The organism is Clostridium mediterraneense (assembly GCF_900091705.1).
GTDB lineage: Bacteria > Bacillota > Clostridia > Clostridiales > Clostridiaceae > Sarcina > Sarcina mediterraneense.
This window is the reverse complement of the sequence record NZ_LT594782.1, coordinates 57,672-114,184: the sequence shown is the minus strand read 5'-3', so window position 1 is coordinate 114,184 and position 56,513 is coordinate 57,672. Positions and strand designations below refer to the sequence as shown.

Here is a 56,513-nt window from a genome sequence, read left to right as displayed (position 1 = left end):
TTCTTATTTTTAAATTATCTATAAAGTAATTTAGCGTCCTCACCATACAATTTTTTTCTAGAATATTTTCTGTATTTATGGTTAAATTTATATCATAGGTTTTGTTTGTTTTTTGCATACTTATATTATAAACAAAATCTATAAAAAGTCGTTTAAACGCAAAAAAAAGGGATTGTCTCTAAAGATGGAATCTAATTCCACTTTGAGACAGTCCCTTTTATTTTATAATTATACTAATACTAGCGAAAACTGGAGTAATATATTATTATGTTATTAGTTAAAATATATATATAGACATGAAAGGATGGTCACGAATGATAAATGATATAGAAAAATTAAGAAATTTTTTAGAAGATGAAGATAAAGCTTTTGATATAGATAAAAAATTATTAAGATTTTCAATAATTAATAAAGATAGTGGTTCAGTATTTTCTGAGTTCTATAACTTTGATAGTAAAAAGGAAGTTTTAAATTTTATAAAAAAAGTAGTAATTCCTTCAATATCAATTTCTATACTTATGGAAGAGAATGGAGATATAGTTATTACAGCTGAAGATAAGGATAACTTTTTAAATATATTAAATTATCATGATGTTGATATAAAACTTGTTGAGATATGTCAGGGGATATATTATGAAATAGAACGTTTAGAGAATAAGCAAGAAGAAGAGATAGACATGCTATCTTTAATAGATATTATTAATTATGAATTTTCAGAAGGTAATTTTACAATGTTATCTGTAGATTATGCAGAAGATACAAGAAGTTATTTAAAGATTATGTATAATGACTATAAGGAAATGGGACATGTTGATGTCTTAGAAGCTGAAATGGAGAGAATAGGCTTTAGTATGGATGATTTTAAAGATATGATAGATAATATACACAATTATAAAGATTTTATAAAAGCTGATTTATTGAATAAATTACCATATTAAAATTTATTTTATTTGGTATTTAAAAGGTTTTAAAATAAAAAAGTAGAATTAAAATCATATAATACATAATAAAAATAAAGGGTGAGAAAATGGGGTATAAAATAGCTGAAGTAAGTAAGGAATTAGAAATAAGCAAGACAGCTATAAATAAAAGAGTAAAAGAAGAAAATTTTAAAGAATATATTTATGAGGAAAATGGTGATATTTATATAAAAGAAGAGGGGATTAGAAAGCTTTTAGAGGATATTGAAGTCAAAAAAATTTATGATTATGATAAAGATAAAGAAATAGAGCTTTTGAATATGGAAGTATCACAATTAAAAAGAGAATTAAATATTAAAGAGAAAGAAAATTTTGAAAAAGACAAATATATTATTGAATTAGAGTCCAAGCTTAGAGAAATGAAAATATTAGAAGAAAGATATTCTAATGTAGAAGAGAAAATTGTTACAAATATGAGGGGAAATCTTATAAAAAGAACTGAAAGAAATAAAAAAAAGAAGTGGTTCTCAAAATAAATGTTAACATTATGTTAAATAAATCTTTTTATAGAACTTATAAGATTTAAATACATAATTTGTATATAAAAATTTGATACACTATATATAAAGATTTTAAAGTATAGGGGGAGTTTTATGAATCCAATAGCATTTAGTATATCAGGATTTGATGTAAGATGGTATGGAATAATGATTTCTTTTGCTATTTTAGTAGCTTTATTTATAGCGTATATAAATGTAAAAAAAAGAAATATGGACTTTAATGTTATAATAGATTTATTTTTATGGGGATTTCCTTTTGCAATAATAGGTGCTAGAACTTATTATGTAATTTTTGAATGGGATTATTATAAAAATCATCTAGATCAGATACTTAATATAAGAGGCGGTGGAATAGCAATTCATGGAGCCTTAATAGGAGCTATTTTAACTGCAATTATATATTGTAAGATTAAAAAAGTTGATTTTCTTAAATATGCTGATGTAGCTATTCCTTCAATAATAATAGCTCAAGGTATTGGAAGATGGGGGAATTTCTTTAACAGTGAAGCTCATGGGGGTGAGGTAAGTAAAGAATTTATAAGTCATTTTCCAAAGTTTATTCAAGAAGGAATGTTTATAGGTGGAAAGTATTATCATCCTACTTTCTTATATGAAAGTATTTGGGACATACTTATAGGTATAGTATTAATTATAATATTATATAAATTATCTGATAAATATAAAGGAATAGTTCTTGCAAGTTATGGAATACTTTATTCAGTAGGTAGATATTTTATTGAAGGCTTAAGAACAGATAGTCTTTATATAGGAAATATAAGAATGGCTCAACTTATAAGTATAGTTATTATAATAATATCAGGAATATATATGATTTATATATTTAGTAAAAATAAAAAAACTAAAGGCTATGAACTATAAGTTCATAGCCTTTATTTTATATATCGTGTTCGTTTTCCTCACAAATTAATTTAAGGAAAGCTGGTGAGTGAACCTCCTCGTTTATATCCTCAAGTATACCTATTGGAAGAGAGAGATCCATTTCCTTGTAGCTATTAAGAAGTGCTAAAGCTTCTTCAAGTTCTTTATTTTGCAGGTTATTAATCATAAAGTTAGCTCCTTTGATATATAAAATTTTTGTCATACAAATTATTATATAATATTTTGGAGAAAAATAAACAGGTAAAATATAAAAATATAAAGAAAATTTTTATTTTTTATATGTTTAATGAGATTTTATGAAATATTTTTATAATTGCTTTATTTAATATAAATTTATATTCAAACTAAATATAAGTTCTAAAATATAAATATATAAAAGAATTTATAGTGTAAATTTAATAATTTTGATATTTTGCTTATATAAATTTAGTATTATATAATTCATCTGTCAGAAACTTTAAAATAAAGAAGGTAAATGAAAATGAATAAAAAGGAACTAATTGAAGAAATAAATGAAAGAATAGAAATGTTAGATGTTGTTATGATTTCAATTAATGATGTTTCTGAGAAAGAAATGCTTCAAGGTAAGATGAAAGCTTTAAACATGATAAAGGAAGAAGTAAACTTATTAGATATTGATCCATATGAACTTGCTCCAATACTTGAAAAGAAGTTTGAAAATAGAGAACTTGGTATAAAGGGAAGCGATGTTAGAAATGGATTTGAAGCCATAATGAAAGAATATATTGATAAATGTAAAAAAAGTAATTAGCCAGTAATTAACTATCTAAGTTTTAGATAGTTAATTTTTTTTACTATTTTTTAAATTCCTTACATTGACTTATTTTTTGCCTGATGTTATATTCAAAAGACTGATTTTTATAAAGGAGAAGATTTATGCAAAAGTACTTCGCTAAGTTATATACAAAAGAGAGAAGTCCTTTAAAAGTAAATTTCAAAGATAGTTTAATTGGCTTAATTGGTGGATTTATTACTATAGGACTTCTTGCTTATTTAACTAAAGAAACTAAGACGCCATGGATCATAGCACCATTTGGAGCTAGCTGTGTTTTAGCATTTGGAGCTTGGAATGCTCCATTATCTCAACCAAGAAATATAATAGGTGGTCATATAATTGCAACAACAATAGGAATACTTTGTTATAATTTATTAGGGAATACCCCTATTTCATTAGCTTTAGGAGTTGGGATATCAATATTTGCAATGCTTTTAACTAAAACAACACATCCGCCAGCAGGAGCAGATCCTCTAGTTGTTATTGTAGCGGGTAGTAGTTGGAGTTTTTTAATTCATCCACTTATATTAGGTTGTTTAGTTATAGTTATTTTAGCTATTTTAATAAATAATTTAAGTAGTGTAAGAAAATATCCTGTTTTCTGGATATAAATCTTTATTAAGAGGAGTTTAATTTATTAAACTTCTTTTTTTATAAGTTATGTTGACATTTTATAGGAGTAAATCATATTATATAGATATAAGGATTTGGAGGTTTAAAGATGGAAAATAATAAGGTTTTTTCAAAAAACCCAAAATATTATGAGGAAAAAGCAGAAATATTAAAAGCAATAGCACATCCTATTAGATTATGTATAGTAAGAGGTTTATGTAGTGGAAATAGTTGTAATGTTAGCTATATGCAAGAATGTTTAAATATCCCACAATCTACTATATCCCAGCATTTAGCAAAATTAAAAGCTGCTAAGATAATCATAGGAGAAAGAAATGGTTTAGAAGTAAATTATAGAATAGCTAATGAGGAGATAAAGAATTTAATTGATGTATTGTTTAATTAAGAGTTAGGAGTAATATCTTACTCTTTTAAAAAGATACATAAATCATTTTATTTATATATAGTAATAAGTTGGAAAGGGAAATATTTATGGATAAGAAAGTAGTAATAGTTGGAGGAGTAGCTGGTGGGGCATCTACTGCTGCAAGACTTAGAAGACTTAATGAAAATGTAGAGATAGTAATGTTTGAAAAGGGTGAATATATTTCTTTTGCAAATTGTGGTTTACCTTACTATATAGGTGGTACTATAGAGGAAAGAGATAAACTTTTAGTACAAACAAAAGAGGGAATGTCTAAGAAATTTAATTTAGATATTAGAAATCTTACAGAAGTTATCTCAATAGATAGAGAATCAAAAGAAGTTTTAGTAAGAGAAGTTAATACAGGTAAGGAATATAGAGAAAGTTATGATATTTTAGTTTTATCACCAGGGGCAAAACCAATTATTATTCCAATACAAGGAATAGATAAAGCTGAAAATTTATTTACTTTAAGAAATATACCAGATACAGATAAGATAAAAAATTATATAGATAATAATGAAGTAAAAAATGCAGTTATTATTGGTGGTGGATTTATAGGGATAGAGATGATTGAAAATCTTTTAGATAAAGGAATTAATATCACTTTAGTTGAAAGAGCAAATCAAGTAATGCCTAATATAGATTTTGAAATGGCTGCTATAGTTCATGAGCATTTAAGAGAAAAAGGTGTTAATTTAATATTTGAGGATGCTGTAGTACAATTTTTAGAAAATGGAAAGAAAATTATTTTAGATAGCGGTTTAGAATTAAAATCAGATTTAACAATTTTTTCAGTTGGTGTGAGACCAGAAAGTAAGCTTGCTAAAGATGCAGGTCTTGATTTAACAGAAGGTGGAGCTATTATTGTTGATAGATATATGAGAACATCAGATGAAAATATTTATGCATTAGGAGATGCTGTGTCAGTCAGAAATTACATAAATGGTAGACAAACGGTTATACCACTTGCATGGCCAGCAAATCGTCAAGGTAGAATAGTTGCAGACAATATAGAAGATAGAAATATTCAATATCTAGGAACACTTGGATCTTCTGTGGCTAAAGTATTTGATTTAACAGTTGCATCAACAGGAAATAATGAGAGTACACTTAGAAAATTTAAAATACCATATAAAACAGCACATGTACAACCAATGTCTCATGCAGGATATTATCCAGGAGCAACAGCTATTTATTTGAAAATCTTATTTGATGAATATGGTAATATTTTTGGAGCACAAGGTGTTGGAAAAGATGGAGTAGAAAAAAGAATAGATGTTATAGCTACAGCTATTAAAGGTGGTCTTAGTGTAAATGATTTACAAGATTTAGAGCTTTGTTATGCTCCGCCATATTCATCAGCAAAAGATCCTGTAAATATGTTAGGATATGTTGCAGGAAATGTAGTAGATATGGATGTTGAAACAGTAGATTCATCTATGGTTGATTCTCTTATAGAGAAAGAAGAATTTATTTTAGATGTTAGAAATGAAAATGAACTATCTATTGGAATAATAGAAGGTTCATATCATATACCTTTAGCTAGTCTTAGAGACAGATTATCAGAGCTTCCAAAGGATAAAATAATAAATATTTATTGTAAGAGTGGCTTAAGATCATATCTTGCTTATAGAATTCTTATTCAAAATGGATTTAAGTGTAAAAATATAGATGGTGGATATACTATGTATTCATTTATAAAAAATGAAAAAGTAATTCAAGAAAAAGAAAAATTACAAAGAATAAATGAAATACAAAAAGAAGCTGCTATAGCTGATGAAAAATAATATATACTTAAATTTTAAAATATATATTCTTATCCTTAGATAGGATTTTATTTATAGATGTATTATAATAATTTTATAACTAAAGATAAGGAGATTAGATATGAAGATAGTTAATGGAATCTTAGAAGTTGAAAGTACTAAAGTTTTATTAGATTTAAAGAATGCTTTAAGAACACTAAGTATACATCCTTTACAAGCAGTAGAGATTGAAGGAAAGAAGTTTGAGCTTGGAAATTTTGATCCTAAGGATTTAAAACAATATGAAGAAGGATACAAAGAAATAAATAAATATATTGAAGAAAATAATATTGACTATATAGAAGTTGATATAGAAACTTATGATATATTCTCATTCCTAGTATTTTCAAGCTACGAAACTAAAAAAGAAGCTATGAAATTCTATAAGAAGTTAGCTGCTAAAAGTATTGAAGGAAGTATTGAAGAAAGAAATAAAAAGACTGTAGATGAATTATCATGTTCTATAGTAGATTTTATAAATGAAGAAGCTTTTGAAAGAATAAGAAGTAATATATTTGTTTTAGGATTTGATTTTGCTAACGAAGAAGAGGTAGAATACCTTTCACAACTTATGGATGAGACAGGTAAGTCTAATTTAATGCAAGATGGAGCTTATACAACATTCTGTGATATTAAAAATTACTATAGAAGATTTTATAAGGGTGCAACAATTTATCCTGAATTTAATGTAGAATTTATTAAAAGAGCTTAATAAAAGATAAGCTTGGTTAATTAACCAAGTTTATTTTTTTATTTATTATTCGAATTTAATGGAATATTTTGTAGAAAATAGGTGATACTCTTGATATAATTAAAGCAAAATATAGACATTTAGGAGAATAAAATGTTAGCAAAGACACATAGAATGGGTGGTATAGCACTTGGAGCTGTATTACCTTTAATAATTCAAGAATACATAGGAGCGAGACTTGAAGATCCATTAATATTTGTAAGTCTAACAATGGCTGGAGGAGCTATAGGAAGTTTAATTCCTGATATAGATTCATCAACTAGTACTGTTGGAAGAAAGGTAAAGCCAATTTCAAAGTTTATTTCATCAAAATTTGGCCATAGAGGATTTACTCATACAATATTAGCTTTAATACTTTTTAGTTATTTAATATTTTTCTTAGGAGATAAATTAAAGCTTTATTTAGAGTCTGGAACTGATCAAAATAAAACACTTATTTTTGCAAGTATAAATTCTTTTATAGTAGTAACATCATGTTTATTTGTTTTAAGTAGTATACCAAATAAATTTAGAGGGATACTTGCTAAGAAAAATGATATTTATATAATTATAATTTTAAGTTTATCTACTGTATTTTTTACTTTTAATAATAAGGAAAAAGTTTTAACTTATATAGAAGTCTATCTTCTAGGAGTTGTTTTAGGTTATCTAAGTCATATATTATTAGATTTATTTACAAAAGAAGGAGTACCACTTATGGGCCCTTTTATAAAGTTAAAGTTTAAATTATCACCATTTAAAACAGGCTCATTTATTGAAGGAGTAGCTAGCTTTTTTAGTTTTATAGTTATAGTTTCTTCTCTTATAAAATTATTAAATTAATAAAAATGTTATTGAGATAAGCCCCTTATTTTGGTAAAATTATTATTTGAATAAGGGGTGATAGCTATGAAGGATAAAATTATTTATAATACTAAAATGTTTATATGCATTATATTATTTATAAATATATTTAATTTACTATTTGGTAAGACTAATTCATTAGTTGGAGTTACTGTTGTAGTAGCAGCTTTGGTTTTAATGGAAAAAGATTTAACTAAAGAGGCTAGTAAAAATTTTTCTAAACTTTTATTTATAAATTTAATTCTTGGATTTTTCACTTTTTTTGCAGGAAATAATATATTTATAGGGATAATATTAAATTTCTTAGCACTTGGTGCAATAGGGTATTTTTTAAGTTATAATCTTAATAAATCTATTGTAGTTCCTTTTGGGCTTCAATATTTATTTATGCTTTATACTCCTGTATATGGAGTTGATTTTATTAAGAGAATAGTTGGCTTAGTCTTTGGAGCTATTGCAATAATGGCTATGCAGTTTGTTATTCATTTTAAAGATAATAAGAATGATAAGCCTAATGAGGAAGAAAAACTATCAGACGGTGAAGATAAAGATATTGAATATAAAGTAATAAAAATATTTAAAAAAGAATTTAGTGTAAATACAATAAGATTTAATTATGCTATAAGAATAGGTTTACTTGCTGCACTGACAGGATTTTTAATAGATTTCTTTAAGCTTGAGCAAGGTAGATGGATGGCTTATACTGTATTTTCCTTAACTGAATTATATGCAGAAAATTGTAAATCAAGAGCTAGGGAAAGATTAGAAGGGACTGTTATAGGAGCTTTAATAGTAATAATTTCTTTTATTTTTATAAAAGATAGTTCTATAAGACTTATAATAGTTTTATTAGCAGGATATTTAAATCCATTTGCACATAATTATAAAGAGGCAATGATTTGTGTTACAGTATCAGTTATCGCATCTGTCTCTTTAAATTCAGGAGTTATTGAAGTAACTATGAAAAGACTTATGTATGTAGGAATAGGTATAATCTTTTCTCTATTAGCTAATAAATTTATTTTATATACAACTAAAGAAAGTTATGAAACATTAAATTTAAATGAAAATGTATTATAAATAAAAGGTTTATCTTTTAAAGATAAACCTTTTTTATTTACAAATATTTTAAAAGAATCATATTATTATATTAATATACAGTAAAATAATTGCATTCATTAAAGAATAAGACTTTTTTTGTTGAAAATATAGATTTTTTAAATAAATAATGGTAATATGTGATATATACTTTTTATTAAATTTTTGAATTTATTTAAAATAAAGAGTGTATATTATATAAACGAGATAATAAACTATACTGTTTTAAAATAATGATTTAAGAAATTAAATTTATTATTTAATAAACATAAGAGGAGATTAAAAGATGAAAAAGAAAGCTATATCATTAATGATTTTAGGAACAGTTATGGCAAGTCCAGTTGCTGGTCTTGCAACAACTACTACTATGACACAAAGTTATGATGGAGCAACACAAACAATATCATCAACTGGGGCAACACAAACAGATGGTAATAATACACAAAGTGCTGCACCAAAACAAACTGACAATAATCAAACATCACAAAATACACAACAAACTAGCTCAAATACTACTAATACAAGTACTGGATATAAGCCAGGAGAAGTAATAGTATCACTTGGTGCTAACTTAACACCTGCCCAAAAGCAACAAATGCTTTCAAACTTCAATGTAACAGAAGGTCAACAAGGCGTTAAATTTGTAGAAGTAACAAATCAAGATATTAATATAGAAATGGGATATCCAGCAGATACACCAATACCAGCAACTAGCCAATCAATTTCAAGCTGTAAGGTAACTTTATTACCTAAAGGTAGTGGTATAAGTGTAAGTACAAATAATTTAACTCAGGTTACAGGAGATATGCTTGCAAGTGCTTTAACAACTTGTGGAATTAATGATGCAAGTATAGTAGCTGATGCACCATATCCAGTAACAGGACAAGCTGCTTTAGCTGGAATACTTGAAGGATTCCAAGCTGCAACAGGAAAACAAATACCTACACAAAATAAAAAGGTAGCTAATGATGAGGTTAAGGTTACAACAAATCTTGGTAATCAAATAGGTCAACAAAAAGCTGAATCTATTATTAATGAATCAAAGAGCTTAGTAATAAAGGATAATCCTAATAGTACAATACAAATCCAAAATATAGTTAACAATGTAACTAATAATTATGGAGTTAAATTAACACCAGAACAAAATCAAGAAGTTGTTAATTTAATGGCTCAAATTCAAGGATTACACCTAGATTATAATAATATTTCAAATACTTTAAACCAAATACAAAGTAGTATTAGTAAGGGAGCAAAAGATTTCTCAAATGTAAGTCAATCTGTTAAGGATGAATATGAAAAATTAAAATCAACAGGTTTCTTTACTAAAGTAGAACATTGGTTTTCAAAGATATGGCATGATATTGTAACATTCTTTGAAGGTGGTACAAGTGCTGTTGAAAATGAGTCAAGTAGCAGTCAAAATAGTGCTCAACAAAGTAATTCAACAGATCAAAGTCAAAATAATACTCAACAAAGTAGTTCAGCAGATCAAAATCAAAACCAAGCTCAAACTCAAGGACAAAGTCAAAATTAATTTTGGAAAGCAGTCCTTAAAAAGAATCCACCAGTTTTCTGGTGGATTTTTTAGTAAAAGTAAATATTTCTATCAAAATAATAGTAAGAATTTGATGTTGGAATAAATGAATCATATGTATCAGGAGATTTATTATAAGAATAAAGAAGATATTTAATGAAAGCTGTATAATCTTCATACATATTCATACCATATGTATCATTAATTTTATCTAAGCTTTTAAGGAATAATATATCAGTTTCTTTTAAAACTCTAGTATTAAGCTCTGCCTTATCTTCAAATAGAATTTTAGAATTTATTTTTAAATTTTTTAAACTTTTTTTTATTCCTTTTTCATAATTAACTAGAAGTTCTTTTAACTCAGTATCTTCAGTTGACTTTATTTTTGATATTACTTTTTGTTGACACTTTAATAACTGTCTTAATTCTTTTCTTAGTTTACTAGATGATTTAGCAGAAAAGGTTCTTTCCCAATGTTCATTTAATGATTGTTCTAATAAAGAAGCTTCATGAGTTTTAGCAAAACCCTTATAATCTGATTTATGACAATCTAAATGAATTAAATAGTTTTTTATAATTGAACCAATAAAAAATAAAGATATAGATAAAGATAAAATAAATATTATTTTTTTTTGATTTTTAATTATGACCACCCCTTATATGCTATAAATATTACTCTTTAACATAAAATTTATAAAAAGTAAAAAATGATAATTCTATACTTAAATTAATATAAATAGAACATTTATAGCGTAGCATATATATTTAAACTAGATATTAATAGGAATTTTATTTTAAGAAATTTAAGAAAATTTAAGTTTATTGAAATTTTGGTAATAAAATTTAAGAGGTTATTTAGTATTAAAAAGGATTTGAAATTTGTGATATTGAAATACTATGCAAGAAAGTATAGTAATATCTTAATATAAAGAGTTAAGTATAGTTATTACTAATTATTTTAAATAAGATTATATTTTTTTATATAAATAAAAGAATATAATAGATTAAGAAAGCTTATATACAAAAATAAGTTCTACGGATAGAATAATTATTAAATTATAGATAATGAAATGATATTTGATAGGAGTTAAGATTAATGATATTAAATAAAAAACAGCAAGAAGTTGTTAATACCTTAGATAGAAATATATTTTTAGTTGCTCCTGCTGGGACAGGAAAGACTAGAGTTTTATCTGAAAGGGTTTATAATATAATAAATAAAGGGCTTGCTAAAGAAGAGGAAATACTTTGTATAACTTTTACTAATAAGGCTGCAAAGGAAATGAAGGAGAGAATAGAACAAAAGCTAGGAGGAAGTACAAAATGTACAATTAAGACCTTTCATAGTTTTTGTCTTGAGGTTATTAGAAATAGTGCTAAGAATAAAACAGATATTTCAACTGATTTTGTTGTATTTGATGAGGAGGATGCAATAGAAGCAGTTAAAAAAATTTCTACTATTCAGCAAAAAGGATATAATAAAGCTTTTATAGATGTTTCTATGATATATAAATTTATAGAGCTAGTAAAATCTCATAGACTTAAATGGGGTTTTTTAAGTGATGATGAAGAACATGATTATAAGCTTTGTATAGATAATTTATCAAAGCCTGCTTTTAAAAGTTTAGTTGCTGATTGTTTTAAAACAAATGGACATGTAAATATAAAACTTATGCATTATATGCTTGATTATGGAGTACTTTATATTTCATTTTATAATAAACAGCTTAGAAGTGATAAAGCCTTAGATTTTAATGATTTAATTACATTTACTAAAATACTTTTTATGAATAAAGATATTGTTGATTATTATAGAGATAAATATAAATTTATAAATATAGATGAAGTTCAAGATACTAGTATGAGTGATTACGAAATTATAGAAAAGATATTTAAGAGTGATAATAGTAAAAATATCTTATTATGTGGAGATATATTTCAAACAATTTATAAGTGGAGAGGATCAGAGCCTGATAAGATATTTGAAGCTTTCAAAAAGGAATGTAATCCACTTGAAATAGTATTTGATAAAAATTATAGATCTACTCGAATTTTAACTAATGCAAGTATAGATTTTTTAGGAAATGTATTTGAAAGTAGAGTTTCTGAAATATATAAAGATGGAGTTAGTTCTTGTAGTGATGAGCTTGGGGAAAAAATATCTGTAATAAGCTATGATAATATTGAAGCAGAAGCTATTGGAATATTAAATAGTTTTAAAAACTTAGCTCTAGAAGGTGAAGATTTAAGTAAAGTTTGTGTTCTTACAAGGGCAAATAATTATAATAAGGATTTAAGTAAGGTTTTAAGTAGAATTAGTGTAAATCAAGATTTTGAGTTTATATTAGTAGATGAATATAAATTTTTTAGAAGAGCAGAAATAAAAGATATTACTGCTATATTTAAAATACTTATAAATCCATATGATACGGTAAGTCTTGAAAGAGTTTTAAGAAGATTAAATACAGGAGTAGGAAAGGCTATTCTTGAGAAAATGGAAACAACTGAGTTTAGAAAAGCAAGAATAAAGCTTTCAGACTTTATAAGTGATTATACTGCAAATGGTGAATTTTATACTAATCTTTTAAATGCTTATGATAGATCATCTTCTGATGGGAATATAGTTATTTTTGATGTTGAAAGTACTGGGACTGATGTTACAAGTGATGAAATAATTCAAATAGCAGCAGTTAAAATTGATAATAAGGGGAAGATTATAGATACTTATGAAAGATTTATAAAACCTAATAAAACTGTTGGTGCATCAGCTAAAGTACATCATTTTACAGATGAATATTTAGCAGAGCATGGACTTCCTAAAGAAGAAGTTTTAAATGAGTTTAGAGAATATACTAAAGATAAAATAGTAATAGGACATAATGTTCAGTATGATATAAATATTTTTACAAGTGAACTTAATAGATGTAATATAGGAGCTCCACTCTTTAAAGGATTTTATGACACCTTAGATATATATAGAAGATTTTATCCTATGGAAAAAAATCATAAGCTTGAATATTTAAGTGAAAGATTTAAAACTACCCATAAGCCAAGTCATAATGCCTTAGATGATATAATAGCTACAACTGAATTATTAGTTATGGCTATTGAAGCTAAAATAAGACCTACAAGTTTTCAAAGAATGAGCCTTATAGCAGATCTTTATAAAAAGTTTGAAGAGTTTAGGGAAAAGTATAGAGTGCTTAAGCAAAAATCTTATGAGATAAGACCTTATGAAATGATACTTGAGATACAAAAGAATTTTGATATTATGAATAAGTATATTGTACAAGAGAGGGAAGAACGTTTTAGAAGAGTTATGAATTTTCATAAAATACTTTCAGTTCTTGATGATAGTGAGAAATGTCCAAGAGATGCTTTAATCTCAGCAGTTGAAGTTACAGCATTATCAGGTGGAGAAATTGAGCAAATAGTATCTAATACTCAAGAAAAGCCAAGAATACCTATAATAACAGTTCATCAGGCTAAGGGGCTTGAGTATAACACAGTTATAGTTTCAGGACTTATAGATGGAAAGTTCCCATTATATAATGGCGATTTAGATGAAGAGGGTAAGCTTTTTTATGTTGCAATTACAAGAGCTAAAAAGAGACTTATTTTAACTTATCCTAATAAAAATATGAGTAATTATGGAAGAGAATATGATACAATAGTAAGTCCATTTATAGGAAAAATAGATGAAAAGTATTTAGAGTTTAAATAAGTATTTAGATTAGTAGTAAGTTTTCAAAATTAATTTAAAGATTTTATTTTAAATTTAGGATATAATATATTTTAAATTTAAAATTTTTAAGATAGGGGAAATAATTATGTTATTTAAAGAGATTAATAATCAAAATTTAAATGAAGCTGTAAAGATATTTAATGATTCATTTAATGCAGCTCCTTGGTTTGAGAAATGGACAGAAGAGACTGCTTCTAAAAGACTTGGTCAAATTATAAATTTTGAAGGGGGCTATGGTCTTATAGCTCATGATGGAGAAAATAATCTTGCTATGATAGTAGGGCATGAAGAATATTATTATGATGGAACAAGATTTAATATAAAAGAATTTTGTGTAAATAATAATTTCAAAGGAAAAGGAATAGGAACTAAGGTTTTAGAAGAGTTTGTTTCAAGACTTAAGGATAGAGGAATAGTTCAAATAAGTCTCTATACTTTAAGAGAAGAAAAAACATTAAAGTTTTATGTGAAAAATGGTTTTAAAGAAATTAAAAATTTAGTTATGATGGAAAATGCATAAAATTTGCATAAATATTTAAAGATTGAAAATAATATTTATAAAAAATTACTCTGTATAGGATATATAATATAGTATTTATTTACTAAGATTATATATCCTTTTTTATTTGCTTTAATATTTAACTTATGAATAATAACTATCCTAGAAGAAGATACTAAGATTAATGAGAAAAATTTATATTTTATATCTAAGATATATTTTTAAAATTAAATAGAAAACAGAAGGTGATGACTGTGTTATATAACAAAAGAAGAAGTAGAGTTTGTATTTTAATAGTTTTTGGTATTATCTTAAGTAATAATTTGGTTGGATGTACTTTAAATCCACAAACATCGAGTATAAAACCTTCGAGTGAAATAAGTGATAAAGCGGCTAATGATACAAATAAGCAAGAGGCAGTACAAAATAAAGCTGAAGCTACTGAAAACAAAGTTTTAGATAATAATAAAGAAGTAACAGATAAAAATACTAATAATAATCAAAAAGAACAAGCAAAGAATAATCAAAATACTGAAGAAAAAAAGCAAGTTGAAAATAATACTAATAATAATCAAGAAAAGCAAAGTAATACTAATCAATCTAAAAGTCGAGATCTCTCCAAGTTAAATAATATAAAAAGTAGTGCTAATGAATATGCTGTATCAGCAGATATTGTTTCAAAAATGATAAAGGGAAAATATAATGAGGATGAGAAAAATGTATTTTTAACATTTGATGATGGTCCAAGTCAAAATACTGCTGCCATATTAAATATTTTAAAAAAGGAAGGGGTACATGCAACTTTCTTTGTAGTTGGAAAAAATGTAGAAGATGGCAATGAATATTTAGTAAAACAAGCTTTTCAAGAGGGAAATGCTATAGGAAATCATACATATAGTCATAATTATAAATATATATATCCTAAAAATAGTGTTAATGTAGGTAATTTTATTAGTGAGGTAGAAAAGACAAATGCTTGTCTAGAAAGAGTTTTAGGAGATAGTTTTCATACAAATGTTATAAGAATGCCAGGGGGATATGTATCTAGAAAATACTATAATGATCCACATATACCTGATTTAAAAATAGGTCTTAAAAATATAGGAGTTGTATCTGTAGATTGGAATGCAGAAAATGGAGATGCAAAAGGAAAAAATTATTCAGCACAGCAACTTATAAATTATACAATAAAAGAATCAAGAGGAATTAATAATGTAATAGTATTAATGCATGATTCAGGAGATAAAAAAGAAACTGTAAAGGCATTAACTGGAATAATTAAGTATTTTAAAAATAATAATTATCAATTTAAGGTCATAAAAAATTCTTAAATTAAAGTGATTTGTTAATTTTGAATTTTATTTTATAACCTCCTTAATTTTTTTGTTATTTTTTATAATAAAATATGTATTTTTATTAAACTAATTGTATATTTTTCGTCACTACAACTATAGTTCTAAATGATATTCTATTAGTGTAAGTTACAGGAAAATTTAAGTTTTTAGAATTGGCTTAGATTTACTAGGATTATTAGAATTTATATTTAGAGTTTATAGGAATGGAGGATTTTATATGATTAGAAGAAAGAAAAAAGGGAAAGCTGGTGGTGCGATAGCCGCAATTATAGCAGCAATAGTAGTTGTTGGTATAGGTGGGGCAGCATATTACTATAGTAAAAGTGAGAACAAAACAGTTCCAGTAAAACCAGCAGTACATACAACGTTAAAATCAGCTCCAGCTGCATCAGCTGATAAAGCATCAAATGATCATAGTGATGCAAAAAATAAAACAGCAGATGGTAATAAGGCAGCAACTGGATCTGGTGATACATACGAACCAGCAGGATATGATCCAGCAACAGGTACATCACCAATATTAAATGATGGTAAGGGTGAAGCATTCCCTACAATGAAATCATCATATACAAGTGTTCCTGATCTTGGAAACCAAGATGGAAAAATATCAGCAGCAGAACTTGAAAAGATGAAAAAAGGATTTAATGCTCCAGATAATTTAGGATATATCAATCCAATACCAAGTTGGTATAAACCTAGCGAAATTATACCAGGAGAAAATATAATTTATTCAGCAAATTCATATGCTGTTCCTGCTAACCAATTAGCATTAATGGTATCAGGACATTCAAATATTAAACAAAAAGAAGTATTTTTAACATTTGATGATGGTCCAAGTTCAAATGTTACACCACAAGTATTAAAAATATTAAATGAATATGGGGTTCATGCTACATTCTTCTTAATAGGAGATCACTTAAAGAACAATCCTACTATTCAAAACCTTGTAAGACAAGAAATTATGGATGGAGATGCTGTAGGGGATCATACATTTACACACCAATTACCAGTATTATACCCTAATAATGAAATATCTCCAGATGAGTTCTTAAAACAATTTAACCAATGTAAAGATCTTGAACATTATGTTTTAGGACCTAACTTTGATACAAGAATATTAAGACTTCCAGGTGGATATATGTCAAGAGTTTCTTATGATGATCCAAATCTAGAAGCATTTAATAAAGCTTTAGACCAAGAATTTGTTACAGCTATTGACTGGACAGATGACTCAGGTGTTGCATCAACTCAAGCACAAATTAGTCCAGCGACTATGCTTGCAGACTGTACAGCAAATTGGCAACAAATGCCTCAAGATGTTATTCTTTGTCATGATGCTGGTGCAAAACAAGATACAGCTAATGGTCTTCCAGGAGTTATTAAATTCTTTAAAGAACATGGATATAAGTTCATGGTTATTAAGAATGCACCTGTTGAATCATTTAAAGGAATCTCAGATGTAGATTACAGAACAGATTCTAACCAAGGTCAAGTTTCAACAACAAAACCAGGTTATTAAAAAATAAAAAAGCATCTCATTTTGAGATGCTTTTTTTAATAAAAATTTAAATTTTTAATATAAATATTAAGAAGAAAGTTTGCGATAATATAGTAATAGATATAAGGAAACCTGTTGAAAATTCAGGTTTTAGAGAATGTTATTTAAAATGTAATAATTCGACATATTAATGTTTTAAAATTGTTACTTTTTTTTAATTAAATTATTATATTATAAACTTATAAAACTAATGAATAGGTAAGGCGGTAAAGAAATGAGTGATAAGAGAACTGTAATAAGAAGAAGAAGAATAATTACTTCACTTGCATTAGCAATAGTTGTAATCGGAGGGGGAACATATATATATAGTAGAACTTCTAAGTCAACAAATACTGCTAATGATACTGTAAAAGTAAATGCACAGGAGCCAGCTAAGAATGCTGAAAGTACTGCTGCAAAACCAAAAGCTGATCAAATAGTTCCAAATGGAAATATTATTTATTCAGCACAAAGTTATGCTGTTCCAGCAAATGAAGTTCAACAAATGCTTGAAGGAAAATCAAAGGATACTCAAAAACAAGTATTTTTAACATTTGATGATGGTCCAAGCCCTAATACAGAAAAAATATTAAAAATATTAAAAGATGAAGGTGTACATGCTACTTTCTTTGTTTTAGGTTCAAGTATAAAATCAGAAGAGGGTAAAAAATTATTAAAAGAAGAAATAGAGAGTGGAAATGCAATAGCAAATCATTCATATAGTCATGATTATAGAAAGTTATATCCTCATAATTCAGTGGATGTACCTGTATTTATGAATGAAATTAACACAACAAATGATGAAATGAGAAAAATTTTAGGTGATGATTTTAACGCTAGAGTTGTTAGAATGCCAGGTGGATATATGTCAAGAAGATATTATAAAGATCCAAGCCTACCAGCTTTAAATACAGCATTTAATAAAGAGCATATAACATCTATAGATTGGGATGCAGAAACAGGAGATGCTACAGGTAAGAAATATACAGCAGCTCAAATACTTCAAAATGTAGAAAAACAAACTAAGAATGAAACACATGTAGTTCTTTTAATGCATGATGCAGCAGCTAAAAAACAAACAGTTGAAACTTTACCAGAAGTAATACAATACTTTAAGAATAATGGATATGAATTTAAAGTTATATCAAATCCTACAGTAGATTCATTTAATAATAAATAGTAAAAAATAAAAGGACAAGCCTGTTAAGTAAATTGTTTATTTAATGGGCTTTTCTTATCTTCATTTTAAGAAAATTTTAACTATTATATAGATATATATGTATAAAGTAACTTAAAAAGCTTTCTTGAAACTTTATGTTATCAATTTGAATTTATTTTGTAATGATTATGTTTTTATAAAGAAATTATTTATTCATTTTATATTTACAAATAATTAATAGATTGATAATATACTATATTTATCAAAAAGCTAAAGAAAAGTATAGGAGAAATACATAATGGCGAAAAGAAATAGATTAATAGTTAGTATTATAGCAGCAATTGTAATTATAGGTGCTGGAGTAGGTTGTTATTCATACGCAAGTGATCATTCAACAACAAAACCAACAACTGTAGAAGCAAAAGCAACAACATCAACAGCAGATAATAATTCAAGTTCAAAGGTGGATTCAGCTACAAAGACTGATGTATCAGCTAGTGATGAAGCTCAAATTGAAAAAATGGAAAAAGGGTACTTTTTATCAAAAACTTTAGGATATATAAATCCAATATATAAGGGATATAATCCTAATGAAATAGTTCCAGGGCAAAATATAATAAAATCAGCAGAAAGCTATGCTGTTCCTGCAAATGAAGTAGCTCAAATGGTTGCTGGAAATTATAAAGGAACTCAAAAAGAAGTGTTCTTAACAATAGATGATGGTCCAAGTGCTAATAATACTCCTAAAATATTACAAATTTTAAAGAATGAAGGGGTACATGCAACATTCTTTGTTATAGGAGATTATTTAAAGAGTTATCCATATCTTCAAAAGGTAGTTAGAGAAGAATTAATGGATGGTAACGCAATTGGAGACCATACATTTGACCATGTCTATTCTAAGATATATCCTCATAATAAGGTTGATGTAGATGCATATATGAAGGAAGAAGAAGAAACAAAGACTTTATTAACAGCTTTACTTGGTCCAAACTTTGACACAAGAATATTAAGAATGCCAGGCGGATATATGTCAAGAGTATACTATCATGATCCTAACTTAGAAGTATTTAATAAGGCTTTAGATGAAAGACATTTAACAGCTATAGACTGGACAGCTGAAACAGGAGATGCTGAAAGTAGAGGTCAATTATCAATAAATAAATTATTAGATACTCTTAAGAGTCAAATTGATGGTAAAAATCAAGTTGTTGTATTAGTTCATGATTCAGGAGATAAAGTTGATACTGTTAAATCATTACCAGCTTTAATAGAATACTTTAAGCAAAATGGATATCAATTTAAGGTAATAAAAAATGCTCCTGCAAGTTCATTTAATAATTTACCACTTAAAACTAATACTAATTCAAATCAAGGACAAGCTTAGTAAAAAAGATATTTGGTATTAGTAATAGACAATAATATATTATTGTTAATATTTGGAATGATATAGAATTAAAAGACATAATATCTGAGTATATTTTTCTCAAATATTATGTCTTTTTTATAAATAAGTGTAGTCTATTTATTTCTAATAATTATATTTGTTTATCAAGGGATTTTAGTGCAATTAATTCTAGTGCATTACGCAAAGTAATAAATAATATTCCATAAGTTAAAATTCTATTTAAGGTAAAGCTTATTTGAATATCAGAAGAGACTGATATTATTTGCCCAATTGCTAAAAGTATTATTAAGAGATAGTTTGAATAGTTTGCTGTAATAAGTGCTTTATTTTGGATTAATTGCCAACGTTCATCTGCTTTATAAGATAGCTCCTTTTTAGATTTCCATAAATAAAGAAAAAGAGTAATACCAGTGCCTAAAATAAGAGAGAGTAAAAGAATAATTTGTTCATTCATTGTTTTCACCATCCTTATAATTAAAAACTTTATTAATTCAAAGCTTTTGTAATTCTAAAAGCTAATTCTAATAAAGGAGTATATTTATATTTTTCAATTAATATAACTGCTTGACGGGAAATACCTACCTTTTTAGCTAAATCAGCTTATGTCCAATCATGATCTGCTCTCAATACTTTAATTAGCTTTTGTATCAAAGTATTACCCCTTAACAATGTAATGAATTGCTTACATTTATAGTATAAGATATCAGTTAAATTGTGTTAATATATTAATAATTTATAATATAAAAAAATTAAAAGAGTAATTTATTATTTAAAAATAAAAAAATAGATATCTAATATTAGATATCTATCTAAGTTTTAATAAAATATACTTTTTAATTATTATTTTGATTTTGAGTAGTAGAATTAGTCATTTCTTTATCGCTTAATATATCACCATTATTTGCATTTATGCATATGTAGTGTTTAATATTATTTTTTATTACAATAGTATCATATTCAGGTGTTGTTGCAGTATAATCTAATGAAAAACCTATAAGTTGTCCACCTGGAACTTTGTTTAAAGCAATAGTTCTAGCTTTTTCAGGTTGTATGAAGTTATTTTCAGCTATTATATTAGCATTTATACTTATTGTTGAAGTATCACTAGGAGCTTTACCTTTTTCAATGTTTATAATATCACCATTTTTAGCATTTAAATTTATAGTATATTCAATATTTTGATTTACAATTTTACCTTCATAAGATGGAGCTGTGCCACTATTAAACTTAAACTCTATAAGACTTCCACCAGGGACTTTATTTAACATTATGGATTTGGCATCTAATTCACTAATTAATCCAGCTGGAATAGTAGTTATATTATTTTTTGTGCTTGCAAGTGCAGTTTTACCAGTAAGAGCTACAGTACCACCTGCTATAACAGCACCAATAATTATACCTAATAAAACTACTAAAAATACCTTTTTCATGTGTAATCCTCCTAAGATTTACTTTTTTATATCCTTAAAATTAAAATCTATAAACATTATGTTAACATTTAGATAAATAAATATTATTACAATTAAGTGAATTATTTAATAAAATATGGATACTTAAAAAATAAACTATATTATCATCAAAGATAATATAGTTTATTTTGTCTAAATTTTAATAGTGAACATGGACAAGATGGAATGTTATATTAGGGTTACTCCATCCAAGATCATAAGGTACTAGAAGTCTATCTGTATTGTGACAGGTAACTAAAGGATAACCTTTAGAATCAAGACCTGTTACAGTAGATATATGGGTTATTCTTCCTTTTTTTTCATAAGCAACAAAATCTCCTGGTCTTAAATTATAAGCTGCTTTATATATTTTAGAATAGTTTCCTTTAGCTACTAATGAAGCCCTACCACTTTGAATCATATAATTTTTAAATCCTTGAGCATTAACCCATGCTACACTTCCAGAACCATCTGAATAATTCCAGGTACCGTTTTTCTTAAATCCTCCACCTTCGTATAAAATTTGTGAAGCAAAATTAGCACAGTCACCACCAGCAGGGTTAAAATCAGTATATTTAGGATTATAACTGAATCCTACTTCATCATCAGCAGCAGCTCCGCAGAAATTATGTGCATAGTCCATTGCTTTTTGTAATCTTTCATTTAATTTAATAGTAGGTTTAGTTCTTGAATTTATATAATCTTGAATTTCAGTAGATTTAATATTATTAAGATCAAGAGAATCTGCAAATGGGTCAGTATACCATTCCTTTACGATAATAAAATGATCACCATCTTCTTTTAAACTTATGTAGTGATATGTCCCAAGTCTAAACATATTATCTTCCTGTTTTTCATCAGCTGTATATGCATAGTGAAATTCTGTGGAGAGAATAACAGCAGCAGTAAAGGTTTCTTTATCTTTCTTTTTTACATTTTTAACTTTAACTTTAGATTTAATATCTGTAAAAGTTACTCCTTGTTTTTCACACCAATTATTTAAATATTTTATTTTCTTTGCCTCATTTTCAAATGCCCAAAGACTTGCTTTTTGCTTAAGGTTATAAAATTGCTTAAGAGACTCATCATTAAGGGATAATAATGCATTATTTCTTTCTGCAAATAATTTTGTTAACATTGGCTCTAATCTACTATATAGTTCAGTATCTAATTTCTCATTTTCTATAAATTCTACACTAACTAGAAAATTACCTATAGCATTTGCTTTATAGTTTTTAGGTATAAAACTAAGACAAAATGTAAGAGCTAATATAAGTGGAATAGTTTTTTTATAATTCACTACAAAACCTCCTTTAAAACTTAATTAATAAGGATAGTTTGCCCAAAAAATAAAATAATATATAATGTAAAAATTGATATTAATATAAATTAGGTGTATAACAATATATATAGTCAAAAGAAAAATTTAAGGAGCAGCCTATGTTTGATATTGAAGAATTATTTAATGAAATAGATAAGAAAAATAAACCAATAAATGAAATTTCTAATGATGAAAACAAAACTTTAGAAAATTTTTTAGAAAATATAGAATTATATATAGGGGATTATGCAAAAGATAGAGCTATAAAAAGTGGAAATGAAATCTTAGCTTTATGTAGTGAATATGAAGATTATTTAAATAATGAGGATATATTTTTATATTATAAAGCTTATGGAAAATTTCTTACTTTAGATATAGAAGAGAGTATTTATTATATAGAAAAGGCTATAGAAATAAATAAGGACGCTTATGAATATTATCAATTAAGAGCTGATTGCTATGAGGAATTAAATGATAATAAGGAAGCTATAAACAATTATTTACTTAGTTATGAGCTTAATAAGAAAAATTTTAAAACCTTAAAAGGTTTAGCTTTTATATTATTACAAGAAGGAGATATAACTGAGGCTTTAACATACTTTGAGAAGGCGTTAGAAATAGAAGATACTGACCATAATTTAATTGCAGGTATTTCATCATGTTATCTTTTAAGAGCAGATTTTAATAAGGCATTAGAATATATAACAAGAGCTATAGAGCTTGATGAAAAAGAAGTTAGTTATAGATTAAATAGAGCTGTAATCTACAATCTTTTAATGCAAACAGATAAGGCTATAGAAGAATGTAAAAAAATAATAGAGATTAATCCTAGTTTTTATATAGCACATTATACTTTAGTAGACTTTTTACTTCAGGAAGTAAGAATTAATGAAGCAGAAAAGATCTTAAAGGATATTATTGAACTTAAAACTAAACATTCTATGGCTTATGTAAAGCTTTCACAATGTAATCTTATGAAAGATAATTGTGAAAAAGCTTTAGAATATATTAATAAAGCAATAGAGATGGAGCCACTTAATGTTGAGTATTATCAAAAAAGAGCTGTTATATATAGGGCTTTAAATGATTTTGAAAGTGCAGAGAAAGATTATTTAGATATCTTAGAGATAGATTCAAATAATTGGTTTATATATTGCTTAATAGGTAATTTTTATATGGAGTATGAGAAGTATGAAAAAGCACTTATTTACTTAGAAAAAGCTTTATCATTGAATAAAGATAATAGTGAAATTATTTCAGATATAGAAATATGTAAGGAAAATATTAACTAGAAATAAAAAGAACTAAAATTTAATTATTTTAGTTCTTTTATTATTGAAAAATATAATTAGTTAAAGCTTACCGCTAGCCATAAAATCACCTAATGCTAGACTAAGTGAACCGAAAAGTACAAAAATAGTCATAATTGATAAAGTAAGTTTTTTTCTAAAAAGCATTTTTTTTTGTTTTTCCAGTTTTCTTTTTCTTGCAAGGGCTTTTTTTCTCATTAATTTTCTATTATTAGTTTCTTTTATGTTATAAATTTCTTCATCATCATATATGTATTTTTCTACTGCTTGTCTACTCATTATAAAACTCCCATACATATTATACTTAGGAATAATCATTCCATTAAATATTATACATAAAATATGAGGAGAAAAGTTACACTTTATAAACAATATTTTAATTTTATACACATTTTATCCTTTTTAAGTATTATTTTTAAAGTTTATACAAATAAAGTAACCAATTTTATTGAATTTAAAAGTTCTATAAAAATTCTTATAATAATAATTAAAAATTTTAAAAAATATAAGAAATTTATTAAAAATATGTTGGAAAAATAGTTGGAAAACTAGTATAATAAAAATTAATGAATTTTTAACAAAATGAACAGATGATTAACTAGAGATGAAACCTTTAGGAGGAATTTTAAAATGAATATGGATACAATAATTACTTCTTTAAGCCATATTGCAATACATATGGGCTATATTGGTATATTCTTCTTTATGTTAATAGAATATGCATCCATCCCAATACCAAGTGAACTTATTTTACCTTTCTTTGGAATAAGTGTAGCAGAAGGACATATTTCAATGATAGGAATAATTGTAGTAAGTACATTAGCAGCACTTTTAGGATCATTAATATGTTACTATATAGGATATTTTGGTGGTGGAGCACTAATAGAAACAGTAAAGAGAAAATTTCCAAGTACTGAAGTATATTTAGATAAGTTAGCAGGATGGTTTGGAAAATACGGCAAAGAAAGTGTCCTAGTAGCTAGATTAATGCCAGTTGTAAGAACTTATGTATCACTTCTTGCTGGTGCAGAAAAAATAAAAATAATACCATTTGTCATTTACTCAACAATTGGTATCCTTATATGGAATTTAATCTTAATATTACTTGGATATTATATAGGGCATAACTTAGCTCTTATAAATACTATTTTAGGAAGGTATACTGATGCTGTTATAGCTATAACAGTTATTGTAGTTATAGTTTACATAGTGAAAAAATTTAGAAAGAAGTAAAATATTTGTTTTAAAAAAGGCTTAAAATTTTAAGCCTTTTTTATTTTTTAAATAATTTTGTATAAATTGAAAATAATTTATTTATTATACATATTTGGTTGATATTTGAAAAATAAGAGCCTATAATAAATTTAATATAGAATATATATTTAAAGTGAGGGAGAGAACTATGGATTTATTAAAAGGGAATTTTAAAAAAGCTTTAAGTATTGGAACGGTTATTTTAGTATCTGGATTTTTTGCCTCATGCAGTTTAAATGACAATACAAGTGAAGCTACAAAGGGATATTTATGGAAAGCAACTAAAGACGATGTAAGTTTAAATTTAATAGGAAGTTTAGAAAATTCTAATAAACATATTAATTTTATGAATAAAGAGTTGAAGAATATAATAAAAACTTCAGATAATTTAATTACTGAAATTGATCTTACAGATATTAATGTAAGAGGAGAATTTGAAAAAGAGTTTAAGGATTTAATATTCTTGAAACAAGGAACTTTAGATGATTTTTTAAATAAAGAAGAAATAGAAAAGTTAGAGCATATAATGCTTGATTATGGATTAAGATATGAAGATTATAAAGCAAGGTCTGCTTTTGGTATTCTACTTAGACTTGAGGAAGCTAAAAATGAAATTATGAAGTTAAATGGAGTAGGTCTTGATGTAAAGCTTGCTGATGAGTTTAAGGCTAAAGATAAAGAGGTACAAAGTCTTAATGGTGTTAAAGAACAAATGGAGAATCTTAAAAAGATATATAATCTAGATAATTTTAAGTCTTTTATTGCTTCTTATAATAAAGGAGATAGAGAAAAATATATAGATGTATATAAACAAAAAATAGATTCTTACAAATCAGGTAATACAAATTATATGGAAGGTATTATTAAAGATAAAATACAAAACAATAAATTTTATAATGATATTAGAGTTGAAAGTAATAATAATATTGTTAATAGAATCGAAAAAAGTATAGATAAGAATAGTCATACAGCAATATCCTTACCATATGAGGATTTTATTGGGGAAGATGGGGTTTTAGATATTTTAGAGAAAAAAGGATATAAAATAGAAAAAATTCAAATATAAATTGGAAAATTGTATATAATAAGTATTAATAATATTGATATATTTTTATTCTTTTTGGGGAGGGGTACACTAAGGAGGAATTGGTGTGAACAAAAGAGGTAAAAGACAATATTTGAAATTAATATTAATTGATATTAGTGTGTTACTTATTATAATACTTTGTGTTAAGTATTATTCTAGTTCTATAAGAGGTATCGTGAATAATATTGATAAAACAGTATCTAAGGAATTAAGTATTAATGATGAAACAGAGATACATTTTCTTAATACAGGTAATAGTGATTCAATTTTAATTAAGGGTGATAAAACTATAGTAATAGATGGTGCAGATAATAATGATGAAAATATGATAACTACTTATTTGAAAAAAGAGGGAGTAGAAGATATAGATTATTTGATATCAACTCATAATCATAAGGATCATTTAGGAAGTCTTGATAAAATTGTTAAAGAGTTTAATGTTAAAAAGGTTTTTGTATCAAGTGGTAAATCAGATATAAAAACATATAAAGATTTTAGGTCTGCTTTAACTAAGAAAGGTCTTACTCCTGTTGTGCCAGTAGAGGGTGGAAAAATAATTTTATCAGATGATTCTTATATGCAAATTTTTAATACTAGTGGAGGTACATATACTAATGATGAGTCTTTAGTAACTTTATATGTACATAATAATGATAAAATTCTTTTTGCAGCTGATGCAGAAAAGCTAACTGAAAAAAGAATTCTTAAAGATATGGTTAAAGTTGATTTACTTAAAATAGGTCATCATGGTTCATCTAGTAGTACAACTGAAGAATTTTTAGATATTTTAAAGCCTAAATATGCTGTTATAACTGTTAGTGAGGATAATAAATTTGCTAATCCTGCTAAGGTTGTTATGGAAAGATTAGAAAAAAGAGAAATTGATGTTTATAGAACTGATGAATGTGGTCATATAGTATTTAGATCTACTGGAGATGGTCTTAAAACTGAGTCTCCAAAGGGAAGTTATAATTATAGAACAGTTCAACAAGCAAAATAAGCTACCTATAGGTAGCTTATTTTAATTTTCAATTATTATTGCAGCTGCTGGACAATTACTTTCTATATCAAATGCTAAATCAATAAGTTCATTTGGTATTTCACAATCTTTAGCAAATGATTTTTCTATATCTGATTTTAGTTCTTTTATTTCAAATATTTCTGGACAAGTACTTGCACAGAATTCACATCCAAAACATCTTTCTTGATCTACTGTAGCTTTCATATTAAATCCCCCATAATTAAATAAATATACAAAATTAAGTATGACTGATAATAATTTTATTTTCAATAGTGTAATTACCATATTTACATAAAAATAAAGTTAATAAAAAGTATAAACTAGATGGATATATGATAAAACTAATTATATGAATTTCAAACTTTTGTTTAAATATTAATATATATTTATAACATATTAATATTTAAACAAAAAAATTGAGTTTTGTGATATTATAATAATAAATAAATTTAGGGCTAAAGGAGGAATGACATATATTTATTATAGAGAGTTTAATAGAATTATACGTTATAGTAACAGTCTTAGCTCTTGTGACAAGTCTAGCAAAATTTCTTGCAACTTCAAAAGAGGAACGTGAGTTTAAAAAAAGAATTGCTAAAAAACTTTTAGAGCAAACAGCAAATAGGATAAATGAAGAACAAAGTGATACAAGTTTTGTTAAAAGATTTTTAAATATGAGACTTAGTGGATTTAATAATAATAATATGTTACAAAATTTTTCATTTAATATAGTTATGCATCTTTTACCTATTGTAAATTTTATAATTTTAATTGGAAATATAAATGATGTAATAATTACTTTCAAGAATTAGAACAGGAGATTTAATATGAATTATGATTTAAAATATTGGACAAATTATCTTGTAGAAGATCAAACAAGAAGATTTGATAGAAATAAAGATATGTTAAAGGTACTTTTAGTAAACCAAAAAAGTGATGATGCTTTATTTAACTATTTTAATTTTTCTAATTTTAAAGAAATAATAAGTTTTTTAAAACTTGTTATACTACCATCTATAACAATATCAAATTTAGTAGCAGATGATGAGCATGTATTTTTTACAGCTAAAGATTTTAATGAAACAATAAGAACAATAAAAGAATTAGAAAATAATAATGATAAATTAATAAATTTATATAAGAATATGTATTCTAGATTAGAAGATTTAGAAAATGAAAATTTAGATATAAGAATCTTAGTAGAAATAACAGAAGAACTTAATTATATTTATAATCAAGAACATCAAGTATTCTTAATAGTAGAATTTTCAGATTGTATAGAAACATATTTTAGGGATATCTATGAAGGATATAAGGCAAATGAAGAATTAGATATTTTAGAAGAATCTTTAGAAGATACATTACTTCCTTTAAATAAATTTAAACAAGCTATTGATAATATAGGAAAAATTGATCAAGATGATTTAGAAGAATTTTTATATCAAATACCAATATTATAAAAAGAGGCCCATTTATATTTTAAATGGGCCTCTTTTTATGAAATCATAAAGAATGGAGAGTTATCTGGGAATAGAAATAGTATAGCAGCAGTGAAAATAGCAAAACAAATCATAAATGCTATATAAGCTATCATTACTGTTAAAAGTATAACTGTTAGGTTTTGAATTGATTTTTTTTCCATAATCTTTTTTATTAATTTACCAGTTAATTTCATTGAACTAAGAGCTATACAGATTGGAAGTATAAAGATACTTAATACTGCTGCACTTGTAAGAAAAAATGTATTATTACTATTAAAATGTAATATAGCTAATGAAATGATAATTAATAAAAAAGTTAAAGGAATAGTCCATGCTATTTTTATTTTATTTATTTTATCTATCATTTTGTCCCCCTATATGGAAATTTATTTTATATTTTATTGATATAATTCCATATTTTACTTAATATTATACTATAAAAATTATAAATAAAAATTAATTAAAATTTATTATTTTATGTATATAATAAGAATTTCAGGTAATAATAATTAATGTAAGATGAGCAAATATTTATAACAAAACCTTTAAAACAAAATATTAGTGATTCCCCCAATTAAGTCACTAATAAAATTAAATACCTTATAATATTTTTTAAAGTTCCTTTAATTAGGAACTTTTTTTATTATAAAGTATTTATAGATTTAATAAGAAATATTAAAAGCATCTAGTGAAAGCGAGTCTATATCTTCTGATGTTGTTTTTTCAAGAGCGTCTTCAAATTTATTATATTTAAGATTATATAAAATTTTATCTATAATAGGATTTTTATAGTTAGTTATTAAAAAATTTATAAAGATAGAACTTTGACTATAAAATAAATCTGTCCTTGTATTTATCATTTTATTAAGTTCAGATGGTTTTACTTCTGAAAGTGCAAATGTAGGTACTACCTCATCTATAGATATTTTTCCCACGTATTCAGCAATTCCTTCATTAAACCATAAAGGTAGTTTTTTAGGATAAATCTTATTTTCACGTAGTTTATTGTTTATTAAAGTATGAGTATATTCATGAATTAGTGTTTCCGTAAATATTTTGTTTAATTCCTCTTCTGATTCTATAAGGCCAATTTTCTTATGAGATTCTCTATTAAGGATGTTTATAACATTATTATGAAAGTAGACATATCCAAGGGAATCAGAATGGCTATTATTAAATTTTGATAGAATTCTTATTGTAGTCTTATTATCCTTTTTTATGTTTAATACCTCTAAGGGTAAATCTTTTTTATTTTCTAAAATATCTATTACATAATCTATATCTTTTTTACTAGTCTTAGTATCATAAAGAATTTTATAATTTCCTATTTCTATTTCATTTAAATTTCTATAAAAATCTCTATTTATAAATTCTACTATATGTGATGCCCTAATAAAGGATAATTTAAATTCAAAATTACTAAATATAAAAAATATGCAGAAAGATAAAAAGATTAGCTTTATTGGGTGTAATTTATGTTTCTTTAGTAAATTCATATTAAATACCTCGTGTAATATTGTTATTACTATATGTATATAAAAAAATATTGGTATTAAGAATTATTGACTTTAATATTTTAAAATATTCTGTTATTTAGAATCTGTATATTAATTAATATTTTTACAAAAAGTATATGATGAGATATTAATACTAAGGAGGATTTTACTAATGAAAAACAAAGTATTTTTTATATTAAGTATTTTATTAATAGCTTTAACTGTTATACCTAGTAATTTAGTTATAGCAAATGAGCAAAAAGAAAATAATTTTAAGGTTTGTATAGATCCAGGACATCAAGCTAAGGGGGATATGAGACCAGAACTATCTTCACCAGGTGGTGGCGGTTCAAAAGGAAGGGTTACTTCTGGAACTAGAGGTGTTGGAACTAAAAAATGGGAGTATGAAGTTGTTTTAGATGCTTCTTTAATATTAAAAGAAATGTTAGAAGCTAAAAATTATAATGTAGTAATGACAAGAGAAACTAATGATATAAATATAAGCAATAGAGAAAGAGCAGAGCTTGCAAATAAAGAAAATGTTAATATGAGTATAAGAATTCACTGTGATAGTATAAATAATGGTGGAAAAACAGGAGCTACTATTTTAGTTCCTTCTAAGACAGGTAAGTTTACAAAAGGAATATATGAAGAAAGCAATGAATATGCAACTATGCTAAAAAAATCTTTACAAGCTAGAGGAGTTAAGGTTAACGGAATTATAGAAAGAAATGATTTAACAGGTTTTAATTGGTCTAAGGTTCCTGTAATTGTTCTAGAAATGGGCTTTATGAGTAATTATAATGAAGATGCAATGCTTTGTACTAAATCATATCAAACAAAGCTTATGGAAGCTGTGACAGAAGCTTTAGATAATTATAAAACTGCAAATAGTTAGTAAAGTTTAAATTAATTTCAGAATTAATAGTGTTTATCTATGTTACAATTAAAGTAAACAAGAGATGTTTATAGGGGGATAAACTTTATGAAAAAAATTTTTAGTAAAAAAGTAATATTAGTGTTAGCTTTATTAATATTTATTTTTTTCACTGCTTTTAAATATTTTAAGGGGAAAAGTTTTTTTGATACTATAATTGAATACAGCAATGATATATATTCTCAAAATTCAAATGTATTAGATGCAAATTTAAGCAGTTATGAAAATAGGAAGATAGAATACATACCTTTAGATTTTACTGACTATGGAGAATTTAGTGAAAGTAATCATATTGTAAAATCTAATGAAGATGGTAATTTATATATTTATAATGATGAAAATGGTGAGAAAAATTTATTTGAAGAAATAAATGAAAATTCAAAGATACAAAATCTTGTTTTAAATAAAAAATATGTAGCGTGGATAGAAACATCTGATAGGGAAGAGAAAGATAAAAAGATATATACTTGGACTATATTTATTAAAGATATAAATACAGGAAAAAAAGAAAGTATAGATAATCAAATATATATACTAGATAGTAAAGATTCTAAAAAAAGTAAATTTTCATTTCCAGAGGATTTAGATATAGAAGAAAATGATTTAATTTATAAAAGATATATAGAAAAGAATGAAAAAAAATATAATATTATAAGTTCAAGAGTTATTACTGAAATTATAAATTATAATTTTAATAATAAAAAAGGAGATGTAATTGCTCATTCAGATGATATTAATAAAGAAATTATTTTTAGGCCAAGAATGGATTTGGATAATATTATATGGGAAAAGATTATTATTAATGAAGAGAATGGAGAGATAGATAGAACAGAACTTTATTTATATAATAAATCTAAAGCTAATAAGGAAAAAATTTATGAGAGTAATAAGATAAATTATATAGATATAAAGGGGAATAAAATTGCTATTGTTATAGCTAATCCAGATGAAAATATTATAATTTATGATATAAAGAAAAAAAATAAAACTAATATTCTTTATAAGGGAAGTAAGGCAGAAAAATATTCTAGAGAAGAGACAGAAGTATTAGATATAACTAATATAGAATTTATAGATTATAATAATATACTTGTAAACCTATCAACTAGAAAAGACGGAATTTCAGCTTTAGTTTATAATATTTCAAATGATTTATTTTATAATTTTAATAAGGACTTATATAATTTAGATGATGAGCAAATAAATCAAGGAATAATATATAGTGCTTATAAGGGGAAATTAAAAGCGAATGTTGGAAGAGTGTTAGAGGAAAAATCAGAGAATACTTTATTAGAAGAAAGTAAAAATAGTGAAAATGAAGAGGAAAATAAAGAAATCTATGATTATGATGGAAATATTGATGTAAATTATGAAGGTAATATATATTATAAATCTTATAATTATACTTTAAAGTAATATACAAAGGATTGTCTCAAGATATACGAGACAATCCTTTATTTTAATATATTCTAATATTAAATTCCTGTAAATAAATCTCCGAAAATTTGTCTGTAGATTAATATAGCATCTGCAAATAATATTATTTGTGGAGTATTAGTATTTCTAAATAGATTATTACCACATTTATCATCACATTTATCATGATCTTCAAAGCAGTTATTTTGCTCATCAAAACATCTTTCTTGATGATTACCAGAACATTCATTTCGTTCAATTGTAACACCTAATACTACTCCAGGAACATTTCTAGTTACTCTTAAATCAAATCTATTAGCAGTAGTAAAGAATTCATATTTACTATTAACAAATATATTTTTTAATATATTTACTTCTTTATTACAAGTATCTGAGCAATCACATACTATATTTTTATAAGGACAAACATTTGAACAATTATTAGTATATTCAATAGCTTCTAGATTATTTATAGGGAATATATATAAATTAGGCTCTGGAGTATTAACTTCAAAACCAAATACTCCATCATTTATATATCTTACTACTCCTAAGAAAGAGCCTGTAGTATTAGAAATAAATATTCTTACATTCTTTCCCACTAGCTGTCTTAATATAAAATTTTTTTGGAAAAGAGATGCGTTAATAGCTATTTTTTTATCACACTTATCTTTTACAAAGCAACTCATTTAAAAAACCTCCTTAACAAGTAGATAAAGTTAATACACTTGTTAAATAACAAGTTGATAATATATAGATATTTGAGCCAGATTGAACTTTTAAAGCTCCAGGTGCTATATCTTTTAATGTTCCATTAACAACTTGATATACCATAGTAAAGGAATACTGATTATTCCTAGATAAAACATTATTTAAGCCATTAGATATTGATGTTGGAATATCAGTTGTTCCAGTTGAACTAGGTGTGCAAAAATCATTTTTCAAACCAATCATATTACATGTTGTATTTGGAATCTTTATATATCCGATTAAAGGAATTGGATATAAAGTATTACCAGATCTTATAACTCCATCACAGACAGCATCTATCCTAACAGGTATTTCGTCATTTCTATAAGCAAGTCCTAAACATACATCTTTACATATAAGTTGTCTTGCAACAAATTCCATTTGTACAGAACAACGAATAGAATCACAATTATATATCATAAAATCCTCCTAATTAATTTCGTGTAACAGAACTTATAAATCTAGTGGAGATAGTAAAGTAATCACAAGGTGGAGATTGGATTACTATAGCACCTGCACATACAGATCTAACTATTCCGCGAAAAGTATTATTTAAAACTGTAAAAGTATATGGATTATTTAATGAAATAAAATTCCTAAGTTTTGCATCAATTATGCTAAAACAATCTTTTGATATTGGGATTGTGTTTGTAAGTCGTGGCATTACATTACTTTGTATTGCTGCAATAGATGATATATCAAAACTTCCAGCACTTGTGTTAACAAAACCATTAGTAATATTATTTATTGTAAGAGGAACAGTGGCATCATTAGTACCATTACTGTTTAAAATAGGTAGGTATAAAGATACATTTTGGCCAGTAAGTCCATTTAATGCGTTTTCCAATTGGAAAAATGAATTATTACAACTCATAAATTTTATTCTCCTTTTACTTGATATTATATTTTATGAGAAATAAGTAACAAATGACAATTATAATATTAAGTTAATGCAATTTTATAATATAAATTTTTGAAAAATTATATATTTAGTAATATTTTAAAAATATTAATATTAGATTTTAAATAAATATTTTATAACCTTATATTATTTATTGCATATTATATAATATAGATTTATCTGATAAGATGTAAAAGGATTTAGACAAACAACTTAATTTGTTTTAATCTGCCTTTTTAAGGCTGCACGTGCTACAAATTTTCAGGAAATCTTTTATATAGATATAGGGGATGTCTTAAATATAGACAGCCCCTTATATTTTAGATTGAACATATAGATTATTTTTAGAAGGGAGGGCTATATGCTTATAAAAGATAAATATAGATTAAATAATATTAATTTAAGAGTTAACTATGAGATTATAGAGGAAGTTATGTCAAATGATAATAATTTTAAAATAGTAAATAGTTTTGGAGAAATAAAAAAAGATATATTAGTAGAGCGAAAAAAATATTATAGAATATATGGTAAGGCTATATCTTCTGATAATAAAATCTACAAAGGAGTTATGGTTAAATTAATTAAATATAAAGAAAAAAGAGGCTGCTTACTTAGAAAAGAGATAGATAAAGCAATTACTGATTTATATGGTGAGTTTAATTTTATTGTAGTTGCTGATGAAAATATACAAAATTATATAGTTGAGCTAGATAATTAAATTATTTAATATCAAAAATAAAACTAATATTTTTAAGAGATATTAGTTTTATTTTTTGTTCTTTAACTAAGATATAAAGAATATTATAGTAATGTTTACATAGTTTTAATATAAACGGATTAAATATTAAAAGGGGGGAGTAGCTTGAAAAAATTTATACGTGATTCTATAGAGTATTTTGGAATAACAGAAGACTTACCAGATAAGATAGATGCATTTAGAGATATAATAGTTGATAAAAAAATTCTTTTAAAAGATGTAAAACCATCAATAAAATCTTTTATTAAATGTGTAATAAAGCCTGAGATATCTGATTATAAAATAATTAATGGAGCTAGTGCAAATGGAGAAAATGGTACAAGGCTTACAGGAATTAAATGTATAGTTAATGGATTTATAAGTTCTAGAGTTGAATATATAGCTGATAATAATAGTGAATCATTATTTACAGATAGAATAAAAATTCCCTTTACAACAAATATAGTTTTAGAAGATGATTATTTATATAGTAGTAAATTAATATCTTCTGTTTTTGTTGAAGATATTTATATAGAAAAATTAAATGGTAGAGAGTATTTAATAAGTTTAGCTCTTCTTGTGATAGTAGAAATATAGGGGGAAAAGTTTTGGATAGATATATAATGGATGGTATAGAGTATATAGGAATAAATAAAGAACTTCCAGAGAATAGTAAGTATTTTTCAGAACTAGAATTTTGGGAAGTTTTTTCTATCAATAATAAAACAGAGCTTAGAAATATCTTATCTATATCTTTAGATACAAAGGTAGATAATATAAATATCATAGATAATATAAAGGGCGAAGGCAATGATGGAAGAAGATTACTTGGTAAAAAGTTAGTCTTTAATATAACTTTTTATATAAAGCTTAAATATGTATCTGCTGGTTTTGGAAGTACAATAAATATTTGTGAATTTAGCTGTAATAAATTTTGTGATATAAGCGTTCCAAGTGAGATAGAGGGTAGAAAAATAGAGGATTTAAAAAGAAGAAAGACTATTAAAATAGAAGTTTATACAGAAAACTTAGAGGCTAGTATTTTAACAGAAAAAGATTTTAAATTATTAATATCTAATATAGTTAATTTAGAAGTTTTAGAATAATATTTTAGGAAATAATGAAAATATAGTATATTTTTTATAAAGATAAGATCATTTTTTAATATGATTTTATCTTTAATTTTACCTTAATTTAATAGTAAAGATTAGATTAAAATTATTAAAAGATATATAATATAATTAAATTTATTTGATAAATATAAAGAAAATATTATAAGAGCTAAATACTATATTATAATAAAATAGTAGGCTTTAACATTAGGAGGATTTAGTGATGAAGAAATCTACAAAAGTAGCTTTAGGAGCTAGTATTGGAGCAGGAACAGTAGCTGCTGTTATTACATCTTTAATAGTTAGATATGGAGAAAAAGAAGTAACAAGAGCTAAAAGACAAACAAAAGAGGGGATGTTATTAAGGCTTACAAATCAGTTTAAGGTTGATTATAAAGAATATGAAAATATAGATATAGAAAGATTAGAAATCACTAGTGAAGATGGATTAAAGCTTACAGGATATTTTTATAATAATTTTCCAGATTCTAAAAAGCTTATGATAATACACCATGGATATACAGCTAATCATTATATTTGTATTCAATATATGAAAATGTTCTTAGATGAAGGATTCAATATATTATTAATAGATATGAGAGCTCATGGTGAAAGTGAAGGAAAGTTCTCTAGTTATGGATATCATGAAGTTAATGATTTAAATTTATGGGTAGAAACTATGAAAAAGAAAATCGGTGATGATATGATATTAGGACTTCATGGTCAATCTATGGGAGCAGCTACAGTTATGCTTTTTGCAGGTATTTTTGAAGAAAAAGTTGATTTTGTTATAGAAGACTGCGGATTCTCAAATGCTGAAGAGGTAGTTAAGTTTAAGTTTGATCAATCAAAATTTCCAACAAGAGTTTTCTATCCTCTTGTTAATGGAAGAATAAAAAGAAAATACAAATTTAATTTAAAAGAAGTATCACCAAAGGATGCTATTATAAATAGTAAGGTTCCTACATTATTTATTCATGGAACAGGAGACACTACAGTTCCATATAATATGTGTGAGGAAATGTATAATGAGAAAAAGGAAGGATTAAAGAAAATCTATTTGGTTGAAGGTGCAGAGCATATGAATGCTTATGTTACAGATAAAGAGCGTTACGAAAAAGAAGTAAAAGATTTTATAAAAGAAGTTTTAAAATAATTTCAATACTAAAAATCTAATATTTAATTTAATTTTACACTTATAAAATAGGGGGACAAAAGTGTTTATTGAATATAAAAATATTACTACAGAAAGAACAGTAGATGTTAGGACAGAAAAAGAATTTAAGGAAATGCCTTTATTTAAGTATAATGTTCCAATTATAAATGAAGAAGAGCATAAACTTGTAAAAAAAATATATCCTATGGCTTTTTTTATAATATATAAAGGGCTTTGCAAAAGAAAAAAGCAAATAAGAAAAGCACTTTTAGATATATCTGAAAATGGTAAATATAAATTAGTTATTGGTTGTTCTAGGGGGAGACTTAGAAGTCCTGTAATGTACTTTTATGCTAAAAGTCTTGGTATAGATTGTAAAGTTTTATCTAGAGGTATAAAAAGAAAGTTTGAAGTAAAGCCAGTAAAGTTAATAGATAGACTTTGTACTTATTTTAATTTTGATTAGGAATATTATGTTTAACTTTTACTATTACTCTGTTATACTATATAAGCACTAATAAATTAGAAAGAGGTGTTTATAGTGAAAAGAACTTTTAAAGTTATGGATAACAAGTATGAAGTTAAAGGTGACATTGTAGAAATAACTATGTCAAATAAAAAAGGTAAAGAATTTATAGCTAAGATAGATAAGGAAGATATGGAAAAGGTAAAAGCACTTGGAACATGGTTTGCTGAGTGGAATAAAGACTTTAACGATTTCCTTGCTCAAAATATAAATGAAGACATTAAGAATAAAAAAGGAAAACCATTAAAGCAAAATCTTCAAGGAGTTATTTTAGGAATTAATTCAAAAGCTCCTATAAGACATATAAATGGAGATTTTCTTGATAACAGAAAAGAAAACCTTGAAATAGTTGATACTCATGTTAAGAATGACTATGTAATAGTTGATGAGTCAAAAGCTGAAATAATTCTAAAAGATAAGTATGGTAGAGAAGAAGCAAGAGCTATAGTTTCTAAGGAAGATATAGATATGCTTATAACTGATGATTTTAACTGGGTTTTATATAAAAAATATGGAACTTATGATGTTGTAGCTAATACAACAGAAGGAAGATTATACTTAGAAGATTTAATTATGAATCCTTCAGAAGATCAAATAGTACATCATATTAATCTAAATCCTCTTGATAATAGAAGAGAAAATTTAGAATTAAAAGAAGTTGAAGAAGAGTAATTAAAAAAGAGTTGTCTAAAATTAGGCAGCTCTTTTTTATATTACAATATTATTTTTTTAGAATAGAAAGATAAACATAAAATATAATATTATAAGTAGTTGTAAAAGGGTGAATATTATGGAATTAAAGAGGAAGAGGTTTTCAACTTATAAGAATGAAAATTGTCTTATATGTGATATTGATAAAAGTGTTATAAGTACTTATGAATGTGTATCTTTTGTTATTAAGATAATAAATAAAAATGATAGCACAATATATAATCTTAATTTAAAAAATATATTTTCAAATAGCTTTTCTTATGTTTTAAGAAGCTTTAGTATAAATGGTATATATATAAGTAATGTGGATATAAAGTCTATAAATATAGATGAGATGTTTAAAGATGAGGAAATTATTATAAGATTTACTTTAAAGGCAGTAAATTCTTTTAATAAAGAAACTATAAAAACAGTTTTTTCATACTCTAATGATAATTGCTTAGATTATAGGAAGAGTGAGATTGTATATTCAAATATTACCCAAAGAAAGAGGACACAAGAAGATAAATTAACTATTAGAGATGATAAAAGTAAAGAGAGGAAATTTAATAGTAAAAATAAAGAGAGTCTAAAAATTAGTGAAACTTTAGATAAAAAAGAATTATTAATAGGAGATATAGTTAGTTTTAGTCTTAATATTAAAAATATTAGTAATAATTTAGTTGAAGATATAGAGATAATAGATATTTTAGATGAGTCATTAGAGCTTCTTTCAGAAGAGATTTTTATAGAAAATGAAAAGTTAGATTCTTATAAATTAACTACTGGGATAAAAATAAAAGATATTAAGGCTTTTGCTGAGATAAGTATAAAATTTAGGGCAAGAGTTATAAAAAGAATAGATAATAATATAAAAAATATAATTAGAGTTAATTATAAGGAAAAAAATAAGAGCTGTTTAATAGAAAGAGCATCTTATAATAATATAAAGGTATATTATATTGATATAGCTATAAATAAATCTTCTAATAAAGATAAAGTGATTTTAGGAGATGTAATTAAATTTAAATTAGATATAAGTAATTTAGGTAATGTAGATTATTATAATTTAAATATACAGGATGATTTATCTGAATGTTTGGAATTTGAAAAAGGTTCTGTTTATATTGGCTCTGATAATATTAAGCAAGCTAGTATTAATAAAGGTATAAATATAGCTAAGATTAAAAGTGGAGAAACTATTGAGGTATATTATAAAGCAAAGGTAAAAAAGATAATAGGTGGTGGAATAATAAAGACTACCCTTAATGGAAGTTTTAAGTATAAGTATGGAGGAAAAAGACTTTTAGAAGAGAAAGAGATAGATAAGCTTGTTTATACTATTAAAGGTAAAAATCCTATATTTACAGAATTTAATTTAGAATCATATATAGATATAAATAATAACAATAATTTCAAGGAGATTATTGATACTAATTCAAGTATTGATATAAAGGAGTTTTATGTTGCAAAGACTGTTAAAGGAGTTACATCAGATAACTTTATATTAACTGGTAATAAATTAGTTGTAAGTGGTATTCTAAATATTAATTTAGAGTATAGTTGTGCTGATATAGAAGAAAAATGTTATGTGTGTACTCATAATGAAAAATTTTTGGTAGATATAATGCTACCAGAGGATTATAATGATTTAAGTTCTATAGACATTAAACAAAGCTCTAATATTATTTATAGTAAAATAATAAATAAAAAAAGAGTTTTATGTATAAGTTCAATATTTATACAAGGAATACTCTATAATTAAAACGGGGATGGCTCAAAAGAGACATCCTTTTATATGTTTATATAAATTTCTAGCTTGGCAAAATAGAATCTAGTCTAAGACAGCCCCGTTTTTGTTAGAAATAATGTGTTTAAGTTAATTAATAAGTTTTTCTATTTAAATCCACAGCTAGGTTTGTTTGGTTTGTAGTTTCCAGGATAATTTGGTGGAGGACAAGGTTTAGGTCTTTGTGGCTTGTTTGGTTTACTAGGATAGTAGCATTCATCACAATCATCATAATCATCGTAATCATCACAATCAGCAAAGCAATCATCACAAGTATCACAATCATTAGCTGATGGTGAAATAGTTCTTTCTTTTCCTACAGCATCTTTAGATACTATTATTTTAAAATCAGATCCATCACATTTAGCTAATTCAAATTGATAGAAACCATTACAATCAGTTACAGTATGACTAACACCTATAAAATCTTGTTTATTAGAATAATTAATAACTTTTAATAATTTAACTAATACTCCGGATACAGGGATATTATCACAATCTTTAACTTGTCCCCATATTCTAACACTACGTTTTCTATTAACTCTAAGGTCAACTCTAATTTCGCAGTCTTTTGGACCTATGTGTAAGTCTGTACTATTACCTTGAATGTATTCACAGTAATTTTTGTTAGTATCAAAAGAATTGTCACAATCGCAATCTATTGAATTAAAATTCATAGTAAAATTCTCCTTTCAGAACATACAAATGTATTTTAGATATTTTTAATATTAATATATGTGAAAAATAGAATAATGGTATTAATTATTTAAGAAAAATTTTCATAGAATTTAATAATTAGGTTTATTATGTTTATTTACTAGGAGGAGAATTTTTATGGAGTGTAGGGGAGTTAGGTTTTCTCAGTCTGTTAACTTAGAAGAAGTTACTTATGATAATGTTTTATGCTATGAAAATATAGTTGAAAATATAAGTAATGAAACTATAACAGATATATTTTTTGATAATGTAAGTTCGATAGAATTTAATAATGTCTACTATGATACTTATAAAAGCAGAAAAGATATAAAAATAGAAGAAAATAATAATTTATTAAGAATAGATAGATTAAGACCAGGAGATAAGGTCAAAATATTTATAAATATAGTAATAGATAAAGCTTTTACAAGTAAGATTTTAAAGTCTTATGGCTCTTTAAGCTTTATAAATAATGATAATGAAAGAATTAATATTAAAACAAATGAAAGTATAGTTAATTTTGTAGGTATTGATTTTAAAGACGAGGGAAAATTTGAAGTTAATATTGATAAGAAAATAATTAGTGTAAATGAAGAGCTTAAAGTTAATATTAAAATAGAGAACAGAGGAAATAAGAAAGCTTTTAAGGTAGAATTAGGAGATTTAATTCCTTTTGGAACAGCTTATATTCAAAACTCTCTTTATATAAATAATTCTTTAGTAAAACTTAATAATGATTTAGAGAATATAAGGCTTGGGAATATAGATATATTTAAAAAAATATCTATTAGTTTTTCACTAAAACCTCTAGACTCATATAGTGAGGAAATTTTATATATTAAGCCAAGTCTTAAATATGAAGATGAAAATTTATCTAAACAAGAGTCTATTAGGCTTATAAGAGCAGAAAGCAAAAATATAAAGATAAGAAGAGTTAGTATAGAAAATTTTAAAAAGACTGTAAGTAAAAATATTTTAACTGTAGGTGAGAAAGTAGATTTTAAAATTAAAGCTACGAATACAGGAAATATAAATATATTTGATTTATTTATAAAAGAAAAAGAATTAGATTGTTTAAAATTTATTCCTGGAACTCTTAAGATAAATGGTAGAGAAATATTTGATAAGACACCATATAAAGGAATAAATATTGATATTATAAGAGCTGGTGAAAGCTTTTGTTTAGAATATAGTGCAATAGCTGTAGATGTAATGAATGATATAAAAAATGGAGCTATTCTTAATTATAAATATAGTGGTTTTAGTAATAAAAAAATAGAAGTAAGTGATATTTTAAGTAGCTGTGAAAGTTTTTCTATAAAATCAGTTATTTTAAAGACTTCAGAGAAAAAGTCAAATAAAAAATCTATATTTTTAGGAGATGATATAGATTATAGTATAAGTATTAAAAATACAGGAAATCTAATAGCTGAGAATATTTTATGGGATGAAAATATTCCAAACTTTTTAAAGATTAAAGAGGGTTCTTTAGTTATAAGAGGGAAAAAGATTTTAAATGATAATTTAACTAATATTAGTTTAGGAAATATAAATCCAGGTTCTAAAATAGATATATCATATAAGGCTACAGTAATTGATTTTCCTACATATGAAAATAATGAGAATCAGTCAAATATAAGATATAAATATAATTTAGAAAATATAGAAAAAGAGGATAATTATCTAATTAGCACAGAACCTTTAGTTGTTAAAGGGGCAAATATAAAGGAAGATAGCATACAAAAGGTTTTAGATAAAAATTATATTAGCGTTGGAGAAGAGGTAGATATAAAGGTATCTTTTAAAAATGAAGGAAATCTTAAAGCAGAGAAAATCTTTATAAAGGAAGAGATAAAGGAGTGCCTAGCCTTTGTTAAGGGCTCATTAAAAATAAATGGAGATAAAAAGCACTATGATATAGAAGAAGGTTTCCTATTGGGGGATTTAGATATAGGAGAGTTTGCTGTTATATCTTTTAAACTAAGAGCTAATATGATTCCATATACAGAATCTTTAATTATAAATACTAATATAACTTATAGTTATGTGGGAGATTTATTAGAAAATAGGGTAAAGAAAAATATAAATATTCAAAGTGATGAAATTTATATTAAAAGTGCAATTATAGATGGGAATTTAGGAGTATTTAAAAGAGAGACAAGTACTGCTGTTGCTAAAGTCGATAATAAGGTAAATGTTAGAATGCTTCTTAGAAATACTGGAAATAGGGATGCTTTTAATGTTATTTTAAATGAAAATTTAGCATCCTCTATGCTGATACAAGAAAATAGTTTAATTGTAAATGGGAAAGCTCAGTTATTTGATAATGAAGTTATAAATATAGGAAATTTAAAAGTTGGAGAAGAAAGAGAAATTATATATGATGTTATAGTCTCAAAAGATTCAGAAAATCAGCTTAGCTCCTTTTCAGAGGTAGAATATTTTTATTATCCATATGAGGGAAGTAAACTTATTAAAGCAGTAGGTAAGTCTAATATTTTAAATCTTAATATATATAATAGTGATTTACTAATTACTGAAAGCATTAATAAAATTTCTGCTGAAATAGGAGAAGAGTTAAATTATAATTTATATTTAACTAATAAGGGAAATATAAAATTAGATGATATAAGCTTAAATTTTGATATAGATAGTTATTGTGATTTGGAGCTAAGTGAGTTTTCTATAAATAGACAATTTAAAGAGAAGGTAAGCTTTAATTCAGATATATATATTGGAGATATAGATATAAATGAATCTAAATTAATATCTATGAAATTCAAGATTAATAATTTAAATAGCAAAAATAAACTTAATTTAAAAGCAAATATTTGTGCTAATTATTTATGTGATACTAATAAAAAAGAGCTTGTATACTATAAGTCTGAGGGAAAAGAGATACAGCTTAATTTAAGTAGACTTAATATAGTTAAAAAAACTTCTAAGAAAAGATATTTAAAGGGAGAGAGAGTTGAATATCTTATTACTGTTAGAAATGATGGAACAGGTATAGTAGAAAATATAATAATTGAAGATGAAGCTATGAAATATGGGTTTATTGAGGATAGTCTTACTGTTAATGGTTATTTTATAGAAAAAACATTTTTGTCAGGAATACCAATAGAGAAGATTAAACAAGGTGAATGTATTTTTATAAGATATGCAGCTATTTATGATATAAATTTTAATAATAAAGAAGTTAGTGGTGCTGTAATAGCAACTGGAGATTTTTTATATGATAATTATGGTTATACTAGAGCTAGTTTTAGATCAGAAAACTATACTATATATTTAGAAGATGTAGGGGTTAATATAGTAAAAAGTGCTACTAAGAAATTAATAACTTATGGTGATACAGTAAAATTTATAAGTACAATCGAAAATAAAGGAACCATAGAGCTTGAAAATCTATTTGTAAAAGAAAAATCATCAAAAGGATTTGAGGTTTTAGATGGTAATATATTTGTTAATGGAACTAAGGTTATAAAAGGAAACATAAATTATGGTATAAAAATACCTAATATAAAGCCTAAAGAAGTTTATGAGATTTGTACTGAATATAAATATAATGATTATAAAACTGTTCCTAGATTAGAAACTGAGACTATTTTAGAATATTCTTATAAATCATTAGATGAAAATAAGATTATAAATGCAAGCGAGAAAAGCAATAAATTAATTTTAGATAGAGAAATAAGTACCTTTAAAAATATTAGTGTAGATCATATTATTAATTTATGTGCTAATGATATTGAAGTATCAGAAGTGATTGATACCTTAGTTTTAGCTGTTATAAATAAAACATATGTTATTAAAACTATAAATAATAAATCTTATGATAATAATAGATTAACAGGATATAAATTAATGGTTAGAGGATATTTAGAAGAAAATATAGAGTATATAGCAGATACTGTTGATGAATCCATTCATTTATATTCTCATAAAGAAAATTTTTCGACTAATATAATATTACCAGAGAATTTTGATATTAATGATAGTATAAGAGTTAGAGCAAAAGTAAATGATGTTTTTTCAAAAGTAATTAATAATAAGACCATATTAAATACTATAAATTTAACTATAGAGGGTTTAATTTAATGAATATTATATCTTAGATTGTATATATTAAAATACAAAGGCTATGATTTTCTTTTAAAATTCGATAATATATGATAAAATATTACAAAAGATAAGTTTGGAAATATTTTAAAATTACTTTTAGAATAAATTATATAAATAAAGTTTAATAATATATGCTGCAAACATAAAAATTATTCCTTTTTTTAGAAAAAAATAAAGGATTTAAAAAGCTTTTATAGAATTAATTAATTTAGAGATTGATTAGTGTTTATAAGAGGGGAATATTTATTATGGAAAATAAAGAATTACGCGGTATAACTTTATATGATAATTTAAAAGCTAAAAGAATGGAAACTAAAAAACATAGTAATGAAATAGATATCAGAGAATATTTAGATAAACCTATAGAAGAGTTAATTTTAGATTCACAAGAAATAGAATTAATAGATGATTTAAATAGGGAACAAATTCAGTTTTGTGAAGAAGAGGCTAGTAAAGATAATTTTGATGCTGAAATGCAAGAATTATCAGAGGCTAAACAATATAAGTTTAATTTAAAAGAATTAGAGCAAGAAGAGTGCTTTATTGATTTAGAAAATAAAGAAGATGAAAAAGACGAATATTTAGTTAAAGTATTAGAAGAAAAAATAAAACAAATAGAAGAAAGATTACAAGAAAAAGAAGAACAAATAAGTTATTTAAAAGAAGAAAATTTCGAACAAAAACTTATAATTAGTGATTTTCATCAAAGTTTGACAAGAGAGCAGGAAATAGTTATGAGAGAACAAGATTTAAGAGAAAAAACTTTAAGTAAAGTTGAAATATTACTTTTAGAAAAAAGAGAAGAACTTATTGAAAGACAGCATAAAAAAAGAAATTGGTTTTCAAGAATATTTTCAAAGAAAAAATCTTAATAAAAAAGAAACTACTATATACAGGTAGTTTCTTTTTTTTTATTTAAATAATAAATAGAGCTATTATTCGAAGATATAATATATAATGTGTCAAAAATATGTATTTATTTATGAATTATTTGTAATGTAAAGGTTAAAATTTAAATAATATTATATTTTAAGTAATATTTTAGTATATAATTGTATTAAATGAATTATGATTCGTTTTAGCTTTAAAAGGGGGAAGAAAAATGGAACTAATAGGGATATTAATAGTTATTCTTGGTTTTGCGTTAAAGTTTGATACTATAGTTGTTGTTTTAACAGCGGGTATAGCGACAGGCCTTATAGCTAAGATTAATTTTATAGAGATACTATCAATACTTGGTGAAACTTTTGTAAATCAAAGACACATGACTATATTCCTTTTAACATTACCTATTATAGGAATGTGTGAGAGATATGGATTAAAAGAAAGAGCTATACATCTTATAGGTAAAGCAAAAGGACTTTCAGCTGGAAAGCTTTTAACACTTTATTTATTTATAAGACAAGGAGCATCAGCTATTTCATTAAAAGTAAGTGGACATGCTCAATTTATTAGACCTTTAATAAATCCAATGGCACAAGGAGCAGCTGTTGGAAAATATGATGAATTACCTGAAGAAGCTCAGGACTTAATAAAAGGTGAAGCAGCAGCTATGGATAACTATGGTAACTTCTTTGGCCAAAATTTATTCCTAGCAAGCTCAGGAGTTTTATTAATATCAGGAACTTTAGAGGGGCTTGGTTATGAAGTAAGTACTTTACATGTAGCCTTAGCATCAGCTCCAATAGCTATAATTACATTTATTATTGTAGCATTTAAAAATCATAGATTAGATAAAAAATTAGATAAGATATGTGGTAAAGTAAAAGATAAAAATAAACTAGAGGAGGTCAGCTAATGGATATGCAACAAGTTTCAAATATATTATTAGAAATATTTTATGTTTTAGTTGGTCTTTTAATGTTATATACAGCAAGTAGAGTATTTAGAGATACATCAAATAAAACAAGAATTGGAACAACAATATTCTGGACTATACTTGGGGTTATATTTATCTTCGGTAAATTGATTCCATCAGCTATAGTTGGAGGATTATTACTTGTTATAGGTCTTCTTACAGGTACTAAAAAAGTAACAATAGGTAAGCTTGTAATGCCAGATCCTAAAAAAGCTTTAGATTCTTCAAAGAAAATTAAAAATAAAATATTTATACCATCAATTATTATAGCTGTTGTTGCTTTAGTAATTGCTCAATTTACTCCTATAAGTGGAGTGGCTGCTATTGGTATAGCATCAGTTACAGCACTTATAGTAACATTCTTTATAACAAAGGCTAAACCTGTAGAAGCTTTAGAAGATGGAGATAGAATGCTTCAATCAGTAGGTCAAACAAGTATTTTACCTCAGCTTTTAGCAGCTCTTGGAGCTTTATTTACAGCAGCAGGAGTTGGAGATGTTATATCTGGAGGAATATCAAAAGTTATTCCAGATGGTAATATTCTTTTAGGAGTTATTGCTTACTGTGTAGGAATGGCTGTATTTACAATGATAATGGGAAATGCTTTTGCAGCCTTTTCAGTAATTACAGTAGGAATTGGAGTACCATTTGTATTTATGCAAGGTGGTAATATAGTAGTTGCTTCAGCTTTAGCATTAACAGCAGGTTATTGTGGAACACTTATGACACCTATGGCAGCAAACTTTAATGTTATGCCAGCAGCACTTTTAGAAACTAAGGATAAAAATATAATAGTAAAGAGACAATTACCAGTAGCTCTTTTATTATTAGTTATTCATATAGTTCTTATGTATGTGTTAGCATTTAAAGTATTTTAATTAAGGAGGATTTCAAAATGAAAATATTAATAACAGGATTTGATCCATTTGGAGGAGAAAAAGTTAATCCAGCTTTAGAAGCAGTTAAATTACTTCCAAATGAAATTTTAGGCTCAGAAATTATAAAGCTAGAGATACCTACAGTTTTTAGGAAATCACATAAGGTTTTAAGAGAAGCTATTATAAAGAATAATCCAGATGTTGTTATATCAGTAGGTCAAGCTTCTGGAAGATTTGGAATTACTCCTGAAAGAGTTGCCATAAATATAGATGATGCTAGAATAGCTGATAATGAAGGAAATCAGCCAATAGATGAGAGAATATTCGAAGATGGAAAAGAAGCATACTTTTCAAATTTACCAATAAAGGCTATGGTAGCTGAAATTAAAGAAAATGGCTTACCAGCATCAGTATCAAATACAGCAGGAACATTTGTATGTAATCATGTAATGTATTCAATAATGTATATGATTGAAAAAGAATTTACAAATATTAGAGGTGGATTTATCCATGTACCTTGTATACCAGCACAAGTTGTTGATAAGGTAGGAGTTCCATCAATGTCAGTAGCAGATATTTCAAAAGGATTAGAATATGCTTTAAGAGCAGTTATTAAAAATGATAAAGATATAAAAACAGTAGGAGGAGCTATTTGTTAATGAATAGAAATAACGATAAGATAAAGAGATTTTTTGTATATGGAAGTCTAAGAGAAGGATTTTTTAACTATGACAAATATTTAAAAGGAAATGTTTTAACGAACGAAATTGCAACAACTAAAGGTGAGTTATATCATATGAAACATAAGGGTTATCCTGCTCTAATTGATGGTGACAGGGATATAGAGGGTGAAGTTATTACAGTAAATAACCCTGATGAGATAACTAAAGCTTTAGATGAAATGGAAGGTTTCTTTGGAGTAAGTAATCCTAAAAATGAGTATGAAAGAATAGAAAAAGAAGTAAGGCTTAGTGATGGAAGTACGGAACTTTGTTATGTTTACAAATATGTTGAAGAAGATGTAAATAATTTTGATGATAATTATATTTACTTAAATGAAAACAGTTGGAAAGAATATATGTTAAGTAGATAATGTAAAGATAGATACCTATTTTAAGGTATCTATTTTGTTAAAAGGAAAAATGATATTTTTGTGGTAAAATAATCTTATAAAGGTTTTTAAGTTTAAATTATATAAAGGTAGGATAAATTATGAGAGATACAGAAAGACAAATACTACTTGAAAAAATAGAAAGATTAGAAAAAACAAATAAGATCCTTGTAGCTAAAATTAATTCTTTAAATAATAAATTAAAAGCTAAGAGAAAAGAAAAGTCACAAAAAGAAAAGTTATCTTTAAAATTCTTTATAAAAAATAAATAGTGTGCATTGAAGTATCTTTTTAGATAGATTAAATAAATTAAAATCTATTTAAAAAGATATTTTTTTATTTTTAAGAATTTATATAGTAAACTTCTAAAATTAGGATAAAAAGAATTTATTTTTTCTAATTTAATAAAAAATTAAGAAAAAGCATTGACTGTATTTTAAATACAGTATATACTATAATTAACAAGTTAATAAAAGATATTTCTTATCAAGAGAGGTGGAGGGACTGGCCCTATGAAACCCAGCAACCAACTTAGAGTGGTTAATATATATAGTAAAACAATTTTATTTATATATCTTGTTTTATTAAATATTTATTTATCTAAGAACTGGTGCTAATTCCAGCCGTATATTTTATGGAGAGATAAGAGGATAAATTGATGGGTTGATTTTTCACGCATTAGAGTTTATTCTCTAATGCGTTTTTTTGATATATGAAGATATAATTTATCTTTAGTGGGGTGATATTTTGATAACAATTAGTGATTTAAGAAAGAATTTTGCTGAAAATGAGGCTATTAAAGGGGTTAGTTTAAATATTAAAGAAGGTGAAATATACGGAATTATAGGCCAAAGTGGTGCTGGGAAATCAACAATACTTAGATGTATTAATGGACTTGAAACTTATGATAAAGGATCTTTAAAAGTAATGGGGAAAGAAGTTAAAGATTTAAATATTAATGAGTTAAGAGAGTTTAGAAAAAATCTTGGTATGATATTTCAAGGCTTTAATCTTTTAAATAGAAAAACAGTATTTGAAAATATATCTCTTCCTATGGAAATTTGGGGATATTCAAAAGAAGAGATAAATAAAAAGGTTAATAATTTAATAGATTTAGTCGGGCTTAGAGGGAAAGAAAAATCAAAGCCAAGACAATTAAGTGGGGGGCAAAAGCAAAGAGTTGCAATAGCTAGAGCCTTAGCACTAGAACCTAAAATATTGTTATCAGATGAAGCTACATCTGCCTTAGACCCTAAAATAACTAAAGATATCTTAAGTCTTTTACTTAAGATAAATAAAGAACTTAATATAACTATAGTAGTTGTTACCCATCAGATGGAAGTTGTAAAAGAAATATGTGAAAAACTTGCTCTTATTGAAGATGGAAAATTAGTAGCAGAAGGAAAAGTTGATGATTTATTTTTAAAGCAAAGCAGTTCATTTAAAAAGTTCTTAGGTGATAGCGAGGATGAGTTACTTCCGAGCACTGGCGTTAATATAAGAATCTTTTTTCCAAGTAGTTCTTCAGAAAATGTCCTTATAACCACATTAGCAAGAGAACTTAATTTAGATTTCTCGATTGTTTGGGGTAAACTAGAGAAATTTAGAAGTGGTGTATTAGGAAGCCTTGTTATAAATATAAAAAAAGAGGACAAGGATAGGATTATAAATTATTTAAATAATAAAGAAATTATATTGGAGGTTATTGAGTAATGGGAGAAATTTTGGGGCAAGCATTAATTGAAACCTTTCAAATGACTTTATTTTCAACTATATTTTCATTAATAATAGGTTTTGCTCTTGCTATAGCATTAATAGTAACAGCAGAAAATGGTTTTAGACCAAATAAACTTATATATAAAATACTTGATACAGTTATAAATATTTTAAGAAGTTTTCCATTTATAATTTTGATAGTATTTTTAATACCATTTACAAAATTAATTATGGGTACATTTATAGGGCCAGTAGCTGTTATAGTACCACTTACAATAGGGGCATCTCCATTTGTAGCAAGAGTTATAGAAGGAGCATTAAAAGAAGTGGATCCTGGTGTTATAGAAGCAGCTAAATCTTTTGGGGCAACAAATACTCAAATAATTTTTAAGGTAATGCTAAAAGAGGCTATTCCATCAATAATTTCAGGAATAACTTTAACAGTAATAACTATTATAGGATATTCAGCTATGGCAGGTACTGTTGGTGGTGGGGGTCTTGGCGATGCAGCTATAAGATATGGATTTCACAGATTTGAAACAGATGTTATGGTAGTTACAGTAATAATATTAATTGTAGTTGTTCAACTATTTCAAAGCCTTGGAAACTATTTCTATAAAAAGCTTAGTTAAGTTTTATATTTAAATATTAAAAATTGGGGAATTAAATTAGAAAAGCAATAAGTAAAAAAATAATAGGGGGGATTATATAATGAAAGTAAAAACAATATTAGCAGTAGTATTAACAGGAGTATTAGCATTAAGTATAGTAGGATGTGGAGCAAAAACAGATAAAGATGCAAAGACTAATGCATCTTCTACAGATAAGACTATAACAATAGGAGTATCACCAGTTCCTCACAAAGGAATTGTAGAAGCAGCTGTGCCAGAGCTTGAAGCAAAAGGATATACAGTAGAAGTAAAAGAGTTTACAGACTATGTTATTCCCAATACAGCTTTAGATAGTGGTGAACTTGATGCAAACTTTTTTCAACATACACCTTATTTAAATGAATTCAATGAAAAGAATGGGACCAAAATAAAATCGCTTGGAGCAATCCACTTAGAACCACTTGGAGCTTATTCAAAAAAAGTAAAAGATATTAAAGAATTAAAAGATGGAGCTACTATAGCAGTACCAAATGATCCATCAAATGAATCAAGAGCCTTAAGATTATTAGAGGCTAATGGACTAATAAAACTTGCTGATGGAGAGATTGTAACTCCAAAAGATATTAAGGAAAATCCTAAAAACTTTAAATTTAAAGAATTAGAAGCTGCTCTTCTTCCAACTGTTGTTGATGAAGTCGACCTTGCTGTTATAAATGGAAATTATGCTTTAGAAGTATTTAATCCATCTAAAGATGCTTTAGTTATAGAAGATAAGGATAGTGAAGCTTCTAAGCCTTATGGTAATGTATTAGCAGTTAAAGAAGGTACAGAAAATGATGAAAAGATAAAGGCTTTAAAAGAAGCTTTAACATCAGAAACAGTAAAAAAATATATTAATGATACTTATAAAGATGGAAGTGTAATTCCAGTATTTTAATTATATAAATAAAAACTAGTCAATATTAAATATTGGCTAGTTTTTTTATATTAAAATAATATGTTATAAAAATTTAATTTCTACAATAAGGCTAAGGGCTTTAAGAATATTTCTATTATCAACTTTAGTGCAATAAATATCTTCTATGTAGGAGTTTATAGCAAATAAATTTCTTCTAATTAAATCTTCTATTTTTATATTATTAATAATAGATGGGACTGTTATAAATATATTTTTAGTTTTATTTTCTAAATCAAGTATTTGAATAGATTTTTTTTGTTCTAGTGATAGATATTTTATTTTTTCTTTTAAATTTAGTTCAACAAGTAATTTATAGCCGCTTAGATTTTTTCCATCATATGATTTAGCTATATCTGTTTTTATAAGTTTGGTAGATACTATATCTATAGATGAAATAGCAGATAAAATCTCATTTATACATGGTCTGTCATAAGGAATCTTAATTGAATCAATAAATGTTACTTCTGAAAAATATTGTACTATTTCAGGTAAAATATTAGATTTTTCTAAATTATTTTCAAAGCTAGACATATGGTAATTAGAGTTTTTTAGCAAAATAATTCCCCCTTATTCTGAAATTATTAATAGAGAAGTATTAATAGATATTTTTCTTTTAGATAAAATTTCAGCATTAATATCTTCTATAAAGATAGAGCTACTAAAATTATCTCCTAGTATAAAGTTTTCAGGCATAATAACAAAAGCAAGAAATCTTGTATCTACATCAGCTAAATTAAGACTTTGATTTTCACCTAAATTTATATATTGAATTTTATAATAAATAGAGCCTTCTACTAAAAGCTTATATCCTGTTAATTTATAACCATCTAGGGAGATTCCTTTTGGAGTTTTTATAATTCTAGTGTTTAATATTTTAGCTTTAGCAATAATTTTTGAAATACTATCTATATCAGCTTTATTTTCATTAAGTGTTATATCATTTTTTATATATACCTGTTTAAATGATTCGATATCTGTTGGTAGATATTCAGAAATACCTATATATTCAATTAGATTACGAGTAATAGATTTCATCTTTAAATTCTCCGTTACAATAATTATTTATATATTTAAAGTTATGCAAATATTGGTTAAATATATGTTTATTTTAAGATTAATTTATTCTAAATTTAGAGTAAAATCTATTTGAATTTAGGTATAAATTAGGGTAAAATAAGGTTAATAAGTAGTTAATTTATGTGAAAATTTAGTAAAGTAGAGCGCTTTTTTTATTTTAAAGAGTTTTACTTAATCTTATAGTATAAGGAGGCGCTATCAATTTTATGGAGAAAAATGATTTAAGACTTTATTATAAAAATCAATTAGAGCTTGGGTATGCTTTAAGAGATTTTATAGATGCTTATTTTCAAAATAAAGTTCTAGATAAAGAATTAGAAGATAAAATAACTTCTGTAATAGAAGCTAATAAAGATAAATTTTATAAGGGATCCGATATAGCTCAAAAACCAAAACAAATTTTAGGAAAAACAAGATTAAACGTTCTCTATGGTATTTTGAGCAAAAGAGGGGGAGATTTTAATGAAGAAAATAGCAATATTAAATAACAAAGGTGGAGTAGGAAAGAGTACAGTTGCTGTTCAACTCTCCCATGGATTATCAAAGTTAGGCTTTAAAGTTATATTAGTCGATTTAGATGGTCAGAATGACTCAAGTTTATTTCTTGGAATAAATGAATCACAATATAATAAAACATTTTTTGATTTAATAGATAAAAGAGCAGAAGTAAGTATAGATGATTGTATAATAAATGCTAGAGAAAATTTAGATTTACTTCCAAACTCTAATATAGAAGAAATAAATGCTGAATTTTATAGAGAGTCTAGAATAGACCTTGTATTATCAGAAAAACTTAAGGGACTTGAAGATAAGGATTATGATTATGTAATAATAGACTGTGGTCCTCAAAGAACTAAGGTTAATGATGCTGTTCTTTGTTATGTTGATAACATAGTTATGCCAGTACAAGTTGAAGCAGCTTCTGTTAGAGCCTGTGGTAGTATTTATGAATATTTAGCTGATCTTAGATTATCACCAGAAAAAATATCATTAATAATTCCTAATATGTATGATAAAAGAACTAAAGATGCTAGGGAAAACCTTAAATTCCTTTATGAATTCTTCGATGATATGGATGATATAGTTACATCACCTATAAATAGAAGAATAAAAATAACTGAAGCAGGAAAAATGGGTAAAACAGTATTTGAGTATGATGAAGAAGCAGCAACTCAGTTCTTCAGCGTATTAGAAAGGTTGGTGACAAAGATTGGTTAAGAAAAATACAACAAATTCTATAAACCAAAATTTTGAGGCTTTAAAAGCACAAATGCAGGCTAAAAGAAGACTTGCAGAAAATAAATTTGAGGCTATAAGTAAAGAAGAGCCAACTAATGAAGAAGAAAAAGTTACAAACATAAGAGAAATAAATTCTAATGATGAAGAATTAGATGAATATATAACGCTTAATATAATAGATGATGAAGAAGATGACAAGCCATCAGAAAGTATAGTAGAAAATAATAATCTTAAAGAGGAAATAGAAGAAAATCAATACGAAGATAGTGATTGTGAAGAGATGGAAGAAATACTAATTGATAAAAATGATAAAAAAGCTGTTGTATCAGATTTAAATATTAATAAAATAGTAATAAGAAAAGTAGAAAAACAAGAAGCTCCAAAAAGAATAACATATTATTTAAAACCTGAAACTATAAAGAAGATAGATAAATTTTCTAAAGCAGCAGGTATGGGAAAATCTGAATTTGTTCAAACAATTTTAGATGAAATACTTAATAATCTAGAAATAGAAAAATAATAAAAAGGGATGGCAAAAGCCATTCCTTTTATTTATAGTTAATAATCAAAATCATCAAAACCATTTAGATTATTATATTCTTCTTCTTTTCTTGTTTTATAACATGTATCATAGTCTTTAAAACATTGTTTAGCTATGTTTGTATTTCTGCTTTTAGATACTAATATTTTAAAAGCAGCATCATTTTCATTACAATTAACTTCAAATTGATAAAATCCATTTATATCTGAGATACAATGTGCAATACTTATATATTCTAAGTTACCATTAGTTATAGTAGGTTTTATTAATTTAACTAATGCATTATCTACTGGGATATTATTAATATCTTTAATTTGTCCCCAAATTCTAACTCCTGCATGCTCCTGGGCTAATATATCAACCTTAATATCACAATTTTTATTATTAATATTAAACTCCGAGCTATTACCTACCATATAATTTAGATTTTCAGTACTTATATTATTTTGAATATGGCTATGATTATTTCTACAGTGCCCATTATTCCTATTCAATTTTAATTCCTCCCATGAAATTTCCATCATATAATTATATGCTAGGTAAAATCCATTAAAGAATAAAAATATAGATTTATTTAAAATGAATGAGCTCCAAATATACAAAGACTTGAAAAATAAAATGATTTATCTGAAATTTTTTTTATAAATAATTTTAATATTTTATTTTCTATAAATATTTCTTCTAGATTTTTAAAAGAAGAGGGTATATTTATTTCTATAGATAAAGGACGCGTAAAATTAAATATTCTTATATTATTATCAGTATCTAAATATTCTATTTTAGCTATAAATTCTCCTGATACTATAAGCATATTATCATCTAAAAACTTAAAACTTATTATATTTTCAGCTTTTGCTTTTATATAAGCAGAGAACTTATTTATTTTATCTATATTTATATCTCTTAAATTTATAACAGATTCAACAACTTCAGTTTTAGTATAATCTAAGTTGATATCTCTAGTATTTCTTATATAATATTCTATTTCACTATTCATAATTTCCCCTTAAATTATTATATATATTTTTTAATTCTAAAATAGAATCATTACTATAAAGCCTTTCTTTTAAAAAAGAAAAATCATCTATATCTTTATTATCAGCCTTTAAATAAATGCTATAGGCCTCTTCCTCTTCAAAATTATAATAATTAGGATAATCCTCTAACATTTCTATATATAAATCAAGAGGAGGTGCTATTATTGCTGTATTACACAAAAATGCTTTTAATATATTTAAATTAAAATCTTCAAATCTACTAAGATCTATAAAGCTTTTAGCCATATTTAAAAGATGAAGTTCATCAGCTTTACTTATATTAATT

General features: G+C 25.3%; 63 protein-coding genes, 1 pseudogene and 1 riboswitch (1 of these 65 only partly in view). Of the genes and pseudogenes, 45 read left to right on the top strand and 19 right to left on the bottom strand.

From position 1 onward, the window contains the following. Window positions 1-314 precede the first annotated feature (314 nt). The 3 genes from BN8917_RS00590 to lgt all read left to right on the top strand — a co-directional run bounded on the left by BN8917_RS00590 (window position 315) and on the right by lgt (window position 2,359). Entirely contained in the window at window positions 315-938 is a 624-nt protein-coding gene (locus tag BN8917_RS00590) for a hypothetical protein (RefSeq protein WP_066869098.1), read from the top strand. Between the two features lie 89 nt (window positions 939-1,027). Then, complete coding sequence (locus BN8917_RS00585) at window positions 1,028-1,456, top strand: hypothetical protein (RefSeq protein ID WP_066869095.1); 429 nt, start codon at window positions 1,028-1,030, stop codon at window positions 1,454-1,456. A 117-nt stretch (window positions 1,457-1,573) separates the two neighbouring features. Then, complete coding sequence (gene lgt, locus BN8917_RS00580; protein WP_066869092.1) at window positions 1,574-2,359, top strand: prolipoprotein diacylglyceryl transferase; 786 nt, start codon at window positions 1,574-1,576, stop codon at window positions 2,357-2,359. Between the two features lie 16 nt (window positions 2,360-2,375). Here lgt and BN8917_RS14250 read toward each other — a convergent pair whose 3' ends face one another. Beyond that, complete coding sequence (locus BN8917_RS14250) at window positions 2,376-2,546, bottom strand: hypothetical protein (RefSeq protein WP_159426711.1); 171 nt, start codon at window positions 2,544-2,546, stop codon at window positions 2,376-2,378. Between the two features lie 315 nt (window positions 2,547-2,861). On the opposite strand from BN8917_RS14250, the gene BN8917_RS00575 reads away from it, so the two are divergent. The 8 genes and pseudogenes from BN8917_RS00575 to BN8917_RS00540 all read left to right on the top strand — a co-directional run bounded on the left by BN8917_RS00575 (window position 2,862) and on the right by BN8917_RS00540 (window position 10,246). Further along, complete coding sequence (locus tag BN8917_RS00575) at window positions 2,862-3,152, top strand: hypothetical protein (RefSeq protein WP_066869089.1); 291 nt, start codon at window positions 2,862-2,864, stop codon at window positions 3,150-3,152. Window positions 3,153-3,277: 125 nt separating this feature from the next. Then, window positions 3,278-3,787, top strand: coding sequence for an HPP family protein (locus BN8917_RS00570; RefSeq protein WP_066869086.1), 510 nt, complete (start codon window positions 3,278-3,280; stop codon window positions 3,785-3,787). A 110-nt stretch (window positions 3,788-3,897) separates the two neighbouring features. Continuing rightward, window positions 3,898-4,194, top strand: a complete 297-nt coding sequence (locus BN8917_RS00565) for an ArsR/SmtB family transcription factor (protein ID WP_066869083.1) — start codon at window positions 3,898-3,900, stop codon at window positions 4,192-4,194. Between the two features lie 86 nt (window positions 4,195-4,280). Beyond that, window positions 4,281-5,987: pseudogene (locus tag BN8917_RS00560) on the top strand (CoA-disulfide reductase); the annotation flags it as partial. A 115-nt stretch (window positions 5,988-6,102) separates the two neighbouring features. Then, window positions 6,103-6,732: a hypothetical protein gene (locus BN8917_RS00555; protein ID WP_066869077.1), complete on the top strand. Its 630-nt coding sequence runs from the start codon at window positions 6,103-6,105 to the stop codon at window positions 6,730-6,732. Between the two features lie 132 nt (window positions 6,733-6,864). Next, window positions 6,865-7,593 (top strand): metal-dependent hydrolase, encoded by a 729-nt coding sequence (locus BN8917_RS00550; protein WP_066869074.1) that lies wholly within the window; start codon window positions 6,865-6,867, stop codon window positions 7,591-7,593. Window positions 7,594-7,659: 66 nt separating this feature from the next. Further along, on the top strand, window positions 7,660-8,694 hold the full coding sequence (locus BN8917_RS00545; protein WP_066869071.1) for an FUSC family protein: 1,035 nt from the start codon (window positions 7,660-7,662) through the stop codon (window positions 8,692-8,694). 304 nt (window positions 8,695-8,998) lie between these two features. Continuing rightward, on the top strand, window positions 8,999-10,246 hold the full coding sequence (locus BN8917_RS00540; protein WP_066869069.1) for a DUF1002 domain-containing protein: 1,248 nt from the start codon (window positions 8,999-9,001) through the stop codon (window positions 10,244-10,246). A 50-nt stretch (window positions 10,247-10,296) separates the two neighbouring features. Here BN8917_RS00540 and BN8917_RS00535 read toward each other — a convergent pair whose 3' ends face one another. Further along, complete coding sequence (locus tag BN8917_RS00535) at window positions 10,297-10,899, bottom strand: hypothetical protein (protein WP_066869066.1); 603 nt, start codon at window positions 10,897-10,899, stop codon at window positions 10,297-10,299. Between the two features lie 443 nt (window positions 10,900-11,342). Here BN8917_RS00535 and BN8917_RS00530 point away from each other — a divergent pair, with 443 nt between their 5' ends. The 6 genes from BN8917_RS00530 to BN8917_RS00505 all read left to right on the top strand — a co-directional run bounded on the left by BN8917_RS00530 (window position 11,343) and on the right by BN8917_RS00505 (window position 19,928). After that, on the top strand, window positions 11,343-13,970 hold the full coding sequence (locus tag BN8917_RS00530; protein ID WP_066869063.1) for a 3'-5' exonuclease: 2,628 nt from the start codon (window positions 11,343-11,345) through the stop codon (window positions 13,968-13,970). A gap of 106 nt (window positions 13,971-14,076) precedes the next feature. Further along, window positions 14,077-14,511: a GNAT family N-acetyltransferase gene (locus BN8917_RS00525; protein WP_066869060.1), complete on the top strand. Its 435-nt coding sequence runs from the start codon at window positions 14,077-14,079 to the stop codon at window positions 14,509-14,511. Window positions 14,512-14,744: 233 nt separating this feature from the next. Further along, window positions 14,745-15,821, top strand: a complete 1,077-nt coding sequence (locus tag BN8917_RS00520) for a polysaccharide deacetylase family protein (RefSeq protein WP_066869057.1) — start codon at window positions 14,745-14,747, stop codon at window positions 15,819-15,821. 241 nt (window positions 15,822-16,062) lie between these two features. Continuing rightward, window positions 16,063-17,364, top strand: coding sequence for a polysaccharide deacetylase family protein (locus BN8917_RS00515; protein WP_066869054.1), 1,302 nt, complete (start codon window positions 16,063-16,065; stop codon window positions 17,362-17,364). A 253-nt stretch (window positions 17,365-17,617) separates the two neighbouring features. Next, entirely contained in the window at window positions 17,618-18,562 is a 945-nt protein-coding gene (locus BN8917_RS00510; RefSeq protein ID WP_066869052.1) for a polysaccharide deacetylase family protein, read from the top strand. Between the two features lie 277 nt (window positions 18,563-18,839). Continuing rightward, window positions 18,840-19,928, top strand: a complete 1,089-nt coding sequence (locus BN8917_RS00505; RefSeq protein WP_066869049.1) for a polysaccharide deacetylase family protein — start codon at window positions 18,840-18,842, stop codon at window positions 19,926-19,928. 151 nt (window positions 19,929-20,079) lie between these two features. Here BN8917_RS00505 and BN8917_RS00500 read toward each other — a convergent pair whose 3' ends face one another. From BN8917_RS00500 to BN8917_RS00490, 4 genes are all read right to left on the bottom strand, one after another. Next, the gene (locus tag BN8917_RS00500) at window positions 20,080-20,403 is read right to left on the bottom strand and encodes a hypothetical protein (protein WP_066869046.1); all 324 of its coding nucleotides are present in this window, start codon (window positions 20,401-20,403) and stop codon (window positions 20,080-20,082) included. A gap of 32 nt (window positions 20,404-20,435) precedes the next feature. Then, window positions 20,436-20,501: a hypothetical protein gene (locus tag BN8917_RS14800; RefSeq protein WP_407641385.1), complete on the bottom strand. Its 66-nt coding sequence runs from the start codon at window positions 20,499-20,501 to the stop codon at window positions 20,436-20,438. A gap of 281 nt (window positions 20,502-20,782) precedes the next feature. Then, a complete protein-coding gene (locus BN8917_RS00495; protein ID WP_066869044.1) occupies window positions 20,783-21,379 on the bottom strand; it encodes a PepSY domain-containing protein in 597 nt (198 codons plus the stop codon). 178 nt (window positions 21,380-21,557) lie between these two features. Continuing rightward, complete coding sequence (locus BN8917_RS00490) at window positions 21,558-22,697, bottom strand: amidase domain-containing protein (RefSeq protein ID WP_066869041.1); 1,140 nt, start codon at window positions 22,695-22,697, stop codon at window positions 21,558-21,560. A 140-nt stretch (window positions 22,698-22,837) separates the two neighbouring features. Here BN8917_RS00490 and BN8917_RS00485 point away from each other — a divergent pair, with 140 nt between their 5' ends. Further along, on the top strand, window positions 22,838-24,010 hold the full coding sequence (locus BN8917_RS00485; RefSeq protein WP_066869038.1) for a tetratricopeptide repeat protein: 1,173 nt from the start codon (window positions 22,838-22,840) through the stop codon (window positions 24,008-24,010). 60 nt (window positions 24,011-24,070) lie between these two features. On the opposite strand, the gene BN8917_RS00480 is transcribed toward BN8917_RS00485, so the two are convergent. Further along, window positions 24,071-24,307, bottom strand: a complete 237-nt coding sequence (locus tag BN8917_RS00480; RefSeq protein ID WP_066869035.1) for a hypothetical protein — start codon at window positions 24,305-24,307, stop codon at window positions 24,071-24,073. Between the two features lie 351 nt (window positions 24,308-24,658). Between BN8917_RS00480 and BN8917_RS00475 the strand changes: the two genes are divergently transcribed. From BN8917_RS00475 to BN8917_RS00465, 3 genes are all read left to right on the top strand, one after another. Further along, window positions 24,659-25,261, top strand: coding sequence for a DedA family protein (locus BN8917_RS00475; protein ID WP_066869032.1), 603 nt, complete (start codon window positions 24,659-24,661; stop codon window positions 25,259-25,261). Between the two features lie 169 nt (window positions 25,262-25,430). After that, entirely contained in the window at window positions 25,431-26,348 is a 918-nt protein-coding gene (locus BN8917_RS00470) for a TraB/GumN family protein (protein WP_066869029.1), read from the top strand. Window positions 26,349-26,433: 85 nt separating this feature from the next. Continuing rightward, window positions 26,434-27,369 (top strand): ComEC/Rec2 family competence protein, encoded by a 936-nt coding sequence (locus tag BN8917_RS00465; protein WP_066869026.1) that lies wholly within the window; start codon window positions 26,434-26,436, stop codon window positions 27,367-27,369. A 21-nt stretch (window positions 27,370-27,390) separates the two neighbouring features. Here the strand turns inward: BN8917_RS00465 and BN8917_RS00460 are convergent, their stop codons facing one another. After that, complete coding sequence (locus BN8917_RS00460) at window positions 27,391-27,594, bottom strand: ferredoxin (RefSeq protein WP_066869023.1); 204 nt, start codon at window positions 27,592-27,594, stop codon at window positions 27,391-27,393. A gap of 326 nt (window positions 27,595-27,920) precedes the next feature. Between BN8917_RS00460 and BN8917_RS00455 the strand changes: the two genes are divergently transcribed. Continuing rightward, entirely contained in the window at window positions 27,921-28,202 is a 282-nt protein-coding gene (locus tag BN8917_RS00455) for a hypothetical protein (protein WP_066869020.1), read from the top strand. A gap of 15 nt (window positions 28,203-28,217) precedes the next feature. Continuing rightward, window positions 28,218-28,850 (top strand): hypothetical protein, encoded by a 633-nt coding sequence (locus tag BN8917_RS00450; RefSeq protein WP_066869017.1) that lies wholly within the window; start codon window positions 28,218-28,220, stop codon window positions 28,848-28,850. A 35-nt stretch (window positions 28,851-28,885) separates the two neighbouring features. Here BN8917_RS00450 and BN8917_RS00445 read toward each other — a convergent pair whose 3' ends face one another. Beyond that, the gene (locus BN8917_RS00445) at window positions 28,886-29,236 is read right to left on the bottom strand and encodes a hypothetical protein (RefSeq protein ID WP_066869014.1); all 351 of its coding nucleotides are present in this window, start codon (window positions 29,234-29,236) and stop codon (window positions 28,886-28,888) included. A 297-nt stretch (window positions 29,237-29,533) separates the two neighbouring features. Next, window positions 29,534-30,367, bottom strand: coding sequence for a collagenase (locus BN8917_RS00440; protein WP_066869011.1), 834 nt, complete (start codon window positions 30,365-30,367; stop codon window positions 29,534-29,536). A gap of 172 nt (window positions 30,368-30,539) precedes the next feature. Between BN8917_RS00440 and BN8917_RS00435 the strand changes: the two genes are divergently transcribed. After that, window positions 30,540-31,265, top strand: a complete 726-nt coding sequence (locus tag BN8917_RS00435) for an N-acetylmuramoyl-L-alanine amidase (protein ID WP_066869008.1) — start codon at window positions 30,540-30,542, stop codon at window positions 31,263-31,265. 87 nt (window positions 31,266-31,352) lie between these two features. Beyond that, window positions 31,353-32,720: a hypothetical protein gene (locus BN8917_RS00430; RefSeq protein WP_066869005.1), complete on the top strand. Its 1,368-nt coding sequence runs from the start codon at window positions 31,353-31,355 to the stop codon at window positions 32,718-32,720. Window positions 32,721-32,779: 59 nt separating this feature from the next. Here the strand turns inward: BN8917_RS00430 and BN8917_RS00425 are convergent, their stop codons facing one another. The 3 genes from BN8917_RS00425 to BN8917_RS00415 are packed head-to-tail and all read right to left on the bottom strand — an operon-like array spanning window position 32,780 to window position 34,344. Further along, window positions 32,780-33,409 carry a hypothetical protein gene (locus BN8917_RS00425; RefSeq protein ID WP_066869003.1) on the bottom strand — a complete coding sequence of 210 codons (630 nt, stop codon included), beginning with the start codon at window positions 33,407-33,409 and terminating at the stop codon, window positions 32,780-32,782. Between the two features lie 13 nt (window positions 33,410-33,422). Then, window positions 33,423-33,890 (bottom strand): hypothetical protein, encoded by a 468-nt coding sequence (locus tag BN8917_RS00420; protein WP_066869000.1) that lies wholly within the window; start codon window positions 33,888-33,890, stop codon window positions 33,423-33,425. Between the two features lie 13 nt (window positions 33,891-33,903). Beyond that, window positions 33,904-34,344 carry a hypothetical protein gene (locus tag BN8917_RS00415; RefSeq protein ID WP_066868998.1) on the bottom strand — a complete coding sequence of 147 codons (441 nt, stop codon included), beginning with the start codon at window positions 34,342-34,344 and terminating at the stop codon, window positions 33,904-33,906. A gap of 388 nt (window positions 34,345-34,732) precedes the next feature. Between BN8917_RS00415 and BN8917_RS00410 the strand changes: the two genes are divergently transcribed. From BN8917_RS00410 to BN8917_RS00380, 7 genes are all read left to right on the top strand, one after another. Continuing rightward, window positions 34,733-35,089 (top strand): hypothetical protein, encoded by a 357-nt coding sequence (locus BN8917_RS00410; protein WP_066868996.1) that lies wholly within the window; start codon window positions 34,733-34,735, stop codon window positions 35,087-35,089. Between the two features lie 144 nt (window positions 35,090-35,233). Beyond that, entirely contained in the window at window positions 35,234-35,704 is a 471-nt protein-coding gene (locus tag BN8917_RS00405) for a hypothetical protein (RefSeq protein ID WP_066868993.1), read from the top strand. A gap of 11 nt (window positions 35,705-35,715) precedes the next feature. After that, window positions 35,716-36,213: a hypothetical protein gene (locus BN8917_RS00400; RefSeq protein WP_066868987.1), complete on the top strand. Its 498-nt coding sequence runs from the start codon at window positions 35,716-35,718 to the stop codon at window positions 36,211-36,213. A 229-nt stretch (window positions 36,214-36,442) separates the two neighbouring features. Continuing rightward, complete coding sequence (locus BN8917_RS00395) at window positions 36,443-37,375, top strand: alpha/beta hydrolase (RefSeq protein ID WP_084748395.1); 933 nt, start codon at window positions 36,443-36,445, stop codon at window positions 37,373-37,375. A 61-nt stretch (window positions 37,376-37,436) separates the two neighbouring features. Further along, entirely contained in the window at window positions 37,437-37,841 is a 405-nt protein-coding gene (locus BN8917_RS00390; protein ID WP_066868984.1) for a rhodanese-like domain-containing protein, read from the top strand. 75 nt (window positions 37,842-37,916) lie between these two features. Next, window positions 37,917-38,573 (top strand): hypothetical protein, encoded by a 657-nt coding sequence (locus BN8917_RS00385; RefSeq protein WP_407641382.1) that lies wholly within the window; start codon window positions 37,917-37,919, stop codon window positions 38,571-38,573. A 118-nt stretch (window positions 38,574-38,691) separates the two neighbouring features. Continuing rightward, window positions 38,692-40,356 carry a DUF11 domain-containing protein gene (locus tag BN8917_RS00380; RefSeq protein WP_066868981.1) on the top strand — a complete coding sequence of 555 codons (1,665 nt, stop codon included), beginning with the start codon at window positions 38,692-38,694 and terminating at the stop codon, window positions 40,354-40,356. Window positions 40,357-40,487: 131 nt separating this feature from the next. Here BN8917_RS00380 and BN8917_RS00375 read toward each other — a convergent pair whose 3' ends face one another. Beyond that, a complete protein-coding gene (locus tag BN8917_RS00375; RefSeq protein ID WP_066868978.1) occupies window positions 40,488-41,057 on the bottom strand; it encodes a hypothetical protein in 570 nt (189 codons plus the stop codon). Window positions 41,058-41,214: 157 nt separating this feature from the next. Between BN8917_RS00375 and BN8917_RS00370 the strand changes: the two genes are divergently transcribed. The 10 genes from BN8917_RS00370 (at window position 41,215) to BN8917_RS00330 (ending at window position 52,312) form a co-directional block, all read left to right on the top strand. Further along, window positions 41,215-45,177: a COG1361 family protein gene (locus BN8917_RS00370; RefSeq protein ID WP_066868975.1), complete on the top strand. Its 3,963-nt coding sequence runs from the start codon at window positions 41,215-41,217 to the stop codon at window positions 45,175-45,177. Between the two features lie 272 nt (window positions 45,178-45,449). Continuing rightward, entirely contained in the window at window positions 45,450-46,073 is a 624-nt protein-coding gene (locus BN8917_RS00365; protein WP_066868972.1) for a hypothetical protein, read from the top strand. Between the two features lie 230 nt (window positions 46,074-46,303). Further along, entirely contained in the window at window positions 46,304-46,999 is a 696-nt protein-coding gene (locus BN8917_RS00360) for a DUF969 domain-containing protein (protein ID WP_066868969.1), read from the top strand. Beyond that, the gene (locus BN8917_RS00355; protein ID WP_066868966.1) at window positions 46,999-47,937 is read left to right on the top strand and encodes a DUF979 domain-containing protein; all 939 of its coding nucleotides are present in this window, start codon (window positions 46,999-47,001) and stop codon (window positions 47,935-47,937) included. Before BN8917_RS00360 ends, BN8917_RS00355 begins: the two co-directional genes overlap by 1 nt. Window positions 47,938-47,954: 17 nt before the next feature. Further along, on the top strand, window positions 47,955-48,596 hold the full coding sequence (gene pcp, locus BN8917_RS00350; protein WP_066868963.1) for a pyroglutamyl-peptidase I: 642 nt from the start codon (window positions 47,955-47,957) through the stop codon (window positions 48,594-48,596). After that, on the top strand, window positions 48,596-49,030 hold the full coding sequence (locus tag BN8917_RS00345) for a gamma-glutamylcyclotransferase family protein (RefSeq protein WP_066869112.1): 435 nt from the start codon (window positions 48,596-48,598) through the stop codon (window positions 49,028-49,030). Before pcp ends, BN8917_RS00345 begins: the two co-directional genes overlap by 1 nt. A 119-nt stretch (window positions 49,031-49,149) precedes the next feature. Further along, window positions 49,150-49,320: a hypothetical protein gene (locus BN8917_RS14245; RefSeq protein WP_159426710.1), complete on the top strand. Its 171-nt coding sequence runs from the start codon at window positions 49,150-49,152 to the stop codon at window positions 49,318-49,320. A 208-nt stretch (window positions 49,321-49,528) separates the two neighbouring features. Continuing rightward, a riboswitch (SAM riboswitch) is annotated at window positions 49,529-49,697 on the top strand. Between the two features lie 98 nt (window positions 49,698-49,795). Next, window positions 49,796-50,761: a methionine ABC transporter ATP-binding protein gene (locus BN8917_RS00340; RefSeq protein ID WP_066868960.1), complete on the top strand. Its 966-nt coding sequence runs from the start codon at window positions 49,796-49,798 to the stop codon at window positions 50,759-50,761. After that, complete coding sequence (locus BN8917_RS00335; protein WP_066868957.1) at window positions 50,761-51,396, top strand: methionine ABC transporter permease; 636 nt, start codon at window positions 50,761-50,763, stop codon at window positions 51,394-51,396. Before BN8917_RS00340 ends, BN8917_RS00335 begins: the two co-directional genes overlap by 1 nt. A gap of 79 nt (window positions 51,397-51,475) precedes the next feature. Beyond that, a complete protein-coding gene (locus tag BN8917_RS00330) occupies window positions 51,476-52,312 on the top strand; it encodes a MetQ/NlpA family ABC transporter substrate-binding protein (protein WP_066868954.1) in 837 nt (278 codons plus the stop codon). A gap of 63 nt (window positions 52,313-52,375) precedes the next feature. On the opposite strand, the gene BN8917_RS00325 is transcribed toward BN8917_RS00330, so the two are convergent. Then, complete coding sequence (locus tag BN8917_RS00325; RefSeq protein ID WP_066868951.1) at window positions 52,376-52,888, bottom strand: hypothetical protein; 513 nt, start codon at window positions 52,886-52,888, stop codon at window positions 52,376-52,378. A gap of 12 nt (window positions 52,889-52,900) precedes the next feature. Further along, the gene (locus BN8917_RS00320) at window positions 52,901-53,368 is read right to left on the bottom strand and encodes an SPOCS domain-containing protein (RefSeq protein WP_066868948.1); all 468 of its coding nucleotides are present in this window, start codon (window positions 53,366-53,368) and stop codon (window positions 52,901-52,903) included. Between the two features lie 248 nt (window positions 53,369-53,616). Here BN8917_RS00320 and BN8917_RS00315 point away from each other — a divergent pair, with 248 nt between their 5' ends. The 3 genes from BN8917_RS00315 to BN8917_RS14140 are packed head-to-tail and all read left to right on the top strand — an operon-like array spanning window position 53,617 to window position 55,169. Beyond that, complete coding sequence (locus tag BN8917_RS00315) at window positions 53,617-53,898, top strand: TIGR04540 family protein (protein ID WP_066868945.1); 282 nt, start codon at window positions 53,617-53,619, stop codon at window positions 53,896-53,898. After that, window positions 53,873-54,628 (top strand): ParA family protein, encoded by a 756-nt coding sequence (locus BN8917_RS00310; protein ID WP_066868942.1) that lies wholly within the window; start codon window positions 53,873-53,875, stop codon window positions 54,626-54,628. The genes BN8917_RS00315 and BN8917_RS00310 overlap by 26 nt, the downstream gene beginning before the upstream one ends. Next, window positions 54,621-55,169: a hypothetical protein gene (locus BN8917_RS14140; RefSeq protein ID WP_084748393.1), complete on the top strand. Its 549-nt coding sequence runs from the start codon at window positions 54,621-54,623 to the stop codon at window positions 55,167-55,169. Before BN8917_RS00310 ends, BN8917_RS14140 begins: the two co-directional genes overlap by 8 nt. Before the next feature lie 38 nt (window positions 55,170-55,207). Here the strand turns inward: BN8917_RS14140 and BN8917_RS00300 are convergent, their stop codons facing one another. The 3 genes from BN8917_RS00300 to BN8917_RS00290 form a co-directional block, all read right to left on the bottom strand. Continuing rightward, window positions 55,208-55,684 carry a hypothetical protein gene (locus BN8917_RS00300; protein WP_066868939.1) on the bottom strand — a complete coding sequence of 159 codons (477 nt, stop codon included), beginning with the start codon at window positions 55,682-55,684 and terminating at the stop codon, window positions 55,208-55,210. Window positions 55,685-55,764: 80 nt separating this feature from the next. Continuing rightward, a complete protein-coding gene (locus BN8917_RS00295) occupies window positions 55,765-56,187 on the bottom strand; it encodes a hypothetical protein (protein ID WP_066868936.1) in 423 nt (140 codons plus the stop codon). Beyond that, window positions 56,180-56,513 carry the end of a glycosyltransferase gene (locus BN8917_RS00290; RefSeq protein ID WP_066868933.1) on the bottom strand. The gene runs 785 nt beyond the window's last position, so the window shows 334 of its 1,119 coding nt (coding positions 786-1,119); the start codon falls outside the window, past its right edge; it ends in the stop codon at window positions 56,180-56,182. Before BN8917_RS00290 ends, BN8917_RS00295 begins: the two co-directional genes overlap by 8 nt.

Coding starts and splice junctions, on each gene's coding strand:
- BN8917_RS00445 (WP_066869014.1), bottom strand. CDS start 29,236: ATGATAGATAAAATAAATAAAATAAAAATAGCATGGACTATTCCTTTA.
- BN8917_RS00380 (WP_066868981.1), top strand. CDS start 38,692: ATGGAATTAAAGAGGAAGAGGTTTTCAACTTATAAGAATGAAAATTGT.
- BN8917_RS00570 (WP_066869086.1), top strand. CDS start 3,278: ATGCAAAAGTACTTCGCTAAGTTATATACAAAAGAGAGAAGTCCTTTA.
- BN8917_RS00360 (WP_066868969.1), top strand. CDS start 46,304: ATGGAACTAATAGGGATATTAATAGTTATTCTTGGTTTTGCGTTAAAG.
- BN8917_RS00345 (WP_066869112.1), top strand. CDS start 48,596: ATGAATAGAAATAACGATAAGATAAAGAGATTTTTTGTATATGGAAGT.
- BN8917_RS00485 (WP_066869038.1), top strand. CDS start 22,838: ATGTTTGATATTGAAGAATTATTTAATGAAATAGATAAGAAAAATAAA.
- BN8917_RS00555 (WP_066869077.1), top strand. CDS start 6,103: ATGAAGATAGTTAATGGAATCTTAGAAGTTGAAAGTACTAAAGTTTTA.
- BN8917_RS00425 (WP_066869003.1), bottom strand. CDS start 33,409: ATGAGTTGCTTTGTAAAAGATAAGTGTGATAAAAAAATAGCTATTAAC.
- BN8917_RS00410 (WP_066868996.1), top strand. CDS start 34,733: ATGCTTATAAAAGATAAATATAGATTAAATAATATTAATTTAAGAGTT.
- BN8917_RS00500 (WP_066869046.1), bottom strand. CDS start 20,403: ATGAATGAACAAATTATTCTTTTACTCTCTCTTATTTTAGGCACTGGT.
- BN8917_RS00475 (WP_066869032.1), top strand. CDS start 24,659: ATGAATATGGATACAATAATTACTTCTTTAAGCCATATTGCAATACAT.
- BN8917_RS00510 (WP_066869052.1), top strand. CDS start 17,618: ATGAGTGATAAGAGAACTGTAATAAGAAGAAGAAGAATAATTACTTCA.
- BN8917_RS00395 (WP_084748395.1), top strand. CDS start 36,443: ATGAAGAAATCTACAAAAGTAGCTTTAGGAGCTAGTATTGGAGCAGGA.
- BN8917_RS00330 (WP_066868954.1), top strand. CDS start 51,476: ATGAAAGTAAAAACAATATTAGCAGTAGTATTAACAGGAGTATTAGCA.
- pcp (WP_066868963.1), top strand. CDS start 47,955: ATGAAAATATTAATAACAGGATTTGATCCATTTGGAGGAGAAAAAGTT.
- BN8917_RS00435 (WP_066869008.1), top strand. CDS start 30,540: ATGAAAAACAAAGTATTTTTTATATTAAGTATTTTATTAATAGCTTTA.
- BN8917_RS00540 (WP_066869069.1), top strand. CDS start 8,999: ATGAAAAAGAAAGCTATATCATTAATGATTTTAGGAACAGTTATGGCA.
- BN8917_RS00430 (WP_066869005.1), top strand. CDS start 31,353: ATGAAAAAAATTTTTAGTAAAAAAGTAATATTAGTGTTAGCTTTATTA.
- BN8917_RS00295 (WP_066868936.1), bottom strand. CDS start 56,187: ATGAATAGTGAAATAGAATATTATATAAGAAATACTAGAGATATCAAC.
- BN8917_RS00515 (WP_066869054.1), top strand. CDS start 16,063: ATGATTAGAAGAAAGAAAAAAGGGAAAGCTGGTGGTGCGATAGCCGCA.
- BN8917_RS00480 (WP_066869035.1), bottom strand. CDS start 24,307: ATGAGTAGACAAGCAGTAGAAAAATACATATATGATGATGAAGAAATT.
- BN8917_RS00310 (WP_066868942.1), top strand. CDS start 53,873: ATGAAGAAAATAGCAATATTAAATAACAAAGGTGGAGTAGGAAAGAGT.
- BN8917_RS00375 (WP_066868978.1), bottom strand. CDS start 41,057: ATGAATTTTAATTCAATAGATTGCGATTGTGACAATTCTTTTGATACT.
- BN8917_RS00590 (WP_066869098.1), top strand. CDS start 315: ATGATAAATGATATAGAAAAATTAAGAAATTTTTTAGAAGATGAAGAT.
- BN8917_RS00335 (WP_066868957.1), top strand. CDS start 50,761: ATGGGAGAAATTTTGGGGCAAGCATTAATTGAAACCTTTCAAATGACT.
- BN8917_RS00370 (WP_066868975.1), top strand. CDS start 41,215: ATGGAGTGTAGGGGAGTTAGGTTTTCTCAGTCTGTTAACTTAGAAGAA.
- BN8917_RS00545 (WP_066869071.1), top strand. CDS start 7,660: ATGAAGGATAAAATTATTTATAATACTAAAATGTTTATATGCATTATA.
- BN8917_RS00530 (WP_066869063.1), top strand. CDS start 11,343: ATGATATTAAATAAAAAACAGCAAGAAGTTGTTAATACCTTAGATAGA.
- BN8917_RS00420 (WP_066869000.1), bottom strand. CDS start 33,890: ATGATATATAATTGTGATTCTATTCGTTGTTCTGTACAAATGGAATTT.
- BN8917_RS00505 (WP_066869049.1), top strand. CDS start 18,840: ATGGCGAAAAGAAATAGATTAATAGTTAGTATTATAGCAGCAATTGTA.
- BN8917_RS00525 (WP_066869060.1), top strand. CDS start 14,077: ATGTTATTTAAAGAGATTAATAATCAAAATTTAAATGAAGCTGTAAAG.
- BN8917_RS00315 (WP_066868945.1), top strand. CDS start 53,617: ATGGAGAAAAATGATTTAAGACTTTATTATAAAAATCAATTAGAGCTT.
- lgt (WP_066869092.1), top strand. CDS start 1,574: ATGAATCCAATAGCATTTAGTATATCAGGATTTGATGTAAGATGGTAT.
- BN8917_RS00550 (WP_066869074.1), top strand. CDS start 6,865: ATGTTAGCAAAGACACATAGAATGGGTGGTATAGCACTTGGAGCTGTA.
- BN8917_RS00365 (WP_066868972.1), top strand. CDS start 45,450: ATGGAAAATAAAGAATTACGCGGTATAACTTTATATGATAATTTAAAA.
- BN8917_RS00460 (WP_066869023.1), bottom strand. CDS start 27,594: ATGAAAGCTACAGTAGATCAAGAAAGATGTTTTGGATGTGAATTCTGT.
- BN8917_RS00415 (WP_066868998.1), bottom strand. CDS start 34,344: ATGAGTTGTAATAATTCATTTTTCCAATTGGAAAACGCATTAAATGGA.
- BN8917_RS00565 (WP_066869083.1), top strand. CDS start 3,898: ATGGAAAATAATAAGGTTTTTTCAAAAAACCCAAAATATTATGAGGAA.
- BN8917_RS00355 (WP_066868966.1), top strand. CDS start 46,999: ATGGATATGCAACAAGTTTCAAATATATTATTAGAAATATTTTATGTT.
- BN8917_RS00450 (WP_066869017.1), top strand. CDS start 28,218: ATGAATTATGATTTAAAATATTGGACAAATTATCTTGTAGAAGATCAA.
- BN8917_RS00320 (WP_066868948.1), bottom strand. CDS start 53,368: ATGAAATCTATTACTCGTAATCTAATTGAATATATAGGTATTTCTGAA.
- BN8917_RS00440 (WP_066869011.1), bottom strand. CDS start 30,367: ATGAATTTACTAAAGAAACATAAATTACACCCAATAAAGCTAATCTTT.
- BN8917_RS00470 (WP_066869029.1), top strand. CDS start 25,431: ATGGATTTATTAAAAGGGAATTTTAAAAAAGCTTTAAGTATTGGAACG.
- BN8917_RS14250 (WP_159426711.1), bottom strand. CDS start 2,546: ATGATTAATAACCTGCAAAATAAAGAACTTGAAGAAGCTTTAGCACTT.
- BN8917_RS00495 (WP_066869044.1), bottom strand. CDS start 21,379: ATGAAAAAGGTATTTTTAGTAGTTTTATTAGGTATAATTATTGGTGCT.
- BN8917_RS00575 (WP_066869089.1), top strand. CDS start 2,862: ATGAATAAAAAGGAACTAATTGAAGAAATAAATGAAAGAATAGAAATG.
- BN8917_RS00585 (WP_066869095.1), top strand. CDS start 1,028: ATGGGGTATAAAATAGCTGAAGTAAGTAAGGAATTAGAAATAAGCAAG.
- BN8917_RS14245 (WP_159426710.1), top strand. CDS start 49,150: ATGAGAGATACAGAAAGACAAATACTACTTGAAAAAATAGAAAGATTA.